This is a genomic window from Paractinoplanes deccanensis (assembly GCF_016862115.1).
Classification (GTDB): Bacteria; Actinomycetota; Actinomycetes; order Mycobacteriales; family Micromonosporaceae; genus Actinoplanes; species Actinoplanes deccanensis.
Genome location: NZ_BOMI01000165.1, coordinates 1 through 57,517 on the forward strand (window position 1 = coordinate 1; position 57,517 = coordinate 57,517).

General features: G+C 70.8%; 47 protein-coding genes and 1 pseudogene. 16 read left to right on the plus strand and 32 right to left on the minus strand.

Annotation, left to right across the window (positions count from 1 at the left end; all coding sequences use genetic code 11):
- Positions 1 to 384: 384 nt before the first annotated feature.
- A complete protein-coding gene (locus Ade02nite_RS39485) occupies positions 385 to 2,046 on the minus strand; it encodes an LTA synthase family protein (RefSeq protein WP_203775176.1) in 1,662 nt (553 codons plus the stop codon).
- 32 nt (positions 2,047 to 2,078) lie between these two features.
- Positions 2,079 to 3,536 carry an aldehyde dehydrogenase family protein gene (locus Ade02nite_RS39490; protein WP_203775178.1) on the minus strand — a complete coding sequence of 486 codons (1,458 nt, stop codon included), beginning with the start codon at positions 3,534 to 3,536 and terminating at the stop codon, positions 2,079 to 2,081.
- 95 nt (positions 3,537 to 3,631) lie between these two features.
- On the opposite strand from Ade02nite_RS39490, the gene Ade02nite_RS39495 reads away from it, so the two are divergent.
- The 3 genes from Ade02nite_RS39495 to Ade02nite_RS39505 all read left to right on the plus strand — a co-directional run bounded on the left by Ade02nite_RS39495 (position 3,632) and on the right by Ade02nite_RS39505 (position 8,148).
- On the plus strand, positions 3,632 to 4,438 hold the full coding sequence (locus Ade02nite_RS39495) for an IclR family transcriptional regulator (RefSeq protein ID WP_239169374.1): 807 nt from the start codon (positions 3,632 to 3,634) through the stop codon (positions 4,436 to 4,438).
- 67 nt (positions 4,439 to 4,505) lie between these two features.
- Positions 4,506 to 5,969 (plus strand): aldehyde dehydrogenase family protein, encoded by a 1,464-nt coding sequence (locus tag Ade02nite_RS39500; protein WP_203775182.1) that lies wholly within the window; start codon positions 4,506 to 4,508, stop codon positions 5,967 to 5,969.
- 142 nt (positions 5,970 to 6,111) lie between these two features.
- Positions 6,112 to 8,148: a sensor histidine kinase gene (locus tag Ade02nite_RS39505; protein WP_203775184.1), complete on the plus strand. Its 2,037-nt coding sequence runs from the start codon at positions 6,112 to 6,114 to the stop codon at positions 8,146 to 8,148.
- Positions 8,149 to 8,602: 454 nt separating this feature from the next.
- On the opposite strand, the gene Ade02nite_RS39510 is transcribed toward Ade02nite_RS39505, so the two are convergent.
- From Ade02nite_RS39510 to Ade02nite_RS39565, 12 genes are all read right to left on the minus strand, one after another.
- Entirely contained in the window at positions 8,603 to 8,989 is a 387-nt protein-coding gene (locus tag Ade02nite_RS39510; RefSeq protein WP_203775186.1) for a hypothetical protein, read from the minus strand.
- Positions 8,990 to 9,292: 303 nt separating this feature from the next.
- On the minus strand, positions 9,293 to 9,802 hold the full coding sequence (locus tag Ade02nite_RS39515; protein WP_203775188.1) for a hypothetical protein: 510 nt from the start codon (positions 9,800 to 9,802) through the stop codon (positions 9,293 to 9,295).
- A 428-nt stretch (positions 9,803 to 10,230) separates the two neighbouring features.
- Positions 10,231 to 11,445 (minus strand): MFS transporter, encoded by a 1,215-nt coding sequence (locus tag Ade02nite_RS39520; protein ID WP_203775190.1) that lies wholly within the window; start codon positions 11,443 to 11,445, stop codon positions 10,231 to 10,233.
- 152 nt (positions 11,446 to 11,597) lie between these two features.
- On the minus strand, positions 11,598 to 13,739 hold the full coding sequence (gene helR, locus Ade02nite_RS39525) for an RNA polymerase recycling motor ATPase HelR (protein ID WP_203775192.1): 2,142 nt from the start codon (positions 13,737 to 13,739) through the stop codon (positions 11,598 to 11,600).
- A gap of 195 nt (positions 13,740 to 13,934) precedes the next feature.
- Complete coding sequence (locus Ade02nite_RS39530) at positions 13,935 to 15,920, minus strand: HEAT repeat domain-containing protein (protein ID WP_203775194.1); 1,986 nt, start codon at positions 15,918 to 15,920, stop codon at positions 13,935 to 13,937.
- A complete protein-coding gene (locus Ade02nite_RS39535) occupies positions 15,901 to 16,173 on the minus strand; it encodes a TM2 domain-containing protein (protein WP_203775196.1) in 273 nt (90 codons plus the stop codon). Before Ade02nite_RS39535 ends, Ade02nite_RS39530 begins: the two co-directional genes overlap by 20 nt.
- A gap of 4 nt (positions 16,174 to 16,177) precedes the next feature.
- Entirely contained in the window at positions 16,178 to 16,804 is a 627-nt protein-coding gene (gene lipB / locus Ade02nite_RS39540; protein ID WP_203775198.1) for a lipoyl(octanoyl) transferase LipB, read from the minus strand.
- Positions 16,770 to 17,483 carry an endonuclease V gene (locus Ade02nite_RS39545; protein ID WP_203775200.1) on the minus strand — a complete coding sequence of 238 codons (714 nt, stop codon included), beginning with the start codon at positions 17,481 to 17,483 and terminating at the stop codon, positions 16,770 to 16,772. The genes lipB and Ade02nite_RS39545 overlap by 35 nt, the downstream gene beginning before the upstream one ends.
- 63 nt (positions 17,484 to 17,546) lie before the next feature.
- Positions 17,547 to 19,514, minus strand: coding sequence for a beta-galactosidase (locus Ade02nite_RS39550; RefSeq protein ID WP_203775392.1), 1,968 nt, complete (start codon positions 19,512 to 19,514; stop codon positions 17,547 to 17,549).
- An 8-nt stretch (positions 19,515 to 19,522) separates the two neighbouring features.
- Entirely contained in the window at positions 19,523 to 20,869 is a 1,347-nt protein-coding gene (locus Ade02nite_RS39555) for an ABC transporter substrate-binding protein (RefSeq protein ID WP_203775202.1), read from the minus strand.
- Positions 20,870 to 20,880: 11 nt separating this feature from the next.
- Complete coding sequence (locus Ade02nite_RS39560; protein ID WP_203775204.1) at positions 20,881 to 21,795, minus strand: carbohydrate ABC transporter permease; 915 nt, start codon at positions 21,793 to 21,795, stop codon at positions 20,881 to 20,883.
- Complete coding sequence (locus Ade02nite_RS39565; protein ID WP_203775206.1) at positions 21,795 to 22,685, minus strand: carbohydrate ABC transporter permease; 891 nt, start codon at positions 22,683 to 22,685, stop codon at positions 21,795 to 21,797. The genes Ade02nite_RS39560 and Ade02nite_RS39565 overlap by 1 nt, the downstream gene beginning before the upstream one ends.
- Positions 22,686 to 22,845: 160 nt before the next feature.
- Between Ade02nite_RS39565 and Ade02nite_RS39570 the strand changes: the two genes are divergently transcribed.
- On the plus strand, positions 22,846 to 23,835 hold the full coding sequence (locus Ade02nite_RS39570; protein WP_203775208.1) for a LacI family DNA-binding transcriptional regulator: 990 nt from the start codon (positions 22,846 to 22,848) through the stop codon (positions 23,833 to 23,835).
- A gap of 155 nt (positions 23,836 to 23,990) precedes the next feature.
- Here the strand turns inward: Ade02nite_RS39570 and Ade02nite_RS39575 are convergent, their stop codons facing one another.
- Complete coding sequence (locus tag Ade02nite_RS39575) at positions 23,991 to 25,235, minus strand: MFS transporter (protein ID WP_203775210.1); 1,245 nt, start codon at positions 25,233 to 25,235, stop codon at positions 23,991 to 23,993.
- 46 nt (positions 25,236 to 25,281) lie between these two features.
- Between Ade02nite_RS39575 and Ade02nite_RS39580 the strand changes: the two genes are divergently transcribed.
- The gene (locus Ade02nite_RS39580) at positions 25,282 to 25,707 is read left to right on the plus strand and encodes a helix-turn-helix domain-containing protein (protein WP_203775212.1); all 426 of its coding nucleotides are present in this window, start codon (positions 25,282 to 25,284) and stop codon (positions 25,705 to 25,707) included.
- A 42-nt stretch (positions 25,708 to 25,749) separates the two neighbouring features.
- Here Ade02nite_RS39580 and Ade02nite_RS39585 read toward each other — a convergent pair whose 3' ends face one another.
- From Ade02nite_RS39585 to Ade02nite_RS39605, 5 genes are all read right to left on the minus strand, one after another.
- The gene (locus tag Ade02nite_RS39585; RefSeq protein WP_203775214.1) at positions 25,750 to 26,226 is read right to left on the minus strand and encodes an SUKH-4 family immunity protein; all 477 of its coding nucleotides are present in this window, start codon (positions 26,224 to 26,226) and stop codon (positions 25,750 to 25,752) included.
- An 8-nt stretch (positions 26,227 to 26,234) separates the two neighbouring features.
- The gene (locus Ade02nite_RS39590) at positions 26,235 to 32,330 is read right to left on the minus strand and encodes an RHS repeat-associated core domain-containing protein (protein WP_239169376.1); all 6,096 of its coding nucleotides are present in this window, start codon (positions 32,328 to 32,330) and stop codon (positions 26,235 to 26,237) included.
- Positions 32,331 to 32,500: 170 nt separating this feature from the next.
- The gene (locus tag Ade02nite_RS39595) at positions 32,501 to 32,920 is read right to left on the minus strand and encodes a DUF1810 domain-containing protein (protein WP_203775218.1); all 420 of its coding nucleotides are present in this window, start codon (positions 32,918 to 32,920) and stop codon (positions 32,501 to 32,503) included.
- 10 nt (positions 32,921 to 32,930) lie between these two features.
- Positions 32,931 to 34,382: a flavin-containing monooxygenase gene (locus tag Ade02nite_RS39600; RefSeq protein ID WP_203775220.1), complete on the minus strand. Its 1,452-nt coding sequence runs from the start codon at positions 34,380 to 34,382 to the stop codon at positions 32,931 to 32,933.
- A 44-nt stretch (positions 34,383 to 34,426) separates the two neighbouring features.
- Positions 34,427 to 35,191, minus strand: a complete 765-nt coding sequence (locus tag Ade02nite_RS39605; RefSeq protein WP_203775222.1) for an alpha/beta fold hydrolase — start codon at positions 35,189 to 35,191, stop codon at positions 34,427 to 34,429.
- A 48-nt stretch (positions 35,192 to 35,239) separates the two neighbouring features.
- On the opposite strand from Ade02nite_RS39605, the gene Ade02nite_RS39610 reads away from it, so the two are divergent.
- The gene (locus Ade02nite_RS39610) at positions 35,240 to 36,886 is read left to right on the plus strand and encodes a GMC oxidoreductase (protein ID WP_203775394.1); all 1,647 of its coding nucleotides are present in this window, start codon (positions 35,240 to 35,242) and stop codon (positions 36,884 to 36,886) included.
- Positions 36,887 to 36,977: 91 nt separating this feature from the next.
- Here the strand turns inward: Ade02nite_RS39610 and Ade02nite_RS39615 are convergent, their stop codons facing one another.
- Positions 36,978 to 38,441, minus strand: coding sequence for a pectate lyase (locus Ade02nite_RS39615; RefSeq protein WP_203775224.1), 1,464 nt, complete (start codon positions 38,439 to 38,441; stop codon positions 36,978 to 36,980).
- A gap of 87 nt (positions 38,442 to 38,528) precedes the next feature.
- On the opposite strand from Ade02nite_RS39615, the gene Ade02nite_RS39620 reads away from it, so the two are divergent.
- The 5 genes from Ade02nite_RS39620 (at position 38,529) to Ade02nite_RS39640 (ending at position 42,629) form a co-directional block, all read left to right on the plus strand.
- Entirely contained in the window at positions 38,529 to 39,446 is a 918-nt protein-coding gene (locus tag Ade02nite_RS39620; protein ID WP_239169377.1) for an alpha/beta fold hydrolase, read from the plus strand.
- On the plus strand, positions 39,443 to 39,625 hold the full coding sequence (locus Ade02nite_RS39625) for an FRG domain-containing protein (RefSeq protein WP_203775226.1): 183 nt from the start codon (positions 39,443 to 39,445) through the stop codon (positions 39,623 to 39,625). Before Ade02nite_RS39620 ends, Ade02nite_RS39625 begins: the two co-directional genes overlap by 4 nt.
- 115 nt (positions 39,626 to 39,740) lie before the next feature.
- On the plus strand, positions 39,741 to 40,190 hold the full coding sequence (locus Ade02nite_RS39630; protein WP_203775228.1) for a hypothetical protein: 450 nt from the start codon (positions 39,741 to 39,743) through the stop codon (positions 40,188 to 40,190).
- 67 nt (positions 40,191 to 40,257) lie between these two features.
- A complete protein-coding gene (locus Ade02nite_RS39635; RefSeq protein ID WP_203775230.1) occupies positions 40,258 to 41,973 on the plus strand; it encodes a sensor histidine kinase in 1,716 nt (571 codons plus the stop codon).
- Positions 41,964 to 42,629: a response regulator transcription factor gene (locus Ade02nite_RS39640; RefSeq protein WP_203775232.1), complete on the plus strand. Its 666-nt coding sequence runs from the start codon at positions 41,964 to 41,966 to the stop codon at positions 42,627 to 42,629. The genes Ade02nite_RS39635 and Ade02nite_RS39640 overlap by 10 nt, the downstream gene beginning before the upstream one ends.
- Here the strand turns inward: Ade02nite_RS39640 and Ade02nite_RS39645 are convergent.
- From Ade02nite_RS39645 to chvE, 4 genes are all read right to left on the minus strand, one after another.
- Positions 42,614 to 44,401: a sensor histidine kinase gene (locus Ade02nite_RS39645; RefSeq protein WP_203775234.1), complete on the minus strand. Its 1,788-nt coding sequence runs from the start codon at positions 44,399 to 44,401 to the stop codon at positions 42,614 to 42,616. The two genes, Ade02nite_RS39640 and Ade02nite_RS39645, sit on opposite strands and share 16 nt — an antisense overlap.
- Before the next feature lie 119 nt (positions 44,402 to 44,520).
- Positions 44,521 to 45,771: a multiple monosaccharide ABC transporter permease gene (gene mmsB, locus Ade02nite_RS39650; protein WP_203775236.1), complete on the minus strand. Its 1,251-nt coding sequence runs from the start codon at positions 45,769 to 45,771 to the stop codon at positions 44,521 to 44,523.
- The gene (mmsA, locus tag Ade02nite_RS39655) at positions 45,768 to 47,300 is read right to left on the minus strand and encodes a multiple monosaccharide ABC transporter ATP-binding protein (RefSeq protein ID WP_203775404.1); all 1,533 of its coding nucleotides are present in this window, start codon (positions 47,298 to 47,300) and stop codon (positions 45,768 to 45,770) included. Before mmsA ends, mmsB begins: the two co-directional genes overlap by 4 nt.
- A 5-nt stretch (positions 47,301 to 47,305) precedes the next feature.
- Positions 47,306 to 48,436: a multiple monosaccharide ABC transporter substrate-binding protein gene (gene chvE / locus Ade02nite_RS39660; RefSeq protein WP_203775238.1), complete on the minus strand. Its 1,131-nt coding sequence runs from the start codon at positions 48,434 to 48,436 to the stop codon at positions 47,306 to 47,308.
- 401 nt (positions 48,437 to 48,837) lie between these two features.
- Between chvE and Ade02nite_RS39665 the strand changes: the two are divergent.
- Positions 48,838 to 49,046: pseudogene (locus tag Ade02nite_RS39665) on the plus strand (IS5/IS1182 family transposase); the annotation flags it as partial.
- 95 nt (positions 49,047 to 49,141) lie between these two features.
- On the opposite strand, the gene Ade02nite_RS50475 reads toward Ade02nite_RS39665, so the two are convergent.
- Entirely contained in the window at positions 49,142 to 49,270 is a 129-nt protein-coding gene (locus Ade02nite_RS50475; RefSeq protein ID WP_275409985.1) for a hypothetical protein, read from the minus strand.
- Between the two features lie 338 nt (positions 49,271 to 49,608).
- Between Ade02nite_RS50475 and Ade02nite_RS39670 the strand changes: the two genes are divergently transcribed.
- Together Ade02nite_RS39670 and Ade02nite_RS39675 are read left to right on the plus strand one after the other, a co-directional pair.
- Positions 49,609 to 49,824 carry a hypothetical protein gene (locus tag Ade02nite_RS39670; protein WP_203775240.1) on the plus strand — a complete coding sequence of 72 codons (216 nt, stop codon included), beginning with the start codon at positions 49,609 to 49,611 and terminating at the stop codon, positions 49,822 to 49,824.
- A gap of 308 nt (positions 49,825 to 50,132) precedes the next feature.
- Complete coding sequence (locus Ade02nite_RS39675; protein ID WP_203775242.1) at positions 50,133 to 51,077, plus strand: class I SAM-dependent methyltransferase; 945 nt, start codon at positions 50,133 to 50,135, stop codon at positions 51,075 to 51,077.
- Here Ade02nite_RS39675 and Ade02nite_RS39680 read toward each other — a convergent pair.
- Both Ade02nite_RS39680 and Ade02nite_RS39685 read right to left on the minus strand, forming a co-directional pair.
- The gene (locus Ade02nite_RS39680) at positions 51,038 to 51,520 is read right to left on the minus strand and encodes a hypothetical protein (protein WP_203775244.1); all 483 of its coding nucleotides are present in this window, start codon (positions 51,518 to 51,520) and stop codon (positions 51,038 to 51,040) included. The two genes, Ade02nite_RS39675 and Ade02nite_RS39680, sit on opposite strands and share 40 nt — an antisense overlap.
- Positions 51,521 to 51,591: 71 nt before the next feature.
- Positions 51,592 to 52,164 (minus strand): HD domain-containing protein, encoded by a 573-nt coding sequence (locus tag Ade02nite_RS39685; RefSeq protein ID WP_203775246.1) that lies wholly within the window; start codon positions 52,162 to 52,164, stop codon positions 51,592 to 51,594.
- 228 nt (positions 52,165 to 52,392) lie between these two features.
- Between Ade02nite_RS39685 and Ade02nite_RS39690 the strand changes: the two genes are divergently transcribed.
- Positions 52,393 to 53,124 (plus strand): DUF6082 family protein, encoded by a 732-nt coding sequence (locus tag Ade02nite_RS39690; protein ID WP_203775248.1) that lies wholly within the window; start codon positions 52,393 to 52,395, stop codon positions 53,122 to 53,124.
- Here the strand turns inward: Ade02nite_RS39690 and Ade02nite_RS39695 are convergent, their stop codons facing one another.
- Together Ade02nite_RS39695 and Ade02nite_RS39700 are read right to left on the minus strand one after the other, a co-directional pair.
- Entirely contained in the window at positions 53,125 to 53,328 is a 204-nt protein-coding gene (locus Ade02nite_RS39695) for a DUF397 domain-containing protein (protein ID WP_203775250.1), read from the minus strand.
- Between the two features lie 126 nt (positions 53,329 to 53,454).
- Positions 53,455 to 54,186 carry an AraC family transcriptional regulator gene (locus Ade02nite_RS39700; protein ID WP_239169378.1) on the minus strand — a complete coding sequence of 244 codons (732 nt, stop codon included), beginning with the start codon at positions 54,184 to 54,186 and terminating at the stop codon, positions 53,455 to 53,457.
- A gap of 55 nt (positions 54,187 to 54,241) precedes the next feature.
- Here Ade02nite_RS39700 and Ade02nite_RS39705 point away from each other — a divergent pair, with 55 nt between their 5' ends.
- Positions 54,242 to 55,399: an MFS transporter gene (locus Ade02nite_RS39705; protein WP_203775254.1), complete on the plus strand. Its 1,158-nt coding sequence runs from the start codon at positions 54,242 to 54,244 to the stop codon at positions 55,397 to 55,399.
- Here Ade02nite_RS39705 and Ade02nite_RS39710 read toward each other — a convergent pair.
- Together Ade02nite_RS39710 and Ade02nite_RS39715 are read right to left on the minus strand one after the other, a co-directional pair.
- Positions 55,340 to 56,188, minus strand: coding sequence for an MEDS domain-containing protein (locus Ade02nite_RS39710; protein WP_203775256.1), 849 nt, complete (start codon positions 56,186 to 56,188; stop codon positions 55,340 to 55,342). The two genes, Ade02nite_RS39705 and Ade02nite_RS39710, sit on opposite strands and share 60 nt — an antisense overlap.
- Before the next feature lie 112 nt (positions 56,189 to 56,300).
- Entirely contained in the window at positions 56,301 to 57,443 is a 1,143-nt protein-coding gene (locus tag Ade02nite_RS39715) for an LCP family protein (RefSeq protein WP_239169379.1), read from the minus strand.
- Positions 57,444 to 57,517 lie beyond the last annotated feature (74 nt).

Consider the following 57,517-nt stretch of genomic DNA (forward strand, 5'->3'; position numbering starts at 1 on the left):
GCCACCGGGCCACCGGGCCACCGGGCCACCGGGCCACCGGGCCACCGGGCCACCGGGCCACCGAGCCACCGAGCCACCGAGCCACCGAGCCACCATTTTCACTCGGCGGCCGGTCGGGCAGTTTGCGACATTCAATTGTTAGACTGCACGGGCTGCGAAAAGGCCGGGATCAACGGAGTCGCGCACTTCCAGCATAGCGAGCCCCGCAACAGGTTTTGGGGCCACGGAAAAGCGTCCATCCCGCATTTCAACATAATCAAGATAGCGGCCAGCGAGCATCCGCGACAACCATTCGCGTCGCTGCCCCGTGCCTATTGCCGGGCCTCTGAAAGCCACCGCACCAAAGGACCACCGCAAAAGAGGACAGCCGCCCAAGGCGCCGGCTCAACGACCGCCCAGCGCCACCCCCGAAGCGCGCCCATACGCCGCGAAGAACTTGTCCCGGAACTCGTCCATGCGCCAGACCGGCGTGTCCTCGGTGGGCCGCAGGCCGTCCTGCCAGCCCCACGAGGCGATCCTGTCGAGGACCGTCCTGTCCTTGGCGATGATGGTCACCGGGACGTCGCGGCTGGCGTTCGGGCCTGTGATGATCGACATGGGCTGGTGGTCGCCGAACATGACCAGGACCAGGTTGTCGTCGCCGTATGTCGTCGCCCACGAGATGAGGCTCTCGACGGAGTAGGCGACCGATTTCGCGTACTGCTGCTGTGTCCTCGCCGGGTCGTCCCAGAGGGCCGAGCGCTCCACCTCGGTGCCGGCCATGCTGTGGAAGACCGAGCCGTCGCCGATGGTCTTCCAGTCGACCATCGACGGGACGTGGGTCCAGGGTTCGTGGCTGGACGTCAGCGTGATCTCGGCCATCACCGGGCCCTGCGCCTTGGCGTAGATCTCGCGCTGGAAGGTGGCCAGCGTGTACTGATCCGGTATGCGGGACCAGCCGAACTTGGGGCCCTTGTAGCCCATCGTGCGCGAGTCGAGCACGTGGTCGTAGCCGTAGAACTTCGCCTCCGGCCAGTCTTCCGTGTTGCCCGGTTCCACGCCCGCCGTCTCCCAGCCGGACTCGTGGAAGGCGCGGGTCAGGGTGAGCCGGTCGCCCTTGACCATCTCGTCGTACCGCCGCTGGCTGGTCACCCACAGGCCGGACTGGAACGAGCCGTGCGCCAGCCAGCTGCCCCCGCCGTACGTCGACGACGTCAGCCATCCCGTGCGCGCGTGGAAGCCCGCCGCCGTGAGCTGCGCCGACGCCGTCGTGAGGGCCGGGTCGAGCACCGCGTTCATCGCCGGGTCCGTGAGCACGCTGTGGCCGTAGCTCTCCACCACTCCGATGATCACGTTCTTGCCGCGGAGCCCGGAGACGAGGTCGGCCGGGGCTGCGGACCCATACGGATCATGCTGTACGGAGGACGCGAACTCCCGTTCGGAGCGGATCGTCGCGGGCACCTGCTTCGCGAGCGTCTTCACCATCGCGGCCGCCGAGTCCGAGGCGACCGGCGAGCGGGGGTAGAGGGTGAGCCCGCTGAGCGCCAGCGCCAGCCAGACCGCGGACAGGCCGATCAGCGTACGGCGTACCGGAAGCTGATGGTCGCCCGCCACCCGCGCGAGCCGAACCGCCGCCCAGGTCATGCCCGCCAGCACCGCGACGGTGAGCAGGATCGCCCCGGCCACCGCCAGGTTGGCCGTGGTGTGCCCGTCGGTCTCGGTGAGCGCGTTGTAGCCGTCGTGCAGCAGCGGCGGGTCGAGCACTGGGTCGAACTTGCGGCCCAGCACCGTCCGGAAGCCCGCGTTCGCGATCTTCAGGATGACCAGGACGCCGATGCCGAGGCCGAACAGGGCCGCCACCGGCCGCCGCCACCGGGGGCGGACCGCGAGCACCACCGCGCCCGCGAAGATCAGCTCCAGGGGGAGGCGGAGGAACGCCCCGGGCAGGAAGGCGCCGTCGGCCGGCCGGGCGATCGTGTCGGGCACCACCAGCGCGGCGACGAGGAGCACGGCCGCGAGGACGGTGACCGCCGGGCGGAGGACACGGCGGAGTTGTGCCAAGAGCATGCCGATCAGTACGGAGCGGGGCGGCGCATGGTTCAGAAGGGAAGATCACGGCCTTTGTCGCGCAGGGTGATCCATTGCAGCTCGGTGAAGTCCTCGTCGGCGAAGCGCAGCCCGAACCGGCCCCAGCCGGAGTCCTTGAGCCCGCCGAACGGCATCTGCGGCTCGTCGTTCACGGTCTGGTCGTTGATGTGCACGATGCCGACCTCGAGCCGCCGCGCCAGGTCGAGGCTGCCGTACGTGTCCGCCGAGATGATCCCCGCGGTCAGCCCGTAGCGCGACGCGTTGGCCCGGCGCACCGCGTCGTCCGCGTCCGCGGCGGTCTCCACCAGCGCCACCGGCCCGAACGTCTCCTCGAACGCGAGCTCCGCGGCGGCCGGCACGTCGGTGAGCACGGTCGGCGGGAAGCACGGCGGCGCGGCCGTCCCGCCGGTGAGCACCCGCGCGCCGAGGGCCACCGCCTCCCGCACCCGCCGCGAGATCAGCGACAGCGCCCATTCATTGATCAAGGGCCCGACCACGGTACGCGGATCGCGCGGGTCGCCGACCGGCAGCGCGGCCACCTTCGCGACGAACCGGCCGGTGAACTCGGCGGCCACCGGCTCCTCGACGATGATCCGCCGGACGCACATGCAGATCTCCCCCTGGTGCACGAACGCCCCGTAGGCCGCCGCGTCCACCGCCAGGGACAGGTCGGCGTCCGCCCGTACGATCAGGGCGTTGTGACCGCTGAGCTGCAGCACCGGCCGCTTGAGGTGACGCGCCGCGAGCTCGGCCAGGCGGCGCCCGGTGACCGTCGACCCGGTGAAGCTCACCCTGCGCACCAGCGGATGCGTGACCAGCGCGCCGGCGATCTCGCCGGCGTCACCCGGCGCGTGGGTGACCACGTTGACCGCGCCCGGCGGCAGCCCCGCCGCCGCGAAGATCTCCGCCCACAGGACGCCGCCGGTGATCGGCGACTCCTCCGAGGGCTTGAGCACCACCGTGTTGCCGAGCGCCAGCGGCCCGGCGATCGCGCGCCCGGCCAGGCTCAGCGCCGCGTTCCAGGGTGCGATCGCCGCCACGACGCCGACGGGACGGCGTACCGCCAAGGCTCGTGACCCCGGCAGATCGGTGGGCAGCACCTGACCGGTCGGCAGGTGCGCCAGACCGGCCGCCTGGCGCAGCAGCGCCAGGCAGAAGCCGAGCTGCACGCGCCCGAAGTAGGGCCCGCACCCCGTCTCGGCGGCCAGCAGCTCGAGCACCTCGTCGCCGCGGCGGGCCAGCTCGTCCGCGGCCCGGATGAAGATCAGCTGCCGTTCGCTCGGCGCCAGCGCCGCCCAGGCGGGGAACGCCGCGTGCGCCGCCTCGACCGCCAGCCGCGCGTCGTCCCCGTCGCCCGACGAGACCGAGGCGAGGACCTCGCGCGTCCACGGATCGTGGTCGGGATGCCGCCGGCCGCTCAGCGATCCGAGGACCGCCCCGCCGATGTGGTGCGACACCTCACGAGCCATGGCGAACCACCTTCCGCCGAGGACGGTAGGAGTGCCTTGCGTCACCCGTCAACGCGATGTTCGAATACCCGGAACGCCGCTCGAAGGAGTGCTCCGTGACCGGACCCGCGTCGAGCACGTCCCAGTCGCTCGAGCGCGGGCTGCGCATCCTCACCGAGCTCGCCGAGAACGGGCCGGTAATGGGCATCGCCGACCTGGCCCGCGCCGTCGGCCTCAACCGCAGCACCACCCACCGGTACGTGGCGACCCTCGCCGGCCTGGGCTTCCTCCAGCAGGACCCGGACACGCGCAAGTACTCGCTCGGCCCGCGCGTGGTCGACCTGGGCTTCGCGGCGATCAGCTCCATGGAGATCACCGGCGTGGCGGCGGGCTACCTCCAGGGCCTCGCCGACGAGACCGGATGCGCGGCCAGCATGGCGGTCCTCGACGGCGGCGACATCGTGTACGTGGAGCGGCGGCGCAGCCGGCGGCAGTCCGGCGTGCACGTCGACCTCAACCTGCACGTGGGCTCGCGACTGCCGGCGTACTGCACCTCGATGGGCAAGGTTCTGCTGGCCCACCGCGAGCCGGCGGCGCTGCGGCAGCTGCTCGACCGCACGGACCTCGCCCGCCGCGGCCCGCGCACCATCACCGTGCGCGAGCAGCTGGTAGGAGCGCTGGCCGCCGTGCGGCGCACCGGCATCGCGGTCAACGACGAGGAGCTGGCGCCCGGCCTGCGCTCGATCGCCGCGCCGATCCGCGACCGGTCCGGCCACGTGATCGCGGCGATCAACATCGCCGTGCACCTGACGACCTGGACCGCGTCCGTCGAGTCGGTGATCGCGCGGCTGTCCGGGCCGCTGCTGCGGACCGCCTCGGACATCTCGCACCAGCTCGGCTACCGACCCGATTCGAATATCTGAAACACGGTGTTGATTGCTCGGAAACAGGCGGCCTAGGGTCGGCCTACATTTCCCCCGGGAGGGCACCATGGCACTGCTCGACGAGGACCGCTGGCACGATCTGCTGCACATCGACGGCATGTGGCGCGCCGGCGGCGGCGAGTCCATGGACGTCGTCGAGCCCGCGACCGGCGGCGCCCTCGCCCGGGTCAACCTCGCCACCCCGGACGACGTGGCCGCCGCCGCCCGCGCGGCCGCCGCCGCCCAGGTGTCGTGGGCAGCGACGCCGCACACCGAGCGCGCCGCCGTGCTGCGCCGGGCCGCCGCGCTCTGGGCCGAGCACGCCGAGGAGATCACCTGGTGGAACGTGCGCGAGGTCGGCGCGATCCCCGGGATGGCCGCGTTCGCCGTGCACACCGCCGAGCAGGAGTGCTGGGAGGCCGCGTCGCTGCCCGGCCGCCCGTACGGCGAGCTCATCCCCACCGGCGAGCCGCGGCTGTCGATGACCCGCCGCTACCCGGTCGGCGTGGTCAGCGTGATCTCCCCGTTCAACGTGCCCATCATCCTGGGCATCCGGTCGGTGGCGCCCGCCCTCGCGCTCGGCAACGCCGTCCTGCTGAAGCCCGACCCCCGCACGGCGGTGACCGGCGGCCTGGTTCTGGCCCGCATCTTCCAGGAGGCCGGCCTGCCCGACGGTGTGCTCCAGGTGCTGCCCGGCGGCCGCGACGTGGGCGAGGCCGTGGTGACCGCCCCCGAGGTCGCGGTCATCTCGTTCACCGGCTCGACGGCGGCCGGGCGCCAGGTCGGCGCGCTCGCCGGACAGCACCTCAAGCGCGCCCACCTGGAGCTCGGCGGCAACTCGGCCCTGGTCGTCCTGGAGGACGCGGACGTCGACGCCGCGGTCAACCTGGCCGCCTGGGGCAGCTGGTTCCACCAGGGCCAGATCTGCATGACGACCGGACGCCACCTGGTGCACGAGCGCCTCTACGACGACTTCGTCGAACGCCTCGCGGACAAGGCCGCCAAGCTCCCCGTCGGCGACCCGGCCCGCGACCAGGTCGCCCTGGGCCCGATCATCGACGCCGGCCAGCGCGACAAAATCCATTCCCTGGTCACCGCCAGCGCCTCCACCGGCGCCCGGGTGGCCGCCGGCGGCGAGTACGACCGCCTCTTCTACCGTCCCACGGTCATCACCGAGGCCACTCCCGCCACACCGGCCTTCACCGAGGAGATCTTCGGCCCGGTGGCTCCCGTTGCCCGCTTCGCCAGCCTCGACGAGGCGGTCTCCCTGGCCACCACGTCCGAGTACGGGCTGTCCCTCGGCATCGTCACCCGGGACGCCATGCGCGGCGTCGAGCTCGCCGACCGCATCCCCACCGGCATAGCCCACATCAACGACCAGACCGTCAACGACGAGGCCAACGCCCCGTTCGGCGGCACCGGGGCCTCCGGCACCGGCTCCCGCTTCGGCGGCGCCGCCGCCAACATCGAGGCGTTCACCGACACCCGCTGGGTCACGGTGCGCAGCCAGCCGGCGTCCTTCCCCTTCTGACGCTCCTCACCGCCAACGCCGCCTCTCTTCCCGCACCGCAACCCGCGTCCCGCCCCCTGCGCGCACCGCAACCCGCGTTCCGCCACCCCAGCCTTGCGCAAAGCGGACATTTCACCTGCCATGCCCGATATCATGATCAGTTGTGATCGACTACCGGCTGCTGTTCCGGAGCGCCCCGACGCCCCTGCTGGTGCTCGACCCTGACCTGGTGATCGTCGAGGCGAACGACGCCTACCTCGCCGCCACCATGACCGAGCGCGAGGACATCGCCGGACGGCACATCTTCGACGCCTTCCCCGACAACCCGGACGACCCGGAAGCCGACGGGGTAGCCACGCTCGGAGCCTCCCTGCAACGCGTGCTCCGCGACCGCACTGCCGAGGTGATGCCGATCCAGAAGTACGACGTCCCTCAGCCCGGCGGCGGGTTCGCGACCCGATACTGGGCGCCGGTCACCGTACCGCTGGTCAACGCCCGCGGCGAGGCGGAGCTGCTCGTGCACCGGGTCGAGGACGTCACCGCGTACGTCCTCTCCCAGACCCCCGACCGGCTCGCCGAGGAGCTGCGGCGGCGCATCGGGCAGGAGGAGGCGGAGCTTCTCTCCCGTCGCCGGCTGCGCCAACAGCAGGCGGCCCTCCAGGCGCTCGCCGACGGGCTGGACACCGCCGTGTTCGGCTGCGACGGCCTCGGCCACCCGGTGCTGTGCAACGACGCCGCCCGCGCCATCGCCGGCGACCGGCTCAACGGCGCCCGCGCCGAGCAATGGCCACAAACCCTGCACCTGTACGACGCGACCGGGCGCCCGCTGTCGGAGACGACCAATCCGCTGCTGAGCGCGCTGCACGGTCAGCACATCCGCGACGCCGAGGTGGTCATGCGGCCACCGGGTGTCCCGCCGCGCACCTTCCGGATGCACGCCCGGCCCGTCGAGGGCCGCTCCGGCGTGGCCGCCGTGGTCGCGATGCACGACGTGACCGAGCTGCGACGCGCCGCCCGCCTGAGGGAATGCGAGTTCGAGATCGCGAAGGCCATCTCGAGCGCCCAGCCCACCGACGACGTCCTGGCCGTCGCGGTCGAACTGATCGGCTCCATCATCGGCTGGGCGGCCACCGAGTTCTGGACCCTCGACGAGGTGGGCAACGTCCTGCGCCGCACCACGTCCTGGTCACCCAGCGATCACCCGCCGCTCCACACATCCGGCGACACCCTGCCGCCGGGTGACAGCCTCCCCGCCCGCGCCTGGCAGGACAGCACCCCCCTGTGGGAGTCACCCCTGGGCGACGACCTGGCCTCGCCGCAGGCTGCCGGCGGGCCGCGCCTGCGGGCCGCGCTGGCCGTTCCGGTGCCGAGCGGCGCCGACGTGCTGGGCGTGCTGGTCTGCTACAGCGAGACGCCGGAGGTGCCGGACGACACCCGCACCGCGATCCTGACCGGCATCGGCGCCCAGTTGGGCGGCTTCCTGGAACGCCGCCGCGCCGGCAGCCTCGCCGCCGAGCTCGACCGCGTCCGCAACGAGTACGTCGCGCTGGTCGGCCACGAGGTGCGCACGCCGTTGACCAGCATCCAGGCGTACGCGGACATGCTGATCGACGACCCCGGCCTCGGCTCCGACGTGCGCGACATGGTCGAGGTGATCCACCGCAACGCCGGCACCCTCGCCGTCATCGTCGGCAAACTGCTGGACGTCGCCGCCCTGCGCACCGGCCATCTCGAGGTGAACCGCCGCCCGATGGACCTGTCGACGGTCGTCCACGAGGCCGCCGAGGCCGCACGCGCCCGCGCCCACAAGGACGTGACCATCGAGGTGAACGCGCCCCCGTCGACCCGGATCCACGGCGACCCGGACCGCCTGCGCCAGGTCCTCGACGAGCTGGTGAACAACGCACTGATCTGGGCCCCCCAACACTCGACCATCGGCGTCACCTTGAACGCCGACCCCCACGCCGCGGTCCTGAGCGTGTCGAACACCGGCGAGCCCATCCCCGCCGACGAGCGAAGCCGCCTGTTCGACCTCTTCTTCCGCGGCGGCGCCGCCCGCCACAGCGCCCGCCCCGGCTTCGGCCTGGGCCTGACCCTGGCCCGCACGGTCGTGGAGCAGCACGGCGGCACCATCGCGGTGAACGACCCCGAGGAGGCCACCACCGTCTTCTCGGCGCGCCTCCCCATCGGCCCGGCCTGAGACACACCTGCCCGGCCACCCGGCACCGTCCGGTGTCAGCCCACGCCCGACACCTGAAACGCGCCGGGCGGCCCGGCCCAGCCGTCAAGGGCCCGCACGCCTCACGCCTGAAAGGCGCCGGGCGGCACCTCGACCCCCGTGGCCAGGGCCGTGAAGCCCACCAACGGGCCGCCGTCCGGTGTCATGTATGCCAACGTCACTCCACTCTCGACATCGAGCACGTGGCACACCGGCCGCGGCTTCCTCGGCGGCGGCGCCAGCATCACCGACCACGCCGCCCGCCCGATGGTCTCCGGCGGAACGGAACGTTCCGCTCCGCCAAGGCGAGCACCCCAGCATGCCGAGCACCACATGACACGTCCCTCACACGGAACGGAACATTCCGCTCCGCGGACCGGGCTCGCCGACGTGCTTGCGGGTTCAGGGCACTCGAGTTTCCGTGGCGCCGTGCCGGTCAGGTGTGGCGGAGGGCTTTCCGCCGAACGTGGCAGAAGTAGCCCGCGAGCACTACGTAGAGAACGGCGAAGCAGACGGCCACCGTCCTCTGGTTGTCTGGCGTATCCGCGAACGAGGCGCTCAACGCGAGCAGGGCCGCGACCAAGAGCAACGTCATGGGAATGGCCTTGTCGCTGCGGGTCCAACCACGGCCTGGGCGCTGCGCCTGCGCTGTGAGTTCGGCAGTCAGCGCCGAAGTTGCGAGCACCACCAGCACGAACGGGATGACAGGCGCCCACGGGTCGTCGGCATGGTCGAACAGTGCGGCTCCTACCAACGGCGCGAGCACGCTCAGGAACGCCGCTCTCGAAACTCTGCCAAGTGGGGCGGCCTCGGAAACTCTCACGACTGCCCAGTATGAGCGGAAAATCAGGACACGTGCGCCTCAACGGCCGAGGCGGACATCGCCGGTGAATATCACGCGACGGCCTCGTCGCCGGGCCGCTAACCAGCCCGCACCACCCTGCTGAGAGCCGTCACCGGCCGGCGGCACCCAGCAGAAAGCCGGGACAACGGCACCCAGCAGAAGCCGGTACCAACGGCACCCAGCAGAAAGCCGGGACCCACGGCACCCAGCAGAAGGCCGGGACCGACGGCACCACCCGGCATCGAGCCGTCACCGCGCTCCGGCTTCCCGCTCACGGCGAGTTCAGCGGCCCACCGACGCCCAGTCCGTCGGCGCCGGGGGCACGAGTTCGCCCGCCGACCAGCGGTTGAGCCGGTTCTCGATCTCGGGGAGGTCGGTGGCAGGGAAGCACACCTGGAGCAGCCGCAGCGCGAACGACGACGGCATGGTCTCGTCGAACATCGCCAGGTCCATCGGCTTCACGGTGACCTGCCAGGCCTGCGGGGCGGCCCAATGCGTCGTCCGTACGTAGAAAGCGTCGCGGGGGCCCGCCTGCGCGAGGGCGGTCAGGAAGCGCAGGCCGTCCTGGATCGGGAAGTCGACGAACGCCCAGCCCTTGCGGGACTCGACGTACGTGATCATGTGCGGCAGCTTCTCGGCCCAGGAGGCGTTGCTCTCGCCGGCGTCCTGGCAACTGGTCAGTGTCGTGAAGCCGGTGCGCCACAACGCCGAGATCAGCGGCGCGATGAGCTCGTCGATCTCGGCGCTGCGGTCGCCGACCCGCACGGTGACCGTGGGATGGACATTCGTCATTCGCCGGAGGCTACCGAAGCCGAGGCGGCGTCGGCAGCAGGCCAGAAAGAGGCGCGCAGCGCGCGAAGGGGGCCCGCACTCGAAGGAGAACGCCGATCGAAACATGGTGTGCGCTCAAAGACGGACGCGCGCCCCAAGACAAGTGCGTACTCAAAGACGGACGCGCGCCCAAAGACAAGTGCGTACTCAAAGACGGACGCGCGCTCAAAGACAGGCGCGCGCTCAAAGACAGGCGCGCTCAAAGACAGGCGCGCTCAAAACGAGTCGCACGCCGAGACGGATACACGCCCCAGGACGAGCGCGCGCTCGGAGAAGGCGGTGCGCCCCAACACGAATGCGCGCTCAAAGATGAGGCGCACCCCAACACAGATGCGCGCCCCAAGACCAACACGCGCTCAAAGTACAACCCGCGCTCCAAAAGACCCGCGCTACGAGGACAGTGACGACACGGGAGAAGGCGACGACGACGAAGCCGGCGACAGAGACGAAGAGCCCGAGGAGGACCGGGCCCGGGCCAGCGCCGCCGCGCCGCCCATCACCGCGAGGCCGGCCACCGTGATCGCAGCGCCCGACCACAACGGGGACGCGTAGCCGAAGCCCGCCGAGATGGTCAGGCCGCCGGCCCAGGCGCCGAGGGCGTTGCCCAGGTTGAAGGCGGCGATGTTCGCGCCGGAGGCCAGGGTGGGGGCGCCGGCGGCGTACTGCATGACGCGGGTTTGGAGGCCGGGCACCGTCGCGAAACCGAACGCGCCCATCAGCAGGAGCCACACGACGGTCGCCGCCTGGTTCGAGGCGGTGAGCGCGAAGCCGGCCAGCACCACGACCAAGCCGGCGAGCACGGCCAGCAGGGTGCGGTCGACGCCTCGGTCCGCCGCGCGGCCGCCGAGGACGTTGCCGATGAACAGGCCCACGCCGACGATCACGAGCAGCCAGGGGACGGCGCCCGAGGAGAAGCCGCTGACGTCGGTGAGCGTGTAGGCGATGTACGTGAAGGCGCCGAACATGCCCCCGAAGCCGAGGACCGTCACGATGATCGAGAGCCACACCTGAGCCGACTTGAAGGCGCTGAGCTCACGGCGTACCGACGAGGCATTGGGGCCCTGCGCCGGGACCAGGGTGAGGATGCCGATCCAGGCGACCACGCCGACCGCGGTGATCGCCCAGAAAGTGGAGCGCCAGCCGGCGGCCTGGCCGAGCAGGGTGCCGAGCGGCACGCCGAGCACGTTGGCGGCGGTGAGGCCGGTGAACATCATGGCGACCGCGGCGGCCTTGCGCTGCGGGGCGACCAGGCCGGCGGCGAGCACGGCGCCGATGCCGAAGAACGCGCCGTGGCACAGCGCGGCGACGATGCGGCCGGCGAGCATCATCTGGTACGTCGGCGCGACGGCCGACAGCAGGTTGCCGGCGATGAACAGCAGCAGCAGGCCGAGCAGCACGGGCTTGCGTGGCAGCCGGGTCGTCGCGACCGTGAGCACGAGCGCGCCGACCACCACCGCGAGCGCGTAACCGCTGATCAGCCAGCCCGCCGCCGACGACGAGACGCCGAAGTCCGCGGCCACTTCCGGCAGCAAGCCCATGATCACGAACTCGGTCAAACCGATACCGAAGCCGCCGATGGCGAGGGCCACCAGTCCGAGAGGCATTACGTCCACACCCTTTCTTGCGTACGCTGATAGTTGCGCACGCGTCGTAAAAGGTAGGCGTGCGCGGATATAAGGCGCAAGCAACTACCGGTGTGGCACCGGACACGGCGGTGGCCGCGCCCCGCAGGAGCGCGGCCAGCCGATCGGAAGGTTCAGCTGGTCAGGATCACGAGTTGCTGGGTCGCGCGGGTCATCGCGACGTACCGGTCGACCGCGCCCTCGATGCCGTCGCCGAAGCCCTCCGGGTCGATCAGCACGACGAGGTCGAACTCGAGGCCCTTGGACAGCTCCGGCGTGAGCCACCTGACCTTCTCGTGCGTGCGGGACTGCGGCGAGCGTCCGATCACGCAGGCGACCCCCTCCCCCTCGCTGTGCTCGGCGAGCCAGCCCGCGAGGATCGCGTCCAGGCCGGCGACCGGACCGTGCATCACCGGGACCCCGCTGGTGCGGATCGACGTCGGCACGTTCGCGTCCGGGAGCACCGCCCGGATGACCGGCGCCGCCTCGGTCATGATCTCGGAGGGCGTGCGGTAGTTGATCGTCAGCGCGGCCATCTCGACCCGCTCCAGGCCCACCCGGGCGAGGCGCTCCCGCCACGACTCCGTGAAGCCGTGCCTCGCCTGCGCGCGGTCCCCCACGATGGTGAAGCTGCGCGAGGGGCACCGCAGCAGCAGCATCTGCCACTCCGCGTCGGTCAGCTCCTGCGCCTCGTCGACCACGATGTGCGCGAACGGCCCCGCCAGCACGTCCGGGTCGGCCTTCGGCAGCACGTCCTCGTTCACCAGCACGTCGCGCAGGTCCTGCTGCACCAGCATCTTCATCAGGCCCTCGCCGTCGTCGTAGTCGGCCGACGCGATCAAATCGTCCACGACACGGTCCATCCGCGCCCGCTGATCGGCCACCTCCGCCTCCTGGCGACGGCGGCGCCGGGACTCCTCCGGGTCGCCGAGTCGCTGCCGTGCCGCGTCCAGCAGCGGCAGGTCCGAGACGGTCCAGGCGTGCGGGTGGTCGCGCTGCAACCTGCGTACGGCATCGGAAGTCAGCCACGGCGCGCAGTGCCGCAGATAGGCGGGCACCGACCACAGGTCGCCCACGATGTCCGCCGCCTCCAGGATCGGCCACGCCCGGCCGAACGCGGTCGCCAGCTCCCGGTTGCGCGCCAGCGACCGGCGCAGCAGGCTCTCCGGCTCGTCGCCGTCGTACTTCGCCACCAGGATCGTGAGCAGCTCCTCCCAGACCTGGTCGCGCCCCTCGTTGTGCGGCGTCCCCGGGCCCGGCGCCTCGAACGCCTCCGCCCAGTCCTGCGCCGTCAGCCGGATCTCCGCGTCGTCCGTCGCCACGATCATGCCCTGGGCGGGCGGCTCCTCGTAGAACCGCACCGCCGTCTCGACGGCCCGCACCATCTCGGCCCCGGCCTTCAGCCGGGCCACCTCCGGGTCACGCTCCTCGGTCGCCTCCCGTCCTTGCGGTACGAGGTCCCGCAGCGTGCACGTCTGCACGTCCTCCTCACCGAGGCTCGGCAGCACGTCGGACACGTACGCGAGATACGGCTCGTGCGGCCCCACGAACAGCACCCCGCCCTGCCGCTGCCCCAGCCGCGGATCGGAATAGAGCAGATACGCCGTACGGTGCAGCGCCACCACCGTCTTGCCCGTGCCCGGCCCGCCGTCCACGACCAGCGCACCCCGCGACCCGGCCCGGATGATGGCGTCCTGGTCGGCCTGGATCGTGCCGAGCACGTCGCGCATCTTCGCCGACCGGTCGCTGCCGAGGCTCGCGATGAACGCCGACTGGTCGTCGAGCGCCGCGTTGTGCTCCAGCCCGTCCGGGGTGAACACCTCGTCCCAGTAGTCGGTGACCCGGCCCCGCGTCCAGCGGTACCGCCGCCGGCTGACCAACCCCATCGGGTTCGCGTGGGTGGCACCGAAGAACGGCTCGGCCGCCGGCGAGCGCCAGTCGACGAGCAGCCGCCGCCCCCGGCTGTCGGTGAGCCCGAAGCGCCCCACGTACACCGGCTCGCCGTCGGCACCGACCATGCGCCCCAGGCAGATGTCGAGGCTGAAGCGGCGCAGCGCCCGCAACCGCGCCGTCAGCCGCTTGACCGCGTCGTCCCGGTCGACCGCCTGCCGCCCCTTGCCCGCCGGCGCCCGGCGCTCGATCTCCAGCTGAGCGCTGAGCTCCGCGATCGATTCCGCGAGACTCTGCGCCACCACGGCGAAATGCTTGTCGTCCTCGGCGATCAGCGCCGGATCGCCCTTGGCGGCAAGATTGGCCGGCAACTCAAATGCGTGCATGAAAATGCCCCCCGATAATCACCGGCAATGCGGCCTACGGCGGACGATTGTGCAGCACAACCGGACTCTTGCGGCAAGACCCCCCATGTGCTATATGTTAGAAGTGGCGGGAGGTAGTCCATTCCTCTCGTCTTTTCTTTTGCCCTTTCGCGTCAGCCACTCACCCCTTTCGCGTCAGCCACTCACCCCTTCGCGTCAGCCACTCACCAGGGCCGCGGCCGCGGCGCGGAGCCGCTCGTCCTCGGTGAAGGTGCGCCAGCTCCCGAAGCACGACAAGCGGTGCGGGCTGTCCAGCACGGCGCGCGCCACGGGAACCGGCGCACCCATGTGAGCCAGATACTCCAGGGCAGTGATCATCACTGGCCGGCATGTCCCCTCGGCCAGGGGACGGACGATCTCGGCGAGCACCGGGACGGCGATCGACGGGTCGCCGGTGACCCGGTAGTGAGCGAAAGCCGCCTCGGCTCGTACCCACTCCTCCTCCGACCCCGCGAGCCGCATGAGCCGGTCGGCGGCCGGGCCCGCTTGGGCGCCGAGGTCGCGCAGCAGTCGTAAGGCAAGGTGATCCGACGTGCGATGCAGCGCCGCGAGGGCCGGCGCGGGATCGGCGGTGATCCGCCAGTACGCCCACGCCGCAGCCGGCAGCTCGACGTGGCGGAGCAGTTCGGGCACCGCGGGCGCGGCGACCCGGCCGATACCGCCCAGCGCCTGAGCGGCCATGGCGCGCGCCTCGTTGTCGGCCAGGAGCGGGATCAGCAGGGGCACGGCGGGTGCCGCTGCCGCGCCGAAGGCGCCGATGAGGCGGCAGATCCCCTGAACCGGGCCCGGGTTCGTCAGCTGCCTCATGATGGCGGGCACCAGGGCAGCGGCGTTGCCGGCGAGCGGGCCCACGACCTCTTCGACGCTCGGCAGCCGATAGCCGCCCCACTCCCCTGGCCCGGCCGAATACTCGGGGCTGCGCGAGAAGGCGGCCACACGCTCCCGCAGCAACGGCAGACACCGGTCGTCGCGGAGCCGGGCCAGCGCCCAGGCCGCCGCGTCGCGGTCGCGCCCGGTGCTCCGCGCCGCGAGCTCGGCCAGGCGGTCGGCCGCGCGCGGATCGGGTACGCAGGCCAGCAGGTACGCGGCCCGGAACCGCACCTCGGCATCGTCGTCGCCGAGACAGCCGGCCAGGAACTCCGTGAGCTCCGGCGGCACGGCCCGCCACCGCGCGAGCAGCGCCGCGACCTCGTCCAGGCCCGTGATCCGCTCGTCGCGGCTCGTGCCCGACCCCGTCAACGTCAGAGCGAAGGCAGTCCGGGCGGGCGGGTCGTCACGCAGCAGGGCCCCGGCGGCATGGCGCACCATCGAGGCCCCCGTCCCGCCGCCGTACCACGCGGAGTGCCGCCAATCGGCCGCGCTCGGATCACGAAGTGCAGCGATGATCCACGAAAGCCGGGCGGGCGCGAGCTCGGGCTCGGTCGGCGCCAGGGCAAGCAGCGCCGCGAGCGCGCGCTGCGGGTCACCCGGGCGTCCACCGCCGTGCTGAACGGAACGCTCTCCCGCACGCCACCTGCCGCGCAAGGCAGAACGATCCGTCTCGCCACCTTCGCCCCGTTCCGCTTCCCGACGCAGGTAAGAACGCACGTCCGCGTCCTCCGGGTACCGGTTCAGCAGCTCACCGAAGGCCAAGGTGAGATCCCACCGCGTCACCTCGTCCCGCTCGACCGCTTGGCGCCGCCAGAGGGCCGCCCGCACCATTCGGTACGGCAGCCCGGGCCTGCTCACCAACCACAGGGCCTGGCGCCGCACGCCGGCGTCGGGATCGTCGACCAGCGCGACGATGCGGGGCAGGACCCGTTCGAGCGCCGCCGGCCAAGCCTCGTCCACGTAGCGCGGCGAGACGGCGGAAGCCTCGTCGACCGTTGCGCCGAGCAGCTCGACGAGGTCCACGCGGTGATGGAGCGCCCGGCCCTCGGCCAGGTCGAGCAGGAAGGGCAGCGCCGCGGGCACCGCCGAGCAGATCCAGCCGCCCTGGTGCAGAAGCTTGTTCCCCAGGTCTTCGTGGGCGTCGAGCACGGCGTCGGGATCGTCCTCGGCGCAGCGCCGAAGGAGCGCGGGCACGTCGGAGGCGTCGCCGTAGTTGTGCTCCAGACGCGCCCACGGGACGTCGTCGAGTCCGTCAGCCTTCCACGATGCCATGACGCGCCATGATGGCAGCTCGGCGCTCGCGGTTGACGGCCCGCACCCGCCGGCCGACGAAGAAGACGTCGGCGAGCGTCCACACGCCGAGGCCGCCGAGCGTGAAGAGCATCGCGACGGACCGGCCCGTGTCACCCAGATAGAACCGGTGACCGCCGAAGATGCCGGTGACGAGCCACAGCCCGTACGCGACACGCGCGTCCTTCGCGACAGCGGCGAACTCGAACTCCGCCCGGGCCAGCGTCAGGTCCATCGGGTCAGACGGCGCCGAGATGCTTGGCGATCACGTCGCGGACCGAGGACTCGTCGGGGGCCGTGCCGGCCAGGCGGCGCAGCGAGGTCATCTCGACGCCGTCGAGGCGGCAGGCGGTGAAGCGGTCGAAGACCGACAGGTCCGGGTCGATGTTGAGGGCGAAGCCGTGACTGGTGACGCCGCCGCGGATGCGCATGCCGATCGAGGCGACCTTGGCGTGCGACGGGGTCCAGACGCCGACCAGGCTGGCCGAGCCCTTGGGGGTGTCGCGGCGGATCGTCTCGAAGCCCAGCTCGGCGAGGGCCGCGATCAGCGACGTCTCGAGCCAGCGGACCACGTCGGCCGGGCCGCCGTCGCGCAGGTTCATCACCAGGTAGCCGACGAGCTGGCCGGGACCGTGATAGGTGGCGTGCCCGCCCCGGTCGACCGGCACCACCGGGAAGCCGGGATCGACCGGCAGGTCCGAGACGGGCGTGTGCTTCCCGTACGTGATGACCGGCGGATGCGTGAGCAGGAACAGCCGATCGGGCGCCCGCCCCTCGCGGCGCTCCGTGACCCACCCGTCCATGAGCCGCAGACCTTCGTCGTACGGCACCTCACCGAGATCCACCCGCAGCAGGCTGTCCACCATGGCCGCCATGCTGCCACTCGGCCCCGCCGGCCGACAGGTGATCTGCGAGACGTCGCCGGGACAGGATGTCGGCCTGGCGGGTCGGCTCGGGGATGCGGTAACGCCCGCTCAGCCGCACGGCGAGGGACGTGCAGTCGTCGAGGGCGATGCGGTGGCCGGCCGAGACGAAGACCGGTTTCACGCCCGTCTGGGTACGGACGGCGCGGCCCACGATCTCGTCGCCGTCGACCAGGTCCGACCACGAGCCGCGCGGCTCGTCCACCGGTGCCCAGGCGCCCACGTACGGGGTCTTGGCGATGCCGAACGCGGGGACGTCGAGCAGGACGCCGAGGTGCGACGCCAGGCCGAAGCGGCGCGGATGGGCCAGGCCGTAGCCGTCGCAGATGAGCAGCGCCGGGGTGGCCGAGAGCCGGGAGATCGCCTCGCGCAGCAGGGGGATCTCGCGGAAGGCGAGCAGGCCCGGCACGTACGGGAAACTGACCTCGCCCTGGGCGGTGACCGCCTCGACCACCGCGAGCGTTGCCACGTCGATCACGACGGCCGCGGCCACGCCGAACGACGACTCGGTGTAAGTGACGTCGAGGCCGACGACCGTGGGTGGGACCGCGAAGCCGGGTGGCGGGATGACCAGCCGGGTGCGCAGCGACTCCTGCACGGCCACGGCCTCGTCGGGGAGCATCCGCCGAACGATACCGGTCCCCGGCGGCGCGGACGGCGCGCCACCGGGGACCGGCCTCGATCGTCAGGCCCGCAGGACCGCTACTCCCCTGGCGGCGAGGGTGGTCTCCGGGCCGCCGAGGGAGCTGATGTCCAGCTGCTCGTCGGTGCGGTTGACGACGAAACGGATGTCACCGCGGACCGCGAGCTCCACGCGGCCGCGCAGGCCGGAGGGCAGTTCGCTCTCCACGCCGGCGCGACCGGCCAGGTCCTTCAGCAGCGGCGCGAGGCCGTTCGGGGTCAGCTTGGTCGAGATGTACGCGGCCGAGCCGGCGCCGGACGCGCGGCGGGTGATCGCCGGGCGGCCGGCGTAGTCGCCGGTCTTGTAGGTGGCCAGCACCTCGGTCGCCGGGTCGAGCAGGTCGATCCGGTCGCTCCACAGCGTGCCCTCGAGCCCGTCCGACAGCGCGACCGTGTCGCCGGCCGGCAGCGGCGCGAACTCCTCGATGCGCAGGCCGAGCAGGTCGCGCAGCGGGCCCGGGTAGCCGCCCAGCCAGACGTGGTCGTTCTCGTCCACGATGCCCGAGAAGTACGTCGTCACCAGGTGACCGCCGGCCTCGACGAACGAGGTCAGCCGGGACGCCAGCGGCGACGGCATCACGTGCAGGATCGGCGCCACGACGAGGCTGTAGCCCTCCAGCGAGGACGACACCGGCAGCACGTCGACCCGGATCCCGAGGTCCAGGAACGTCGTGTACCAGTCGAGCGCCTCCTGCTTGTAGCGCAGCAGCTCGGTCGGGTGGGAGTCCTGCTCGGCGGCCCACCACGACTCCCAGTCGAACAGGATCGCCGCCTTCGCGGGCGTGCGCGGCCGGCCCTGCACGTACGACAGCTCCTTGAGCCGGGCGCCGAGCGCCACCACGTCGCGGAACAGCGTGCTGTCCGTGCCCGCGTGCGGGATCATGCCCGAGTGGTACTTCTCGGCGCCGGCCCGGGACTGCCGCCACTGGAAGTAGCAGACCGCGTCGGCGCCGTGCGCGACGTGGGTCAGCGCGTCGCGGGACAGCTCACCCGGCCGCTTGGCCAGGTTGACCGGCTGCCAGTTGACGGCGCTGGTCGAGTGCTCCATCAGGAACCACGGCCGGCCGCCGGCCAGGTTGCCGGTGAGGTTCGCCGAGAACGACAGCTCGTCCAGGCTCTGCTCGCCGGGCAACCGGTAGTGGTCGTTCGCGACGAAGTCGACCTCGGCCGCCCAGTCCGCGTAGTTCATGCCCTTGGTCTCGCCCATCACCATGAAGTTGGTGGTGACCGGCACGTCCGGGGTGAGCTCGCGGAGGATCTCCCGCTCGGCGCGCAGGTAGTCCTTGAGCACGTCGGAGGAGAACCGCTTGAAGTCGAGCTGCTGGGTCGGGTTGGGGAACGACGCGGCGAGCCGCGGCGGCAGGACCTCGTCCCACTCGCCGTACCGCTGCGCCCAGAACGCCGTGCCCCACGCCTCGTTCAGCTTCTCGACCGTGCCGTAGCGGTCGCGGAGCCAGACCCGGAAGGCCCGGGCCGCGTCGTCGGAGTAGTCGTAGATGTTGTGGCAGCCCAGCTCGTTCGAGACGTGCCAGGCGACCAGCGCGGGGTGGCTCGCGTACCGCGTGGCCATCTGGCGCACCAGGCGCAGCGCGTACTGCCGGAAGACCGGCGAGGTGGGCCGCCAGTGCTGGCGGCCACCCTGCCAGAGGATCTGCCCCTCGTGGTTGACGGGCAGGATCTCCGGGTGCGCGGTGGTCAGCCACGGCGGCGGGGAGGCCGTCGCCGTGGCCAGGTCGACCGAGATGCCGTTCGCGTGGAGCAGGTCCATCACCTCGTCGAGCCAGGCGAAGTCGTACCGGCCGTCGGCCGGCTCGATCCTGGCCCACGAGAAGATGGCGAGGGAGACGATGGTGACGCCGGCTTCGCGCATGGCGCGGACGTCCTCGTCCCACACCTCCCTCGGCCACTGCTCCGGGTTGTAGTCCGCGCCGAACTCGAGGCGCGAGTCGACGCGGAGCCACCGGTGGTTCATGGAGTCGCTCACTTGACGGTGAAGCCCTGCTCGTTGCCGTACTTCGCGGACTGGTCCTGCCACGCCTTCAGGCCGTCGGCGAGCGTGGTGCCCGAGACGTACGCCTTGCCGGCGGTGTCGTTGAAGATGCTGTTGGAGTAGACCTGGAACGGCAGGTACGTCCAGCCGGTCACGACGTTCTGCGACGACTTCGCGAAGATCTCGTTGGCCTTCTGGCCGCCGAAGTACTTGAACTCGGTGCCGAGGAACTTCGGGTCGCTGAGCTGCTTGGTGGTGGCCGGGAAGGCGCCACCGTCGACGCGGATCTGCACGCCGTCGCCGTCGTTCGCGAACTTGACGAAGCCGTACGCGAGAGCCTGGTTGTTGTTCAGGCCCTTGTTCATGAGCGAGAGCGCGCTGCCACCGTTCTCGGCGGAGGCGTTCTGGCCGGCGGTCCACTGCGGCATGTCGGCGACGCGCCACTTGCCCGAGGCGCTGGGGGCGCTGGAGACGAAGTTGGCGGGCATCCACGCTCCGGTCGCGATGGTGGCGATGGTGTCGTTCTGCATGCCCTGGAACCACTGGTCGGACCAGCTGGAGATCGGGGCGAGCAGCTTCTCGCTGATCAGGGTCTGCCAGACCTTGACGAACTTCTGGCTGCCCTCGTCCGAGAAGTTGATCGTGACGTTGGTGCCGTCGACGGTGTACGGCTTGCCGCCGGCCTGCCAGATCATCGAGGTGGTGAAGCCCGCGTCACCGGTGTCGTTGGTGATGTAGGCCTTCGGGTCGGCCTTGTGCAGCTTGCGCGCGGCGTCGAGGTACTCGTCCCAGGTGGTGGGGACCTTGATGCCGTACTTGTCGAAGACGTTCTTGTTGTAGTACAGCGCCATCGGGCCGGAGTCCATCGGCAGGCCGTACGCGACGTTGCCGGAGTGCACCGAGTTCCACGGGCCCGGCGCGAAGTCGGCCTTGAGGCTCTCGGCGCCGAAGCCGCTCAGGTCGGTCAGCGACTTGCCGAGGGCGAACTGCGGCAGCGCGTAGTACTCGATCTGCGCGACGTCCGGGATGCCCTTGCCGGCGGCGACCGCGTTCTGCAGGGCGGTGTACTGGTCATTGCCGGTGCCGGCGTTGACCAGGTCGACCTTGACGTTCGGGTACTTCTTCTGGAACTCGGTGACGACGTTCTTGAGGGTGGGCTCCCAGGCCCACACCGTCAGGTTGCCGCCCTTCTCGAGCGCCGCGGTGACGTCGGCGTCCGAGACGGTCGCCGACGAGCCGGAGCCCGAGTCGGCGTCGTCGCCACCGCCGCAGGCGGCGAGGCCCAGGGAGAGCAGGGCCGCGGTGGCCGCGGCACCCACTTTGAGGAGCTTGGACATAGGGAGACCTTTCATTCCTTGACGGAGCCGGCGGACAAACCGGACTGCCAATAGCGCTGAAGCAGGAGGAAGGCCGCCAGGAGCGGCAGGATGGTGAGCAGCGAGCCGGTGATGACCAGGTTGTAGACGGCCTCGCCGCCGGCGGTGGTGGACTGCGCGTTCCACGCGTTGAGGCCGACGGTCAGCGGGTACCAGTCCGGGTCCTTCAGCATGATCAGCGGCAGGAAGTAGTTGTTCCAGGTCGCGACGATGCTGAACAGGGCCACGGTCACGATGCCGGGGGCGAGCAGCGGGACGCTGATGCGGAAGAAGGTGCGGAACTCGCCCGCGCCGTCCATCCGGGCCGCCTCGAGCATCTCGTCCGGGATCGCCTGCGAGGCGAAGGTCCACATCAGGTACAGGCCGAACGGCGAGATCAGCGACGGGATGATCACGGCCCACGGCGTGTTGGTCAGGCCCAGCTTGCTGAACATGAGGAACGTCGGAACGGCCAGCGCGGTGCCCGGAACGGCGACCGCGCCGAGCACGATCGCGAAGACCGCGCGTTTGCCGACGAAGCTGAACTTCGCCAGGCCGTACCCGGCGAGCGCCGCCAGCAGGGTCGCGCCGCCGGCACCGACCACCACGTACAGCAGGGTGTTGCCGAACCACCGCAGGAAGATGCCGTCGTTGTACGTGAACGTGTCGCGGATGTTGTCCCAGAGCGCGAAGTGCCCGTCGGAGAACCAGAGGCCGAACGAGGTGAACAGGTCACCCTGGGTCTTGGACGAGTTGAAGATCAGCCACGCGAGCGGGACCAGGCTGTACAGCGCCATGAGCGCGGTCAGCACGGTCAGCACCACGCTGCCCTGGCGCTTCTTCCTGCGGGCCTTCTGGGTGACCGTGAGCTGCTTGTTGGCAGCAGGCGTTTGCACCGCGGTGGTCATCAGCGCTCCCGGTTCCCGCGCAGCTGCACGACGTACGCGATGACCATGGTGATCAGGCCCATGACGATCGCGACCGTGGCGGCGTAGTTGTACTGCTGGCCCGAGAAGGACAGCTGGTAGGCGTACAGGTTCGGCGTGAAGTACGTGGTGATCGCGTTCGGGGCCAGCGGCTGGAGGATGACCGGCTCGGTGAAGAGCTGGAAGCTGCCGATGATCGAGAAGATGGTCGCGATGACCAGCGCGCCCCGGATCGCCGGCAGCTTGATCGCCGTGATGATCCGGAACTGCCCGGCGCCGTCGAGCGAGGCCGACTCGTACAGGGAACCGGGGATGACCCGCAGCGCCGAGTAGAAGATCAGCATGTTGTAGCCGACGAACTCCCAGGTCACGATGTTGCCGATGGACGCGAGCGCGAGGTGGGGGGACAGCGGGTTCGGCAGCGAGACGTTGAACGTCTCGTTGATGTTGCCGACCAGACCGAACTGGTCGCCGTAGATGAAGCCCCACATCAGCGTCGCGACCACCGCCGGCACCGCGTACGGCAGGAAGATCGACACTCGGAAGAAGGCCTTGCCGTAGAGCCGGCCGCTGTCGATGGCGAGCGCCACGACCAGGGCCAGGAACAGCATGATCGGAACCTGCACGACCAGGAAGATCGCGACCCGGCCGAACGACTCCCAGAACTGACTGTCCTGCAACAGCCGCTGGTAGTTGTCGAACCCGACGAACGAGTTCCCGCCGATGAGCTGGTTGCGATACAGGCTCAGGTAGATCGAGTACACGATCGGCGCCAGGAAGACCAGCGCGAAGATCAGCATGAACGGGCCGACGAACTGCCAGCCACGCCAGGAGCGGCGCCGACGGGCCACCGCCGGCTGGGAAACCGCCATGGTCACCCTCTCGTGATGTCATGATGTTTACGCAAACATCAGGCACCGATGTCGTTCGATGTTTCTTCTTGTTTTCGAATGTTCGATGTTTACGTAAACATCGTGAGTGCGATAGTGTCACCGCGTGCGGTCTTCGTCAAGCAGTGCCCGGCGAGTTTCCATGGCGGATGTCGCCCGGCTCGCCGGCGTCTCCTCCCAGACGGTCTCGCGCGTCTCCAACGGGCACCCCGGCGTGGTCGAGTCGACGCGCCAGCAGGTTCTGGACGCCATGAAAGAGCTGGGCTACCGCCCCAACAGCGCGGCCCGGGCCCTCAAGCGCGGCGAGTTCCGGACCATCGGCGTCATCCTCTTCACCCTCGCGACCACCGGCAACAGCCGCACGGTCGAGGCGATCGCCAACCACGCCGCCGAGGAGGGGTACGCGATCACGCTGATCCCGGTCGCCTCGCCCACCCAGGACGGCGTGCTCGGCGCCTTCACCCGGCTCGGCGAGCTGGCCGTCGACGGCGTCATCGTCATCATGGAGGTCCACCTGCTCGACGCCGTCGACCTGGAGCTGCCGCCCGGCGCCCAGGTCGTGGTGGTCGACTCGGACGCCGGCGACCGCTACCCCGTGGTCGACACCGACCAGGCCGACGGCGCCCGCCAGGCCGTCCGCCACCTGCTCGACCTGGGCCACCACACGGTCTGGCACGTGAGCGGCCCCGCCGAGTCGTTCTCCGCCGGCCGCCGCGCCCAAGCCTGGCGCGACGTGCTCACCGCCGCGGGCCGCCCGGTCCCGCCGATGCTCCAGGGCGACTGGTCGGCCGAGTCCGGCTACCGCGCCGGCCTGCGCATCGCCGCCGACCCGTCGTGCACCGCCGTCTTCGCCGCCAACGACCAGATGGCCCTGGGCGTGCTGCGCGCCCTGCACGAGCACGGCCGCCGCGTCCCCGCCGACGTCAGCGTCATCGGCTTCGACGACATCCCCGACGCGGTTTCCTACCTGCCGCCGCTCACCACCATCCACCAGGACTTCGCCGAGATGGGCCGGCGCTGCGTCGAACGGGTCCTCGACCAGATCCGCGGCCGCTCCTCGGCGCCGGGCACGATCCTGGTCCCGACCCGCCTGGTCCACCGCGACAGCACGGCCCCGCCACCGCGGTCCTGACCCTCGGTGCCGGGCGCGGGTCCCGACGCGCCACTCCCCCACCTCGCTCTCTGCCCTCGGTCGGCTTCTCACCTGACACGCCGGCGGTTCATCCGGCCTGCCCGACCCGCGGCGTGCCCCTTCTACTGCCCGGCTGCCGTGCCGATGACCCCGGCCTACCCCAGTCGCGGCAGCAAGATCAGGGCGATGGCGGCGGCGACCGGCACGAGGCAGCTGAAGCCGATCAGCGTGGCCGGCAGTCCCGCGGCCGCGACCATCGCGGTCGCGGCCAGAGCCCCGAGGACGGCGGCGACGGCGTCACTGGTCATGAAGACGGCGGACACCCGGCCGCGCGCCTCCGGCGGGGCCGCGCCCTGCACATGATGGGTGGTGGCGACGTTGGCGACGGACCCGGGGACGCCGGCCACCGCGATGGCCACCACGGCGACGAGCAGGCTCTCGGCCGTGAAGATGACCAGGAAGCACGCTCCGACCACCGCGTAGCAGAGCGCGATCAGCCCACGCGGGCCGAAACGGACCAGCGCCGCCCCGCTGACGGCCGCGCCGCAGAGGTAGCCGGCGCCGAGGCCGGTGACGAGATAGCCCACGGCCTCGCCCGAGGCGTGCAGCCGGTGGACCGCGAAGGGGACGAGCAGCGCGGTCAGCCCGGCGTTCGCGATCCAGTAGAGGCAGCTGGAGGCGAGCAGCCCGCCCAGCACCCGGCCGCGGAGGACGAGGCGCCACCCCGCGCGCCACTCGCCCGAGAAGTCCCGGGAGACGGTAGCCGCCCCGGCGCCAGTCTCCACCGCGGAGACAGGCGCGGTCCCGGGCGCCGGGGTCGAGACCGCGCCGCTCGCGGACCGGGCGATCGTGGGGATCGGCAGTCCGGCGAGGATCGCGGCGGCAGCGAGATAGCTGACCGCGTCGGCGACCACGACGGCGCCGAACCAGCCGGCCGCGACCAGCGCCGTCCCCGCCGGCGGCGCACACAGGCGCAGGACGCTGTGCGAGACGGCCAGCGACGAGTTCAGCGCGGCGCGGCCCTCCGACGATCGCGCCACCGCCGCAATGGTCGCCTGGAGTGCGGGCCGCAGGAAACACACCGCGGCGCTCTCGACGGCCAGCGCGACGTAGACGAACCCCACGCGATCGCCGGTCGCGGCCAGGAGCAGGAGGCACACCCCGAACGCGGCGACCAGGTTGCCCCCGGCGAGCACGCGCCGGCGCGGCCACCGGTCCACCAGTGCACCCGCCCACGGCCCGATCACGACGGCGGGCGCGGCCTCGACCGCGAGGGCCAGGGCGGTGGAGGCCGGCGAGCCCGTCACCGCGTACACGTGTGCGGGAACTGCCATGACGAGCAACCAGGTGCCGGCGGCGTCGGCGGTGGCCGCCACCCACAACCGGCGGGACGCCCTCATCGCGCCAAACTATCCCCACAGAACAATCGGTGACAAGATGTGTTCCGTGGAGATATCGGAGCTCGGTTCGATCTTTCGGCGGCAGCGGACCGCCGCGGGGCGCACGATCGCGTCGGTGGCGGCGGAGGCCGGGCTGTCGGTGCCCTACATCGCCAATCTCGAGAACGGTCGCGGCAACCCGACGCTGTCCGCGGTCAGCAACCTCGCCGCGGCCCTCGGCAGCCGCCTGGTCGTGCGCCTGGCCGACGACGACCCGCCGGCCGCCCGGCTGCCCGGCTCGCTGGTGCAGTTCTCGCGCGGCGCCCGCTTCCGGGCCGAGGTCGCGCGGCTCGGCGACCCGGAGATCGCCCGGCTGCTCGCCGCCATGGCGGCCGTGGGAGCCCTGACCGAACGCCCGCTCACCGAGCTCGACTGGCACCGCGTCCTCGACACCGTCGTCCTGCTGACCCGCCCGGTGACGCCGGCGGAGTGACGCCCTCCCCGCCCGGATGAGGCCGGGCGGGGAGGATCGCGGTCACTCGGAGTCGTCGTCTCCGTAGACCCCCATGGACACGTCGCCCAGGGTGTCGTTCCAGAAGGAGTTCTCGTCCTCGACGGTGGCCGGGTCGATCGCGCGCAGCTCCGATCTCAGCCGCTGCTCGACCTGCTCGTCGTCGCCGGCCAGCTCGCCGTAGGTGACGTCCAGGTAGGCCCGGAACGAGCGGACGAATTGCTCCGGTGACGAGTTGGCAAAGAAGCGCCTGCTCCCCGCCAGGCAGTAGACGGCACCGGTCTCGCACTCCACGGCGAAGCCGTCGGCCGGATCACCGACGTAGCCCAGCAGCAGGAACCCCGGATGGGCTCCGCTCGGCTCCACCCCGGCCGGGCCGTCCTCGATGAAGTCGGCGACCCGCGGGATGCCCGACTCCAGCAGGTAGGCCCGCGCCGCGTCGTCCTTGACGCACCCCAGGTAGCCGGGGCTGTAGCGGATCGGGTCGTCGTGGTCGGTCATCGGCGCTCCTACTCCCATGGCCTGGTCCAGTTGCCGGAGGCGGCGTCCCGGAACACCTGGCCGATCTTAGAGTTGAGGGCGTTGTTCGTGCTCGTCGCCATCGCCGTGCCCGACTTCTCCCAGGGGTACGACCACGAGTGGTGGATGCCCAGGTTGGCGAGGTCGTCCCGGCAACTGTTGCTGCCGGTGCAGGCCCGGCGCTCGGAGTAGATCTCCTTGATGGTCTCCCCCTTGTTCAGCTTCACCCGCAGCAGCTTCTGCTCGGCGTGGTTCTTGCGGCCCTTGGAGGCGAAGGCCACCTCGTACCGCACGTTGCCGTTCGCGTCCTCGATCCGCGCCGCGGCGCCGTTGCCGTTCTTCTTGCCGATCTGCAGCCGCTTCTGGATGACCTGCTGGCTGAGGTCGGTGCTGCCGTAGTCGACCTGGCAGTTGTGTACGAGGACCGAGGCGGCCCCGGCCAGCACGTAGTACGTGTGCGGGCCGTCGACCGTCAGGTCGTAGGTGATCTCCTTGTGGTCGTACGAGCGGACCGCGGAGAGCTGGACGTACGTGCCCGCCGCCGTGCGCAGGAGCTCGCCCTCGCGCAGGTCGCCCGCGTCCACCCACTGCTTGCGGGTCTCCGACCAGAACGGGTGGTGCTCGGTGGTGGTGATCGTCGAGGACGAGCCGTCGGCCTCGGTGACCGTGACGTCGACGAACTGCTTGTCGTCGTCGGTGCGGATCGTGTGGGTGACCTGCTCGGCCTCGGTCTCGCCGGTCTCCGGGTCGGTGGCCCGGACGGTGTCGCCGGGCTCGACCTTCTCGATCGGCTTGCTCGTGCCGTCGGCCAGCAGCACCGCGGTGCCGGCGACGAAGCTGTGCGACATGGGGCAGGCGGCGCCGTCCCCCGCGTCCTTCTTCGTCTTCGCCTTGGCCTTGGCGGCCGCGGCCTTCGCCTTGGCCTGGGTCTCGGCGGCCGCTCTCTTGGCCGCTCGCTCCGCGGCCTCCTTGGCCGCCGCCGCCTTCTCCGCGGCCGCCTTGGCCGCCGCGGCCGCCGCTTCCTTGGCCGCCCTGGCCGCGTCCTCGGCGCCCTTGAGGATGGCCTTGGCCCACTTCAGCTCCTGGAAGAAGGTGACCACGGCCTTGCCGGCCTTGTAGATGGCCTCGGCGATCTTCTTGGCCTTGAAGATCTTGCCCCAGGGCAGGGCTCCCACGACCATCGAGACGCAGGCGACCAGGTCGCCCTTGAGGCAGTTGAGGATGTCGTTGATCCCGAGGAACTCCATCAGGATCTGGCCGCCGGCCTCCAGGATCACGTCGAGCGTGCTCTTGGACTGCAGCTGGTTGGCCTTGGCGATCTCCTCCGGCGACGGGCCCGTCGTGGCGGCGGGGGTCGTCGCGGAGGTGGTGGGACCGGCGTCCGGCACCATGCCGGTCGGGTCGGTGTACGCCACCGGGTTGTTCGACGCATAGGTGTACGCCGACGTGGCGCCCGGCCCGGTGGGCATCGGGTCCCGGCTGCCGAAGCGGCCGGTGCCCGGGTCGTAGTTGCGGGCCCGCAGGTAGTAGTTGCCGTCACCGGACGTGGAGTCCTGGTACTGCCCGGTGAACTGGAGCGGGTTCTCGACGCTCTGCTCGGGCAGCTGCTGCCCGGCCAGCGTCGGGCCGACCCGCGGCCGGCCGAACGGGTCGTAGTCGTAGCCCTGCTCGACCGTCCCGGACGGCGTCAGCAGGTTCGCCGTGCCACCGAGCCAGTCATGGGTGTACGAGTGCACGCCGCTCGCCGGGTCGAGCAGCGCCAGCGGCTCGTCGTCCGGACCGTAGGTGAAGCCGCGCTTCTCGGTGACCGCGCCGCCCTGCTCGACGGTGTCGATCGCGATCTGCGGCAGCGTGCCCGCCACGTCCCACGACCAGCGCTGCGTCGAGGTCTGCGCCTGGAACGCCGTGGTGGACGAGAGCCGCAGCCCCCGGGCGTCGTAGGCGAAGGTCGTGCTCTGCCCGGACGCCAGCGTGGCCTTGGCGAGCGTGTTGTCGAGGTTGTACTCGAACTTGTCGCCGCCCGCCTTGATCTGGTTGCCGCGGGCGTCGTAGCGGTACTCGGTCTCGCGCTCGTGGGACGGGCCTTCGACCTCCTCCTCGACGAGCTGGTCGGCGTCGTCGTACTCGTACTCGGTGACGTCGTTGCCCGCCGTGCCGCTGCGCACCTGCTCGGTGCGGTTGCCGGCCAGGTCGTACTTGTAGTCGATGCGGCCGACCGGCTTGACCGTCTTGTCGGTGCACGACGCCACGCCGTAGCAGGCCGAGGTGACCTGGTCGGCCTCGTCGTAGGCGTACGCGACCGACTCCGCGACACCGCCGCGAGTGGTCACCACCCGGCTCGGGTTGCCCACCTTGTCGAGCGTCAGGTCGTACTTGGAGACCGGGTCCTGCACGCCCGGCACGGCCTCGCCGGTGCGCTCCGTGCCGATCGAGGTGAGCCGGCCCGCGTCGTCGTAGACCCGCTTCTCGGTCAGGCCGGTCGCCTGCGGCAACGTGGTGGTGGTCCGCCGGCCCGCCACGTCGTAACCGAAGCCCCAGGTCGCTCCCCCGGCGCTCAGCGACGTGATCCGGCTGGCCGCGTCGTAGCCGTACGACACGCTGGTGCCGTCCGGGTACTGCCGCTTGGTGACGTTGCCCCGGGCGTCGTAGTCGTAGCCGAAGGTCTCGTCGGCGCGGCCCGCCTCCTTGCGGGTGACCGACCTGATCTGGTCCTCGTCGTCGTAGACGATCTCCCGGACGCCCGCCGGGTCCCCGTACGACGTCGTGCGGTCCTTGGCGTCGTAGCCCCAGGTGTAGACCGGGCCACCGGTGCCGTTGGTGCGCTTGGCGAGCCGGTTGACGATGTCGTACTCGTCGACGACGGTCCGCTTGGCGTACTCCTTGGCGTCGAGGTCGTCGAGCTCCTCGTCCTCGCCGAGGGTGAGCGTGTGGACCCGGTTGCTGTCCGCGTCGTACTTCGCGTACGTGTTGCGCCCGAGCGGATCGGTGCTGCGGATCAGGCGTCCGGCCTCGTCGTAGTAGACCGTCGTACGGTTGCCACGCGGGTCGGTGACGGACGCGAGCGAGCCGTCCTCGCCGTACGTGTAGAGGGTCGACTCCTCCTCGGGATCGTCGGCGTCGAACTCGGCGTTCGGCGCGGTGACCGTGCGGGGCTGGTCGTCGTCGGTGTAGGTGTACCGCGTGGTGTGGCCGTTGGCGTCCGTGGTGGACACCGGCCGGTTCAGCGCGTCGAACTTCGTCGTCGTGACGTTGTCCAGCGCGTCGATGCTGCGGACCGCGTTGCCGGCGAGGTCGTACTCGAAGTGCGCGGTGAACCGCTCCTTGTCGGCGCCCTCGACGTTGCCGCGCGGCTCGGTGACCGAGGCCATCAGGCCGTCGTCGGTGTAGGTGTAGGTGGTGACGCCGCCGGTGGGCGAGATCTGCTTGATCTTGTTGCCGGCCTCGTCGTACTCGGTCTTGGTCTCGACGCCGCCCGAGTCGGTGATGCCGGTCTGCCGGCCCGCCTTGTCGTACGACATCGCCGTGGTCCGGCCGAGCGCGTCCTTGGTGCCGGTGACCAGGCCGCTGTTGGCGCGCGTGGACGTCGACGACTTGCCGAACTCGTCCACCGTCTCGACGCTGCGGTCCAGGTCGTCGACCTTGTAGTCCTTCACGACCACCTGGCCGCCCGGGTAGGGCCGGCGCATCTGGATCAGGTTGTCGTTGTTGTCGTACTTGTAGGTCGTGGTGAAATCGGCCTTGTTCGCGCCCGGCACGTTGCCGCGGGGCGAGGTGACCGACGCGACCAGGCCCTTGACGTTGTACGTCCAGCTGGTGACCAGATCGGCCTCGTGCTTCATGTCGACGGCGGCCGTCAGCCGGCGCCCCGCGGCCGTGTAGGTGTAGAGCAGCGTGCGCCGCGCCTCATAGGTCGCCTTGGGCAGGCCGTTGTCGAGGTACGCGTACGACACCGACACGCCGCCCGGCGTCGTGGTCTTCTTCAGCCGGCCGGCCGCGTCGTACTCGCTGGTGTCCGGGTTGCGCTTGCCGGGCGAGTACACCGCGACGACCCGGTCGAGGTTGTCGTAGACCGTGCGGGTCGTGTAGCTCTCGGGCTTCGCCCCCGCCACGGTGCCCCGCGGGTCGACGACGATCGTCTGCCGGCCGACCTTGTCGTAGCCGTACTCGACGCGGCGTCCCTCCGGCGAGATCGCCGCCTTGGTCAGGCCGGCGTTCGGCTGGCCGTTCGGGATGTTCTCGTACCGGGAGACCTTGCCCCGCTGGTCGGTCACCGTGAGCGGCACGCCCCGGTCGTCGTACGTGTAGGTGATCGAGTGGCCCTCGGGATCGGTGCTCTTGACCAGCTCGTCGAACTGGTTGTACTCGTCCTTCCACGTCTGCCCGTCGGCGTCCACGTGCGTGGTGGGGTTGTTGCGGGCGTCGTACTGGGTCTTCTCGCTGAACTTGCGGCCGGGCGCGAACTGCTCGATCAGGTTGCCCGCGGCGTCGTACTGCGACTCGTGCTGGTTCTGATTACCGTTGACCACCAGGCTGCGGTTGAGCGTGCCGTCGTAGCGGTGGTTGTTGGTGTCGCCGTTGCCGCGCTGCGAATAGAGCAGCACGTTGCCCTTGTAGCCGTCCCAGACCACCACGTTGTCGGCGTCGGTGGTCTTCGCCTCCTGCTTCGTGGCGTTCCATTCGAACGTGGTCGCCGCGCCGAGAGCGTCCAGCTGGCGCGACACCCGGCCGGTCGAGCCGTACTCGTTGGTCAGCGTGACGACCTTGCGCGGGTCGACCACCTGAGTCAGCAGGCGCGCCGCGCTGTAGCGGTACTGCCAGATCTCCCCGGCCGCGTCGATCACCTTGGTGAGCAGGCCGTCGGTGTAGAAGTACTGGGTCTTCCGGCCGTCCGGCAGCGTGATCGACTGGATCAGGCCGCCGGCCAGCCTGGCGACGGCCGTGCGCCCGGACGCGTCGGTCACCGTGATGCTCGCGTCGGTGTGCGCGAACCGCAGACCTGCCTGGCGCGGGTCCAGGACCGAGGACAGGCGCCCCTGCGCGTCGAAGGTGAACACGATGTTGTCGCGCGTCGTCAGCGTCCAGCCGTCGGCCGTCCTGCGCAGCGTGGACCGCACACCCGGCGGGCGTACGAAGCCGTCGCCGCTCGCCTTGAACAGCGTGTCCGAGCCGTCCTCGGCCCGCACCAGCGCGCCGTCGGCGGTGGCGATGACCTTCAGGTCGTACACCCAGGCCCAGCCCGGGCCGAGCGCCGAGGCGCCGGTGTTGAGCGACGAGTAGGCCCGCCCGGACGAGAACGGGACCCCGAACGACTCCATCACGAGGTCGTTCTCGCTGAGCGTGAAGCCGCCGGTGCCGGTGTTCACGCCGATGGCTCGCACCGCCTGGCCGGCGTCGGTCATGCCCAGCGCAACCGAGCATCCACAGCCGGCCGCCTGCCGGTCCGGGATCGCCGGCGGATCGACCGTCGTGCGCGGCTGCGCGCTCTCCGAGTTGGCCGACGGCACCTCGCCGTCCGGGTAGAGCCCGGTGATGGTGACGAAGTAGCTCTTGGTGGCGTCGAGCTGCCAGCCCTCGGCCGCGCCGAGCGACTTGCAGTACGAGCGCAACTCGCCACAGCCGTCGTTGCCGAGCTTGTCGCGGCCCAGGACGACCGACTGCTGCCTGGTCTGCGACTCGCTGTCGTAGAGGTCCACCCGCCACGACTCGAAGGCGTCGTCCTTCAGGTTGAAGTAGGTGACCAGCGAGGTGTCGCCGACCACGAACCCGGGACGCAGCAGCACATCGGTGAACGCCGCATCGGGCGCCGCCGCGGCGGCCCGGGCCACTGCCGCCTTACCCACCCTTTCGGCCCGGCCGCCGGCCTCGACCAGCGGCGGCACGACGGGCGGGCGCTGATTTTCCGCGAGGGCGACCTCACTGGCCGCCCCCGCCGGCACACCCCGCTGCTGCGGTGCCTGACCGGCGGTGACCTGCGGAACGTCGCCGGGATCGGCGTGGGCCGGGACGTCGGCCGGTGGCGCCAGCGTCCCGACGAGAAGAAGTGCGCTGAAGCCCGCGATCCAGCGGGTTCGCGCGAGAAGATGCACACGGCGCATGAAAAGATGACCTCCCCCGTGAGATGACCTGGGGAGCCAAACATGTCGATGCGTCGATCTTCTTGATCTGTCCTTGATCTGTCACGGCCGGCCGGAGGATCACCCCGGCGGCGCGGGGCAGCGGGGAGGCGCCGGTCCGCACACCCGCGCGGGGTGCCGCCCTACCGGCCCGTCAGCAGCTCATCGGTGCGGGCGTCGGGGACACCGTCGAAGTACCTGGCCAGCACCCGGGTGAAGACCTCCTGGTCCGGGGCCGCGCGGCCGAACAAGGTCATGGACGATCGCAGCTTCAGGTCGTCGGGGTGGCCGAGGAGCACGGTGGCCGAGGCCACCGGCGAGGCGGCCACGGCGGCCGAGATCTCGATCAGGCGGGGGCCCAGCCGGGGATGGGCCAGATAGGCGCGAGCCTCGGCGAGGTCGCGGATCGCGTAATAGGCGGCGGTGGGACTGGAGCCGAGGCCGGCCAGTTGCGGGAAGACGAACCACATCCAGTGCGACCGCTTGCCGCCCTGCCGCACCTCGGCGAGCGCGCGCTCGTAGACGCCGCCATCCTGCGCCGAGACGAACCTGTCGAGATCCACCCGGCCGAGCCTAGACGGGCTCGTAGTCGGCCGGGTCGAGGCGCGCGGTCCGGCGGCGGTATTCCGAGGCCATGCCCGGCCAGTTGGTGACGATGCGGCCGGAGGCGTTGCGGTACCAGCTCTGGCACGCGGTCCAGACGGTGCCCGAGAGCCGGCGCTGGATCTCCGCGTCGTAGGCGGCCGCGACCTCACGGCGTACGGCCAAAGGCTGAGCACCGGCCGCGAGGCGGCGGACGGCCTGGACCACATATCCGGCCTGGCACTCGTGGAAGTAGATGACCGAGGTGTTGCCGGTGTTGGTGTTGGGGCCGTACATGAGGAAGAGGTTGGGGAAGCCGGGCACGGCCATGCCGAGGTGGGCGTACGCGCCGTCGCGCCACTCGTTGTCGAGGGTGACGCCGCCGCGGCCGACGATGCGCAGCGGGGTGACCAGGTCGGAGGCGGCGAAGCCGGTGGCGTAGACCAGAAGGTCGCAGGGGTGGTGGGCGCCGTCGGCGGTGCGCACGCCGTCCGCGGTCAGCTCGACGATCTTGTCGGTGACCAGGCTGACGTCGGGCCGGGCGAGCGTGGGCAGCCAGCGGTTGGTGAACAGGACCCGCTTGCAGCCCATCGGCTCGTCCGGGGTGATCCGCGCCCGCAGCGCCGGGTCGCGCACCTGGAGGCGGCGCTGCACGGTCGAGACCGTGCGCACGAAGGTCTGCGACCAGCGGCGGCCGAGCAGCGCCCGCCCGGTCACGACGGTCATCGCCCAGACGCCGGCGCGCGGCAGACTCATCAGGACAGGCAGGTGCCGGTACGCGAAACGACGGCCCGCGCCGTACCGGCGATCGGGCCGGGGCAGCGTCCACGGGGCGGTGCGCTGGAAGACGGTGATGTGCGCGGCCACCCCGGCGATCGCGGGCACCAGCTGGATCGCGCTGGCCCCGGTGCCGATCACCCCGACGCGGCGGCCCTCGACGGGCAGGCCGGGACGCCATCGGGCGGTGTGGACGGCCGGCCCCTCGAACCGGTCCGCCCCGGCCAACGAGGGCACCACCGGCTTGGTGAGCTGGCCGACCGCGGGGACGAGCACGTCCGCCTCGATCTCCGCACCGTCGGCCGTCCTGATCAGCCAGTGGCCGCCCGCCACACTGCCCTCGACCCAGCGCGCCTCGACCACCTCCGTTCCAAGCCAGATTTTTCGCGCTATGTCTAGTTTTTCCGCGACCTCGCGTAGGTACGTGAGGATCTCGCTGTGCGGCGGAAAGCGCCGGCTCCACAACGGATTGGGCGCGAACGAATAGGAGTAGAGCGGCGCCGGAACATCGCAGGCGCACCCCGGATAGGTGTTGTCCCGCCAGACCCCGCCGAGCGACGAGGCCCGTTCGAGCAGGACCACGTCGGTGAACCCGGCTCGCAGGAGGGCCGCCGCGGCGGCGATGCCCCCGAAGCCGGCCCCGATCACGACCACGCGCGGACTCATTGACGTGAACGTATCAACCTGTTGGCACGGTGCCAATAGCGCCGTCAGCTTGTTTCCAGCAGCAGGCGGGCGCACGTTCGCGGGTCGTCGGCGAACGGCAGGTGGCCACATCCGGGCAGGCGCACGTGACGCGCCCGGGGCAGCAACTCGCGCGCCTTGACCGCCTGCCGGTACGGCAGCACCACGTCCCGGGCGCCCCACGCGATCGTGACCGGGATGCCGTCGAGCATGCCGCGCTCGCACCGCCACTTTCCCAGGTGCCGGCGGGCCGCGGCGAAGCCCCTCGCCGCGATCAGCGCCCGGGCGTCGGCCACGCAGTCCTTCGGGTCGAGCGCCGCCGGCTTGCCGTAGAAGATGCCGCAGAGCGCGGCCCGCCCCGGCGTCGTCCGCATCAGCCACGGCAGCGCGGGTCCCAGCGCCGCCCCACCGGCCCGCGCCGCCGTGACCACGCCCCGGCACCAGCGCGCACCAGCCGCCCCGAAGAAGCCGACCGGCGAGAACGCCGTGACCGAACGGGCCACCCCGCGCCGGCCCAGCTCCAGGGCCACCGCGCCGCCGAGCGAGCTGCCGCCCACCGCCGGCCGGGTGACCCCGTGCGCGTCGAGGAACCCGGTGACACGGTCCGCCAGGTGCTCGACGGAGCCGGGCCCACCGTCCGGCTCGGACGCGCCGAAGCCGGGCAGGTCGAGCGCGATGACGTCGTGGCGCGCCGCGACCGTGTCGAGGACCGGCCGCCACACCTGCCAGCGGCTGCCGATGCCGTGGATGAGAACGAGCGGGCTTCCACTTCCCTGCCGGTGATGGTTCACGGCCGCCTCCTTGTTGACAGTTTGCCAACAGCGATGTCACCGTACGCCATGGCGTACGACTACGACGTCCTCGTCGTCGGCTCGGGCTTCGGCGGCAGCGTCAGCGCGCTGCGCCTGACCGAGAAGGGCTACCGCGTCGGCGTCCTCGAGGCCGGCCGCCGCTTCACCGACGACCAGCTGCCCGAGACGTCGTGGCGGCTGCGCCGATATGTGTACGCGCCGGCCCTTCGCTGCTTCGGCATCCTGCGTCTCACGCTGCTCGACAACGTGCTCGTCATGTCGGGGGCGGGCGTCGGCGGCGGCTCGCTCGGCTACGCGAACACGCTCTACGAGCCGCCGGACACGTTCTTCACGGACCCGCGCTGGTCGTCGGTCACCGACTGGAAAGGCGAGCTCGCCGCCGCGTACGACCAGGCGAGACGCATGCTCGGCGTGACGACGAACCCCGTGGAGACGCCGTCCGACCGGGCCTTGCGGGCGGTTGCCGACGATCTCGGGGTGGGGCACACCTTCACGCGTACGCCGGTAGGCGTGCTCTTCGGCGACGAAGCGGTCCTGCCGGATCCGTTCTTCGGGGGCGCCGGACCCGTGCGCTCCGCCTGCACCCACTGCGGCGCGTGCATGACCGGCTGCCGGGTCGGCGCGAAGAACACGCTCGTCAAGAACTACCTCTACCTCGCCGAGCGCCTCGGCGCCGCCGTGCTCCCGTTGACGACCGTCACCGACGTACGGCCTCGGAGAGAGGGGGGTTTCGCGGTCGCGACCCGTCGCACCGGCGGCCTCGCCCGCCGCACCTTCACGGCCGAGCAGGTCGTCTTCGCGGCGGGAGCCCTGGGTACGCAGCGCCTGCTGCACCGCCTGCGCGACCGCGGCTCGCTGCCCGGCGTCTCCGCGCGGCTCGGCGAGCTGAGCCGCACCAACTCGGAGTCCATCCTGGGCGCCCGAACCCGACGCCGTGACCAGGACTTCAGCCGCGGCGTCGCGATCACGTCGTCGATCCACCCGGACCCGTCCACGCACGTCGAGCCGGTCCGCTACGGCCGGGGCAGCAACCTGCTCGCGCTGCTCGCCACCACGCTGGTCGACGACGCGGGCGGCCGCTCCCGCCTGCTCACCGGCCTGCGCCAGCTGGTGCGCGACCGCCGCGACCTGCGCCTGCTGGTCTCGCCGCGGCACTGGTCCCGCGAGACGATCGTGCTGCTGGCCATGCAGGCCCTCGACAACTCGATCACGGTCTACCGCAAGCGCGGCCGGCTGCGCACCCGCCAGGGCATCGGCTCGCCCAACCCGGTGTGGGTGCCCGCCGCGCACCAGGTGGCCCGCTCCGTGGCCACGAAGATCGACGGGGTCCCGCTCGGCGCCCTGACCGAGCTGATCGGCCGCCCGGTGACCGGCCACTTCCTGGGCGGCTGCGCGATCGGCACGTCACCGGAGACCGGCGTCATCGACCCGTACCACCGCCTGTTCGGCCATCCCGGCCTGCATGTCATCGACGGATCCGCGGTCGCCGCCAACCTGGGGGTCAACCCGTCCCTCACGATCACGGCGATGGCGGAGCGGGCGGTGTCGCTGTGGCCCGACAACGGCTCCCCGGACCCGCGGCCGCCGCTGGGCGCTCCCTACGAGCGCCTCTCGCCCGTCCCTCCGCGACGCCCGGCGGTGCCCGCCTCGGCGCCGGGAGCGTTGCGCCTCTGAGGGTGCGACGGCCCGGCCGGGATCCCGGCCGGCCGGGCCGTTCCTGCGCTCGGGGAGCGGGGGGCGGGGCTGCACACCCCCCGCTCCGGTCCTACTTGAGGGTGATGTCGGTGGCGGTGCAGGACTTGCCGTCGGGGACGGAGCTGATCTGGGTCGGCTCGCCGCTGGTGACGCCCTTGAAGATGGCGCAGATGACGGTCTTGCTGGTGCCGCCGACGACCGTCACCTTGGCGACGGTGGCGACGTCGCCGAGATTGGCGTTGACGCCGACGAGGGCCTTCAGCGGCGTCGTCACGGTCACGTTGGAGACCTGGACCTTGCGGGCGTACTGCTTGGAGCAGTTGCCGCACGAGCGGTAGAGCTTGCCGATGTCGCTCGCCTGGAAGTCCTTGATGACGAAGGTGCCCGGGCCGTTGTGCTGGAAGGTCTTGTCGGAGGCGTGCATCGCGCCGCCGCCTACCACGGTCATCGTCTGGCTCGCCGAGGTGCCCTTGAACGTGGCGGCGTCCTCGCCCACGTCCTGCCACCACACGTTGCGCAGCGTGCAGGTGCCGAGGCAGTGCACGCCGTCGGCGGCGGGGCTGCCGATGATGACGTTCGACAGGGTGGCGCCGTCGGCGAGCTGGAACATCGGGTCCTGGCCCTCGTCCTGTCCGTCGCCGCCGAGGTCGCCGCCGCCGACGAAGCGCACGTTGCCGCCGTCGAACGAGCCGGTGATCTTGCGGGTGGCGGTGAGGGTGGTGGTGCTGACCGGCGTCGGCCAGGTGGCCGCCACCGGGGTTGCCGTGGCCGCGGGGCTCGCCGGGGCCGTCGTGGTCGGGGCCGTCGTGGTCGGGGCCGTCGTGGCCGGGGCCGTCGTGGCCGGGGCCGTCGTGGTCGGGGTCGCCGGGGTCGTCGTGGTGGGCGCCGTCGTGGCCGGGGCACCGCCCACGGCACTCACCGACACGTCGTCGAACGAGGCCGAGGCGTCCACAGTGAGCAGGCCCACCCTGCCCTTCGTCAGCTTCGCCGTGGTGACGTCGCCGACGACACGGCCGTCCACGTAGCCGGTCACCCGCGTGCCCGACACGTCGAGGCGCAGCTTGTGCCAGCCGCTGCCGGCGGTGGCCAGCGGCAGCGAGCTGAGCACGGTCACCGAGGAGCCCTTTACCTCCTCGAGCCGCGCCGCGCCGGACACCAGCACCAGCCGCTCGAACTGGTGGGCGCCGCCCACCCGGGCCGCGATGCCGGCCGACGCGCCGGGCGCCGCCAGCGTCAGCGGCCGCACCGACGCCTGCAGCGAGTAGTCCGTCCAGCCGCTGTCGCCGGCGAAGAACCGGGCCAGCTCGCTGCCGTTGTCACCCTGCTTGAGCGCCTTCGTGCCGTCCGTCGCCACCGACCACGAGCCGCCCGACTTGGACCACCCGCTGGTGTCGCCGTCCTCGAAGTTGTCGCTCAGCGACGGCCCGCCCCCGGCGAACGCGGTGGCGGTGAGCCCGGCCGCGGCGACGAGCACCACGGCGAACCCGCCGATCAGTGCGCCCCGCCGGCGGCGGCCGGCCATTGCGTGCTTCATTCGTCATCCTCCTGATCACGTCAGACATGATCAAGTGGTCGGCGGCGCCGAAAAGGTTGCCCGGGTTCCAGAAATTTTTTCGCGGGTATGTGCGACGCCATGTTCGACGGCTTCGATGACGAGTTCCTCGACGTGGGCGAGGTGGGCCTGCGGGTGCGGTACGCGGGCGACGGCCCGCCGGTGCTGCTGATCCACGGCCATCCGCGTACGGGCGCCACCTGGCACCGCGTCGCGCCCCTGATGCTGCGCGCGGGTTTCACCGTGGTCTGCCCGGACATGCGCGGCTACGGACGGTCGAGCAAGGCGCCGATCGAGACCGACCACTCCCAGCAGTCGAAGCGGGCGGTCGCCGCGGACCTGGTGACCCTCATGCGCAAGCTGGGCCACGAGTCCTTCGCCGCCGTGGGCCACGACCGCGGCTGCTACGTGGCGCTGCGGCTCGCCCTCGACCACCCCGCCGCGGTCTCCCGGCTGGTCGTGCTGGACGGCGTCCCGATCAGCGAGGCCCTCGCCCGCTGCGACGCGCGGTTCGCCCACGACTGGTACCACTGGTTCTTCTTCGCCCAGCCCGACAAGCCGGAGCGCGCGATCCTCGCCGACCCCACCCTCTGGTACAAGGGCGATCCCGGCCGGATGGGCGCCGAGAACTACGCCGAGTTCCGCGAGGCCACGAGCGACCCCGACACCGTGCGGGCGATGCTGGAGGACTACCGCGCCGGCCTGGGCGTCGACCACGAGCACGAGCTGACCGACCGTGCCCGGGGCACCACGATCGCCTGCCCCACCCTGTTCGCGTGGTCCACCCACGACGACATGGAGCAGTTGTACGGGGATCCGCTCGCGATCTGGCGCCGCTGGGCCCCGGACGTGCGCGGCGTGCCCATCGAGTCCGGTCACCACGTGGCCGAGGAGAACCCGGAGGCCCTGGCCGCCGCCCTGATCTCCTTCCTCGGCCCCTCGCCGAGTGGCCGTGCGACCACGCGGCCACCGGGCATCGCTCGGTGAACTGCCCCGGCAAGCTCGGCCGGAACGTCTCGCGCCGGTCCCTGCTGGGCAGCGGCGTGCCCCGGTACGCCGCCGAGCCGCTGCTCCAGCACTACGGCATCCGCACCCGATGGCTCGACCTGGTCGGCAACATCTGGAGCGCGCTCTGGTTCGCCTGCCACCACTTCACGACCTACTGACGGCGGGCGCGCACCGGGCTCGCGCCGGGTGCACCCTCGCCGCCGCCGGTGCGTACCACCTCCTGTCGATCTCCGCTCGGCGGAAGAGTCGGGCGTGAGAGAGAGGGGAGCGACGATGAGCATCGTGGGGAAGCGCGTCTCGGCTGCGGCGCTTGCCGGACTGGCCGCCGGGGCCGTGACGCTCGGTTCGCCGGTCGCGGCGGATCCCGGCACCGACGGCACGGCCGCGGACACCGCCGACGTGGTCGTGCGGACCTGGTCGGGCATGGACCACTACGTTGACCGGCGCACGACTCAGGAGCTCGGCGAGAAGCTGCGCGCCTGGGACAAGTCGAGCGAGCTGCCGGCCCTCGCCGGCTCGGCCCTGCTGTGCTCGCGGCTGCGGGTCCTGCCGCTGACCGCGCTGTGCACCTTCGGGCTGACCGCGGTGAACGCGCTCGTCCTGGACAAGGTCCGGCAGGCCGACGAGATCGGCGGGTGCCTGCGCCTGTCGGTCCGCTTCGGGATCCCGTCGGCGGCCGCCTACAACGACGACGGCGAGTACTGCCGCGGTGCGCGCCGCTGACGCGCACGCCGTACGGCCGAGTGTGTGCACTCTTCCTCGCCGCGCCGGGCGGAGGTACACAGAGGCCGTGGCGGAGATGGCCGGGACCCGGGTGACGCTGGCCCGCCGGGCGACGATGGAGAAGCGCCTGGTGTGGTCGTGCGTCACCGCGGGGGCCGCGGCGGCCGTCGCGGCGGTGGCCGTTGAGGGGGCGGCATGGCGGGCCGACCCCCTCAACGGCGCCCTCAACGTGGCGCTGTCGGTCGCTCTCGCCGGGGCCGGCGCGCTGCTCGCGTTCCCTTTCGCGCGGCCCTCGCGGCTGCTGCCGTGGACCCTCGGGGCCTCGGCGGTGCTCTGGCCGGCGTCCTGGGCCGGCTACTGGGGTTCCGAGGCCGCGGGGCGGACGGGTCAGTACGCGAGTGTGCTCTTCTGCTTCTCCGTCTCCTCGGCGGCTCTGCTGTATCTCGACGACGGGGCCTGGCGGTGGCCGGTGCGCGCCTACCTCGCCGCCGCGGCTCTCGTCCTGCCGGTCGGCGAGGTGCTGCTCGACGTGACGGGCCTCGGCTACGACGACGCCGGCCCGGTGCTGGCCGTGGCGGACGGCCTTCTGGCCGCTCTCTTCGTCGCCGTGGCGGGCGACCAGGTGCGCCGGTTGCCGCGGCGGGAGCGGCCACCGGCCCTGGTCATCGTCGGCCCGGTCGTGATCGCGGCGGCGCTGATAGCGGCCGACGGCCCGGCCGCGATTCCCGGGCCCAGCGCCTTCCTCGCCGCCGGCACGCTCGTGCTCCTCGCCTTCCCGATCGCGCTGATCGGCTACACGTGGCGCAGCCGGGCGGCGGGCGCCCGGCTCGCGGACGAGATCGGGCGGATCCCGATGGTCACCGGTGACCGGGTCCGCGACGGGCTGCGCCGGGCCGTCGGCGATCGCGGCCTGAAGGTCTTCTACCGGATGCCCGGCGACACGGTGTACGTCGACGAGTCCGGCGCCGAGCGGACCGCCGCGTCGGTGCCGGCGCGCCGGCACCGGGTGTGGGTGGACGATCCCGCCGAGCCGGCCGGATCGGCGCCGGTCGCCCTGGTCGAAGTGGACGCGCGCTTCCGCCGCAAGCCCCTGGCCGAGCGGTTGCAGGCCGTCGCGCTGCTCAGCGACCGCGACATCGCGCTCGCCCGGCTCGACACCGTGACCAAGGTCTGGGCCCGCCGGGCCCAGGCCGGTGACCTGAGGCATCGCCGTGAGCTGGAGGAGGTCCTGCACGAGCAGGTCCAGCAGAGGGTGAGCGCCATCTCGATGACCCTCGGCCAGGTGGGGCTGCGGACGGAGGGCGACGAGGTCGCCACCGCCTCGGTCCGCTTCGCACAGAGCGAGCTCAGCGCCGCGCTCGCCCTCCTGCGCACGGTGGCGGAGCAGCTGCACTCCCCGATCCTGCGGGAGTCGGGCCTGGTGACGGCGCTGCGCGAGGTGGGCCACTCGCTCCGCCTGCCGCTGCGGGTGACGGTCGCCGACGAGGCCGGCCTCTCCCCCGGCATGCGGGCGATGGCGCTCGCGGCCGCACAGGACATCCTCGGTGACGTCGCGGACGGCCGGGCGCCCGGCACGTCGATCGAGGACCTCGGCGTCCAGGTGTCGGCCTCGCGCGACGTGGTGCACCTGCGCGTCGCCACCGGCCAGGACGGGCTGCTCGGGCTGGACACGCCCCGCGTCCGCCGGCTCTCCGACCGCACCCGGCACGCGGGCGGCGAGGTCCGGCTCGACGCCGGAACGGAAAGCTCCACCGTCATCTCAGTGAGGATGCCATGCGCGTAGCCGTTGCCGACGACACGTACCTGTTCCGCGAGTCCTTCTGCCTGCTCCTCGAGCACATGGGCATCGAGGTGAGCCACCGGGCGGCCAACGGCGCGGACATCGTCGCCGCCGTGGTGAAGGATCCGCCCGACGTGGTCATCCTCGACATCCGCATGCCGCCGGGCGAGACCGGCGGACTCGACGCGGCGGAGAGACTGCGCGGCGAGTTCCCCGACCTGCCCGTCCTGGCACTTTCCCTGTACGTCCAGCCCGTGTACGTCCAGCGGCTGCTCACGCCGGGGGCGCGCTTCACCGGCTACCGCCAGAAGGACCGGGTCGCCGACGCGACGGCGCTGCGCGAGTGCCTCGACCGGCTGGTGTCCGGCGAGACCGTGATCGAACCCGACATGGTCTCGATGCTCCTGCGCAGGAGGTCACCCGCGCGCAGCCCGCTGGCCCAGCTGACGCCGATGGAGATGCTGGTGCTCAAGCTGATGGCCGAGGGATTCAGCAACCGGCGCATCGCGGAGCAGCTGAAGATCAGCGTGCGCGCGGTCGAGGGCCGGGTGGGCGCCATCTTCGCGAAGCTGCACCTGTCCGCCGACGCCCTCGACCAGGACCGCCGGGTCATGGCGGTGCTGACCTTCCTGCGCGAGACCGGTCAGCGGGACGAGTGACCGGCATCAGGCAGTCGCACCTCCAGCGTCGTGCCCCCGCCGTCACCGGCGCGGACGTCCAGGGTGCCACCCAGCTCGGCGGCGCGCGCCCGGAGCCCGGCCAGCCCGCCACCCTCGGTGAAGCGGGCCCCGCCGAGGCCGTCGTCCGCGACGGTCGCTGTGACACAGGAGGCGTCGGCGCGAACGGTCACGGCGATGTGCCCGGCGAGGCCGTGCCGGACGGCGTTCTGGATGCCCTGCAGCAGAACGAAGTACAGGACCGTCTCCCGTTCCTGATCGAACCGGTCGGCGACGATGTCCAGCTCGACCGGGACGGCGAGGCGCGCCGTGAACCTGCGCATCGCGACCCGCAGGCCGTGGGCGCCGAGGATCTCCGGGACGCCGCCTCGCACGTACGTCCTCAGGTCCTCGATCAACTCGCCGGTCTGCTGCCGGCCGGTGTCGAGCAGGGTGCGCAGCTGTTTGTCCTCGGTCATCCCCGAGGCGTTCTCGAAGAGCATCAGCAGCGCGGTGAGGTTGCCCTGGATCCCGTCGTGGAGATCGCGCCGGATCCGATCCCGCGTGCGTTCCTCGGCGGTACGGGCGGCGTCCTGCGCGGCCCGCGTCCGTTCCAGCTGGGTGCGGAGCTCGGCCTGGAGGCGCGCGTTCTCCAGGGCCGGCCGCACCGCCGTCACGGCGGCGTCGACGTGCCGCGGATGGTTGCGGAGATCGGCCTCGAAGTCGATCAGCGCCAGCGGGTCGCCGTCCGCGCCGTCGACCCGCTTCCAGAGCCGGCCCGACGGGGCCGCGGCGGGGTCGCCGTCGCCCACGTGCGCCGCCGTCGCGCCGGCGGAGTCGACGAAGACCTGGTGGGCATGGGACCAGAAGTAGAGGGTCAGGCTGGGGTCCTTCAGCGTGCCGCGCAGCGCCGCCTGGACCCGTTCCTCCGACGCCGGGCTTACCTGCGGGACGAGCCGGCTGGTGATGGCGGCCGAGCGCAGCCGGTCGACGACGCTGGTGCTCAGCAGCGCGACGGGCACCAGCAGCGCCATGGTGCCCTGGATGACGTACGCCTGCATCGCGGCGTCCACATTGGTCATGGCGCCGTTCTGCTGGGCGACGGCGGAGACCAGGCCGATGAGCCCGACCCCGGCCACCAGCGGCCCGATGCGCTGCCGGGTGAACCCCCGGGAGGTGCGGAACTGGATCCACAGGGTGATCGCGTAGGCGAGAGCGAGGAGCATGTACAGCACGGTGGTGATGCGCACGACCGTGTCGAAGAGGGAGCGGTCGGCGTAGAGCGTGGGCCAGATCGCGTCCGCCGTGAACCCGTTGAACTCCGGCTCGCTGAACAGGGTGAGCGCGACCTGCGTGCCGCCGAGCACCGCCACCGCCGCGACCGACCACACCTTGGCCGCCGTGTTCTGGAGCCGCCCGGTGGGATAGAGCAGCACGCCGATGCCGAGCAGGGCGAAATAGAGCGACGCGCCCCAGTTGCCGATCAGCGGGTAGACGCCGCTGTTGCGGGAGGTCAGCCAGTTGGCACACCAGGCGAACGTCGCGGCGATCAGCAGCATCCCGGTCGGGCGGGTGGGCACGGCCGAGATCAGGATGCCGCCCGCCATGCCGAGCGCGCCGCAGCCGACGATGACGATGACCGCGGCGACGACGTGGTCACGCCAGTACGGCGCGCCGCTCACCCCGACCGCCACGGCACCCAGCAGGCCGATCGGTATGGCCTGTGCCAGGGGGTTCGTGGTGAGGACATCGATGGCGATCCGCCGCCGCTGCATGTTCCGGAGGGTAGCGGCGGCGGCGCGCGGCCGGCGTGGGCTGATCGACCGATGTCTTCCGGCTCCGCGCCGGATGGCGGGGCGGGCGTCCCGGGAGGAAAGCCCGCCCCGCCGGAGGCTCAGCGCGAGGCGCCCGCGCGGCGCTTCGTCCAGATGTCGAAGGCCACGGCGGCCAGCAGGACCGCGCCCTTGACCAGCATGACCTGTTCGCTCTCGGCGCCGATCAGGCTCATGCCGTTGTTGATGACGCCCATGATGAGACCGCCGGTGATGGCGCCGACCACCTTGCCGACGCCGCCCTGCACGGCGGCGCCGCCGATGAAGGCCGCGGCGATCGCGTCCAGCTCGAACTGGTTGCCGGCGGTCGGGTTGGCCTGGTTGAGACGGCCGGCGAAGATGATGCCGGCGAGCGCCGACAGCACGCCCATGTTCACGAAGATCCAGAAGATCACCGACTTGACCTTGACGCCGGAGAGCGTCGCGGCCTGGAGGTTGCCGCCGATCGCGTAGATCTGGCGGCCGAACACGGCCCGGTTGGTCAGCACCGAGTAGCCCAGCACCAGCGCGGCCAGCAGCACCAGCACCCACGGCAGGTTGCGGAAGCGGGCCAGCTGCACCACCACGAACATGACCAGCGCGGCCGCCACCACGATCTTGGCGACGAAGAGCGGGAACGGCTCGACGGCCTGCCCGTACTTCTGCCGGCCCTTGCGGGCACGCCACTGCACGACCACGATGCCCACCACCGACGCCACGCCGACGAGCAGGCTGAGCAGGTCGGCGCCGCCGAGCGCGCCGAGGCCGATGTTGCCCAGGTAGCCGTCGACGAAGCCGTTCGACAGCGTGCGCACCTCGTCGGGGAACGGGCCGATGCCGCGGTTGCCGAGGATCATCAGGGTCACCGCGCGGAACAGCAGCATGCCGGCGAGCGTGACGATGAAGGCCGGGATGCCGAAGTACGCCACCCAGTAGCCCTGCCACGCGCCGATCACCCCGCCGACGACCAGCGTGATGAGGATGGCGAGCGGCCACGGCACGCTGTGCTCGACCATCAGCACCGCCGCGACCGCGCCGCAGGCGGCCACGATCGAGCCCACCGACAGGTCGATGTGGCCGGCGATGATGATCAGGATCATCCCGATCGCGAGGATCAGGATGTACGAGTTCTGCACGATGATGTTGCTGATGTTCTGCGGGGCGAGCATGTCGCCGCCGGTGAGGATCGTGAACAGCAGCACGATCGCCAGGAACGCCAGGTAGATGCCGCTCTGGCGCAGGTTGAACGAGAACTTGCGGCCGCTCTTGCTCACCGGCACGGGCGGCGGCGCGCCGACGGCGAGGTCGGCGTTGGTGGGTGCCAGGCTGCTCACGAGGGGATCTCCTGCCCGGCGGTCATCAGGGTCATCAGGCCCTCCTGGGTGGCCTCGGCGCGCGGCACCTCACCGGTGATCCGCCCCGCCGAGAGGGTGTAGATGCGGTCGCAGAGTCCGAGCAGCTCGGGCAGCTCGGACGAGATGACGAGCACGGCCTTGCCGGCGTCGGCGAGCTCGTTGATGATCGTGTAGATCTCGTACTTCGCGCCGACGTCGATGCCGCGGGTCGGCTCGTCGAGGATCAGCACGTCCGGGTCCGTGAAGATCCACTTGGCCAGCACGACCTTCTGCTGGTTGCCGCCGGACAGCTTGCCGGTCACGCTGGAGACGCTGGGCGCCTTGATGTTCAGGCTCTTCCGGTAGCCCTCGGCGACCTTGTACTCCTCGTTGTCGTCGACCCAGCCGCGCTTCGCCAGCCGGCTCAGCGCCGCCGCGGACACGTTGCGCTTGATGTCCTCGATCAGGTTCAGGCCGTACCGCTTGCGGTCCTCCGTCGCGTACGCGATGCCGTGCTCGATGGCCTCGCCGACGGACCGCAACCGGATCTCCTTGCCGTCCTTGATCAGGCGGCCGGAGATGTCGCTGCCGTAGGAGCGGCCGAAGATGCTCATCGCGAGCTCGGTGCGCCCCGCGCCCATGAGGCCGGCCAGGCCGACGATCTCGCCCCTCTTCAGGGACAGGGTGGCGTCGCGCACCAGCACACGCCCGTGCTGGGTGGGGCTGTGCACGGTCCAGTTCTCGACCCGGAACACCTCCTCGCCGATCTTGGGCTCGTGCGGCGGGAAGCGGTGGTCGAGGTCGCGCCCGACCATGCCCGAGATGATCCGGTCCTCGGTGAGCCCCTCCGACGGCAACGTGGTGATCGTGCGCCCGTCGCGCAGGATCGTCACCCGGTCGGCGATGTCGAGCACCTCGTTCAGCTTGTGCGAGATGATCACGCACGTGATGCCGTCCTCGCGGAGCCCGCGCAGCAGCTCCAGCAGGTGCGCCGAGTCGTCGTCGTTGAGCGCGGCGGTGGGCTCGTCGAGGATGAGCAGCCGTACGCGCTTGGACAGCGCCTTGGCGATCTCGACGAGCTGCTGCTTGCCGACGCCGAGGTCGAGCACCGGGGTGGTCGGGTTCTCGTGCAGCCCGACCCGCCGCAACAGGTCGGCGGCCGCGGCGTTGGTGCGGTTCCAGTCGATCAGGCCACGGGTGGCCATCTCGTTGCCGAGGTAGATGTTCTCGGCGATCGACAGGTTCGAGGCGAGCGCCAGCTCCTGGTGGATGATGACGATGCCCTTGTGCTCGCTGTCGCGGATGCCCCCGAAGCGGCACGGCTCGCCGTCGAACTCGATCTCGCCGTCGTACTCGCCGTGGGGGTAGACGCCGGAAAGCACCTTCATGAGGGTGGACTTCCCGGCGCCGTTCTCCCCGCAGATCGCGTGGATCTCGCCGCGGAGCACCTCCAGGTTGACGTCGTCGAGCGCGCGAACGCCCGGGAACGTCTTGGAGATGCCCCGCATGCGCAGGATGGTGTCGGTCAATTCGCTCACTGACCCAGCTGGGCCTCGGTGTAGTAACCGGTGTCGACCAGTTCCTTCTTGTAGTTGCTCTTGTCGACGATCACCGAGTTGAGCAGCATCGACGGAACGACCTTGACGCCGTTGTTGTAGTCCTTGTCGTTGTTCGTCTGCGGCTTCTGGCCCTTGAGAACCGCGTCGGCCATCTCGACGGTCGTCTTGGCGAGCTGGCGCGTGTCCTTGTAGATCGTCGAGTACTGCTCGTTCGCGATGATCGACTTGACCGAGGCGGCCTCGGCGTCCTGGCCGGTGACGATCGGGTACTTCTGCGCGGGCGTACCGTAACCGTTGCTCTTGAGCGCGGAGAGGATGCCGATCGAGAGCCCGTCGTACGGCGAGAGCACGCCGTCGACCTTGGCGCCGTCCCGGTAGGTGGAGGTCAGCAGGTTCTCCATGCGGTCCTGGGCCGTCTTGGCCTGCCAGCGGAGAATCGCGACGGTCTTGAAGTCGGTCTGCTTGCTCTTGACGACCAGGGTGCCGTCGTCGAGGTACGGCTTGAGCACGCTCATCGCGCCGTTGAAGAAGAAGGTCGCGTTGTTGTCGTCCGGCGAGCCGGCGAACAGCTCGACATTGAACGGGCCCTTGGCCGAGCCCTTGGAGCCGTCGGCGTTGAGCACCTTGAGGCCGGTCAGCAGCGAGGTGGCCTGCTGCACGCCGACCTTGAAGTTGTCGAACGTCGCGTAGTAGTCGACGTTGGGGCTGTTGCGGATCAACCGGTCATACGCGATGACGGGAATGTTGTTGGCCTTCGCGTTCTCCAGCTGGGTGGTGATCGCGGTGCCGTCGATCGACGCGATGATCAGCAGCTTGGCGCCCTTGGTGATCTGGTTGTCGAGCTGCTGCGTCTGCGTCGGGATGTCGTCGCCGGCGTACTGGAGGTCGACCTTGTAGCCGAGGTCCTCCAACTGCTTCTTGACGTTGTCACCGTCGCTGATCCACCGCTCGGACGTGCGGGTGGGCATGGTGACACCGATCAGGGCGCCCTTGTTGTCGGCGGCGCCGGCCTCTTTATCGACGGTCTTCTCGCTCGAACCGCACGCGGTCAGGGCTGTGACCAGCACGGCGGCGGAAACCACCGCACCCATCCTGGACAGTCTCATGCGCGGAACTCCTTAGTCAGAACTCCCTCAAAGGGGCGGGGGTGCGGTCGAGTGTGAACGCTCACATAGGATCGTGTCAACCGTTCCAAGCAACCTTGCCGACATGTGGCCGAAACTTTGTTATCGATAACAAATGCGTCTCAGACCCCGCCATTCATAGGCGCGCGTGGTATCCCCGGAATCCACGTCGCTTGATCCCCCGCCCACCCACACCCGCGCCACGACGCGCCCACACGCGGGCACCCGCTCGCCCGATGCCGGAGCCCGCGCCGGCCGGCCACCGCTCACCGGCCGTCCACCACCAACCGAGCCCGCATTGGGGCGCCACACCACGCGGCACTCAGTGAGCGCTTCCGAGGGTTGCCGGACGGCGTTCGCGGTGATTTCGGTAGTCGCGGCGGCGTTACGTCCAGGAGGCGATCGCCCTGCTCAGCATGGCCGCAGACGACCTCGCCAGCGCGATGCCGAGCATCCAGCAACTGGTGTACGCGATCCTCGACGGCACCCAGATCCCGATCGACCGGGTCGCCGACCAGAAGCCGTACTACTCCGGCTGCACAAGCGGCACGACGTCAACGTGCAGGTCATCGCCGACGCGGCCGGGCGTCTGAGCTGCCCGCGCCGCGCGGCCGTAATCGTGCGGGCCGGCCTCGCCTGCACGACGTCGAAGCCAACCGCTACGCGATCCCCTGAGCCGCCCGCGCGCTACGGACTTGCTTCGCCTCGGGAGCGCTTCAACGGATCACCCGGCGACGGCATCCCCGCCATGCGTTCCTCTTGGATCTGGATCTCCTCGTTGATCTTGTGGGTATGCGGACGATAGATCAGGTCCACCGGCCCCATGATCTCCCGCCCACGCCGCGGCGCCGGGTACGTGCCGCCAGCCAGGCGAGGAAACACAGGAGCACCGTCAGCACGGCGACGAATACCAACCACGGCACCACTTCTCCCACCGGAGCAGCCTACGCCGGATAGCGGCCTGGTCGCTGTCAGCAATGGAGGTTCATTGCGTAGCTCCGGTGGGGCGCGGATGAGGCCCGCAGGGCGGTTCAGGGCGCGGCTGGACACCGGAATGGGGCAGGGAAAGACAGCGCAGCCAGGCTTTCGGCCGGCGCACCGGATCTTAGTCGACTGCCCTACCGCCGATTGCGGGTCCGATCGGGTGCTTCGCCGTGCCGGCACCAGGTTGCTCCCTCGGCGGCGACCTGCACCACCAGGATGAGAACGGCTCACTGATCAAGGAGCCGGGACGGATCCTGGAGGAGTTGCGTGAGCAGATCCGGCTGGCCGAAGGCCGTGATGCCGGGCCGCCAGCCGGGGTGAGCGACTCGCAGTCGGTCAAGGCGGCTGACACCGGCCGCGCCGAATTCCCTGCGCTTCCCGGGTGATCCCGCGTGATTCCCCGGCTTTCTGTGGTCATATCTCGCTGTCGTTTCTCGACGAATTTCTGACCATCGAGCCGAGCTATGTGATTTTCTCGCAACCGGGCCTCCTCACCCCAATCTTCGATCATGCTGAGTTTGATTCCGGCATAGACGAGCACCAAACTACTCCCCGCCGCCCCGGGGGGAGGCGAGCTGAGCAAAGTGAGGCCATTGTTGCGGACACGCGCTTGATCCCGCTCGGCGCCTGTGGACAACCGCGAGTGCTGTGGAAAACTCCGCGACTGTCAGCCCGGCGGCCTAGGGTGGGCTTCATGCGGTGGACGACCAAGGCACGGATCCAGCGGATCTGCGCCGCGGCTCCCGGCGGCGGCGTTGCCTACCGGCAGCTCCAGCGACGGCTCGGGCGGCTCGCGGCCGATCCGTTCCGGCGGCTGCCCCAGCACGCTCAGATGATGCGCCGGCTCGCCGAGCTCGGGCTGCGCCTCGACGGGCTGCGCTGCCTCGAGATCGGCACCGGGCACATCCCGATCGCGCCCGTGGCCATGCATCTGTGCGGCGCGCGCGAGGTCGTCACCGTCGACCTGCACCGGCGGCTGCAACCCGATCTCACCAGCGAGATGCTGCACAAACTCGTCGCGGCCGAGGATCAGGTCCTTGAGCTGTACGACGGGCTCGTGTCCCCGATGACGCTGCGCGCCCGGCTCGGCGTGATCGCGGAGCTCGCCGACCGGCCGCGGGAGCTGTTCCGCCGCATCGGCGTGCGCTATCTGGCGCCCGGCGACGCGTCACGCATGCCCGACCCGGACGGCAGCTTCGACCTGAGCTTCTCGATGACCGTGCTCGAGCATGTCACCCCGCGGGCGCTGCGGGCCCTCCTCGCCGAGTCGCGCCGGCTGCTCGGCCCGGACGGTTTCGCGGCGCACCTCATCGACCCCAGCGACCACTTCGCCCACCAGGACCCGGCCATCACGCGCATCAACTTCCTGCGCTATTCGGCGCGCCAGTGGGTGCGCATAGCCGGCAACGAATACGCCTACTGCAATCGCCTTCGCGCGCCCCAGCTGATCCGCATGTTCGCCGACGCGGGGTTCGGCATCGAGCGGTGTGACCGCGTCGTCGACGCCGATTCCCGCGCGGCTCTGGAGGGTGCTTTCCGCGTGCACGAGGATTTCGCGTCCTTCGACCCGGTGGATCTGTGCACGACAGAGCTGACCGTCTATGCGCGGCCCAAGGTTTTCGCCGCGGCGCCGGCGTAGTCCTGTGTGGTGTCCCGTGTCAGTTCCATGACCCAGTCGGTTTCCCAGGTGCGGCCGCCGTCGTACGAGAACTTCTGCTCCCAGCGCGGGCTCGAGGAGGTGGTGCCCGACCAGATGAAATGCACCCGAATGGGACGTCCCTCGTGGGTGTCGTCGCCGTAGAAGTCGCCCCGGCCGTCGCGGAACGTGCCGTGCACCGGCGGGTAGAGGCGCCCGGTGGTGCCGCTGGCCCAGTAGATCGACCACTGCCGGCTCTCGACGTCGAAGAGGCGGAGGGTCAGCCCACGCGACTTCAGGGTCGGAAACTCGATCTCGTCGACGTTGCCGAGCCCGTCGAGCGCGGGCCGGCAGGTGGCGTAGCCCGGAAACTCGTCCCAGCCGTCACCGCGGCGGCGCCGGTTCACCACGTGCCACGAACCCATGAGGAAGTCGAAGTCGTTCATGGCCCCATCGTCGTGGCAATGACTGACAACCTCTGTCAGGTAGGGCCGGGAGTCGCGGCGCCCGTGGAGGGTCAGGTGATGGCGTGGCCGTAGCGGGCGGCGAGGGCCGACAGGTCGGGCACGCCGAACTCGGCCGTGAGCTCGTCGAAGCGCTTTACCTTGTCGGGACCGAAACGGGCGACGCTCGAACGGTAGGTGGGGGCCGAGACGAAGACGGGCGGCTTGGTCTTGCTGTGGAACTTGTCGGCGTACATGACGAGGGTTTCCTCGCCGCTCTCGGGGACGTAGTCGGCGGGCGGGAGCGGCAACCCCTGGCGGGAGATGTCGTCCCGGGTGATGCCGACGCCGGTGTGGCACGAGCAGAAGCGCCACAGCGGCGCGGCAAGGCCCGCGGAACGCAGCAGATCGTGGCCGAGGATGCCGTGCCGGATGTAGATCTCCCCCGGCGACAGCAGGTAGACGCCGATGTCGTGCAGCAACGCCCCCGCCCGCACGAGCGCGACGTCCTCCGGTCGGCCGCGGAGCAACTGCTCGACCACCGAGCACACGACGCGGCAGTGGGTCCACACCAGTTCGAACGCTTCCCTGCTCGGCGCGAACCGTTGATGCAATGCGCGGATTTGCTCGTCATCAGGAACGTTCATGATTCCGGCATGATAGATCGAATCCTCAGCAGACGCTCAGGCGTAGTCACCATCGGAGGACGCGGATGATCCGACAACATGGACTCCTGCCGCACCTTACCCAAGAAGAAAGGTGGCTTTCTGCTTGATAGCAGATCGCCACAGAGCATTTTCGGCGCCTTGATGAGTGAATACCGTCATGATTGTTCGACTCCGGCACACTGACAGTACACACGCCTGGGAGTCGAAATGACGACAGCGGATTCTCGGACGGCTGAACACACCGGAACCTTCGTCCGATGGGTGCTCGTGACGATGTGCGTTGCCGGCTTCGCCGCGGCCATGGTCAGCGTCATCCTGGCTCCGCTACTTCTCATCCGGCTCTCCGCCCCCGGCGACGACTACTCGAGGGCGAGCGACATCGGCCAGGCTTACGGCGCCGCGTCGGCCGTCATCGCCACTCTCACGCTGGCTGTCGTCATGGCAGGATTGGCCGTGCAACATCGTCAGCTCCGCAACGAGCGGGTGCGCTCCATGCTGGGCTCGACTGAGGAACTCGTCAAGATCGCGATGGACGAGCCCGTCTACCGCCAGTGCTGGGGCGCCCGCGTCGCTCCGGAAGGGTTGGATGAGGATCTCTTCTACTACTGCAACCGCATCCTGAAGGCCTGGAAGCAAGGCTGGGATCTACGGGAGATGTCGGAGACTCAAACACGCCGGTTTCTGGCGAACTTCTTCGACAGCGAGGTCCCCCGACGCTTCTGGGAGTTGCACGGCGACTGGCACGAGACGGTGAAGGCCCGGAGCCGGCGTGAGCAATTCCTGGCGATCGTGAACGAGGAATACTTGCGAGCCACCAAAGGCGGCCCGCCGTCACGCGCGCGGGAGACGCGGGAACCGCCGGCCAGGACGAGCTCGAAATCCCGCCGGCAGAACACCGTCGAACATGACTATCTCAACGGGCGCCGAGTCGTTCCCTAGTCAGCCCAGGTGACCGGCCTTGATCGCGGCGATCAGATCCCGCCACACCGGCCTAGAAAGCGTGAGTGCCACGTCGGGCAATTGCGAATTCCGGAGACCGACCATCTCACCACCGGGGAGTTCGGCCACTTCGACACAGTGGTTGTCAGTGATGCACCGGGCGCTGCGGCGCCACAATGGCCCCGGCTCGACAATGTCCGACATATCCGGAATAGCTCCCAAGGGGAAGAGATCAAACCCGCGACACGATATCGCGGACACCCAGTGCTGAGTGCGCGGCAACACGCCCACATCACGCGATTGGCTGACGGCCGGGCGGTGGCAGCTATATCAAGGACCGAAGTAGCGGCCGGGCGTGGTGCCGAAAGCGGCGCGGAACGACTCGATGAACGCGCTCGGGCTGCGGAAACCGCAGTCGGCGGCGACGCGGGTGACGGAACGGCCGGCGGCCAGCAGCGTGACGGCGTGGTGCAGGCGCAGCTGGGACCGCCACTGCGGGAATGTCATGCCGGTCTCGGCGCGGAACAGCCTCGACAGGGTGCGCTCCGCGGCGCCGACCTCGCGGCCCAGTTCGGTCAGGGAACGCTGGTCGGCCGGGTTCGCGGTCAGCAGGCGGGCCAGGTGCGCGAGGCGCGGGTCGGCGGGGGCGGGCAGGTGCAGCGGCAGCGCCGGGACGTCGCGGAGCTGCCACAGGGCCACCTGCTCCAGGTGGTGCCGTTGCTCCGCCGGGACGCCGTCCTCCGTCAGCGTCCGGATCACCTCGCGCAGCAGCGGGCCGACGGAGAGCACCGCCGGCGCCGGGGAACCGGGCAGGGCGGCGTCGAAGATCAGCGAGCGCATCGATGTGGGGCCGTGCGCCCGGTGCGCGTGCGCGACCCCGGCCGGGATCCAGACCGCGCGGTTCGGCGGCACCACCCACGAGCCGCGCGCGGTGAACACCTGGAGCACGCCCCGGAGCGGATAGATCAGCTGGTGGACGGCGTGGTCGTGCCACTCGATGCGCTCGTTGCGCCCGAGCGCCGTCGTCGTGGGGCCGTGCAGCACGTGGCGGTCTACCGACACAAGCAGGCAGAATATCGGAAGCCCGCACCACGGCCGCGTTGGCAGGGTCGTGACCATGATGTGGTTGTGGGCCCTCGCGCACACTGTTGACGACCTCTACCAGGGACTCGTTCCCGCCACCCTGCCCTACTTCGTGCTCGATCACCGGTACAGCTACGTGGCGGCCTCCGGGCTCACGCTCGCCGCGGCGCTCGGCAGCGCCGTGCCGCAGCCGTTCATCGGCATGCTCGTCGACCGTTACCAGGTCCGGTGGCTCGCCGCCGCCGGGGTGACCCTGGCGGGGCTGGGGCTCGGCCTGTCCGGGATCGCCGGCGGCCACTACCCCACGGTCTTCGCGCTGATCCTGCTGTCGGGGCTCGGCGTCGCCATGTTCCACCCCGCCGCGGGCCGCGGCGCCCGCGAGGACGCCGGGGACAGCGCCTCGAAGATGAGCCTGTTCGCGGCCGGCGGCAGCGTCGGCTTCTTCCTCGCCCCGGTGCTCGCCACGCCCGCGCTCGTCGCGTTCGGGGTGCCCGCCACGGTCCTGTTCATCCCGCCCGCCCTGGTGATCGGCTTCGTGCTGCTGCGGCGCTCGGCGAGGCGGACCGCCACCGTCGTGGCCGCCGTCGCCGGCGGCAGGGACCAGTGGCGGCCGTTCCTGGCGCTCACCGGCATCGAGATGGTCCGGTCCGTGGCGTTCTTCGGGGTGATCACCTTCATCGAGCTGTACTGGATCCGGCACCTGCACGCGAGCCGCGGCACCGCCGGGGCGGCGCTCGCCGTCTTCCTCGTCGGCGGGGTCGCCGGCACGCTGCTGGGCGGGCGGGTCGCCGACCGGATCGGCATGGTCCGCACCATCCAGTGGGGCGCGCTGGTGGCGATCCCGCTCTTCGTGGCGCTGCGGTGGGCGCCGTGGCCGCTGCTGTTCGCCGCGCTGGCCGGCGTGGCGCTCAACGTCCCGTTCGCGGTGCTGGTCAAGCTCGGCCAGGATTATCTGCCGGGCCGCCCGGGCACCGCCGCCGGGGTGACGCTGGGGCTGGCGGTCAGCGTGGGCGGGCTCTTCGCGCCGCTGCTGGGCGCGGTCGCCGAGGCGTACGGCCCGGAAGGTGTCCTGGCGATCCTCGGGGCGGCGCCGGCGGTGGCGCTGCTGCTCGGGCTGATGCTGAAGGACCCGTCAGAGGGTCGCGGCGTCGGGCAGGCCGTGGAAGCGCAGCAGCCGGCCGACCACCGGTGAGCAGCCGCGGATGCGGATGCGGTCCATGCTGTCGGCCACCGCCTGGATCATGACGCGGGCGGCGGCGGTGTCGGCGAAGCGCAGGCCGGTCACGTCCACGACCGCCGTCGCGTCCGGCGGCAGGTCGGTGACCAGGCCGTCGAGGACCGACTCCAGCGCGTACCGGTTGGACATGTCGGCCTCGCCGGTGAGCCGCAACCCGAACGGCTCGGTGGTGCGGCGGCAGCGCAGCGACGACTCCGGGTCGAAGGGCAGCAGCGGGCCGGCCGCGCCCGGATGGGCCAGCGCGAGGCGGCGCAGGGTCAGCGGATCGAAGAGCTTGCGGTCGTACGCGCAGACGCCCACCACGTAGCCGTCGACGAACACCTCGTTGACGCGGGCCTCGTACCAGTCGAGCCGGTCGGCGCCGGCCACCCCGCGCGCCGCCCACGACATGTCGCCGATCACCCGCAGGCCTTGATAGCCCTCGTCGCGGGCCTGCGCCTTAGCGGTCGCGAAGAGGGCGAGCGCCGCCTCGGCGTCGAACGAGCCGGCGCTGAGATAGCTGGCCTCGGCGGTCTCGGCGCGCAGCTGGCCGGTGGCGAGCAGGCTGCGGGTCGGCACCTTGCGCGCGTCGAGCCGGTGCAGGACCGCGCCGGGGTCGTCGCCCAGATACACCACCTTGTGGCGCGCGCGCAGGCCGCCCTCGAGCACGTCGGCGACGGCGTCGAGCCGGACGGTGTCGTCGTCGACGGTCCAGCACACGTGGTCGCCGAGGTCGAGCTGATCGAGAACGCCCAGCCCGCTCACGGCACCCCCTTCGGTTCGCGTCGCTCCCCCTCGTCGCGAAGTGCGGTTCACCGTACGCCACCGGACGTCACCGGTGGGTGACCCGGAAGGGTGAAGTTGCGAGACGGCCGGTTCAGGTCGAGGCGACCCAGGTGGGATGCGCCTCGGCGAACTGCGCGACCTGGTCGTTCTTGGCCGCCTTCAGCAGATCGAGGCTGTCGTCGCTGAGCAGCTGGACGCTGCCGACGCCGGGGATCGACTCGCTGTTGAACTTGCCGTCGTTCGTCTTGAGCGTGACGAGGTCGTCCGGGTTGATGCCGCGCATCGCGAAGACCCAGTCCTCCAGGGAGATGCCGCCCGAGTCGACGGTGACGGCCTTGCCGATCGCGCTGAGCAGCCCCGGCAGCTTCGTCGGCGAGTCGAGCCCGTCCTTGACCGTCTGTTGCACGACGGCCTTGAGGAACTGCTGCTGGTGCCGCTGCCGGCCGTAGTCGAAGTCGTTGTCGGCGAGCAGGTCGCGCTGGCGGACGAAGTCGAGCGCCTCGGTGGGCGTGAAGCAGTGGTTGCCCTTGGCGTAGAAGTTCGGCGTCACGCCCTTGATCTTGTGGTTGAGCGTGCCGTCGGAGTTGATGACGTACGGGGCCGCCTGCTTGCCGTCGGCGGTGTGCCCGATGTGAATCGAGGTGGTGTCCTCGTCGACGTACATGCAGACCTTGCCGAGCACGTCGACGATCTGCTGGAAGCCCTCGAAGTCGATGATCGCTCCGGCGTCCGGGGTGATCCCGGTGAGCTTCTTGATCGTCAGGGACAGCAGCTCGAAGCCGTGCGACAGGGCAGCGCTGCCGGTCAGGCCCCTGCTCCCGTACGCGAAAGCAGCATTGAGCTTGTTTTTGCCGCCGGCGTAGCTCTGCGCGCCGTTGTCGTAGGCGGGGATCGGCACGTAGCTGTCGCGCGGCAACGAGATCAGGTAGGCGCTTTTGTGGTCGGCGGTGATGTGCATCAGGATGATCGAGTCGGAGCGCGTGGGGTCACCGGGCTTCGCCGAGGCGCGCCGGTCGATGCCGACGAGCAGAATGTTCTTCGCGCCCGTGACGGTGGCGTGCCTCTCGGTCCCGGCCGTCGTCGACGAGCCCAGCAGGTCCTGCTGTTTGATCGACTTGGTGGCGGCCTGCACGGTCGCCTGGACCGCGACGACCGAGCCGCCACCCACGACGGCGAGCAGGGCGCCGAGCCCGACGCACCACCGGGCCCAGCGAGGGCTCCTCTTCTTGCGCACGATCCACCGTCCCTCGGCCCGGTCAAAAATCCATGGAAGTTCGCTGCCGAGTTGCTGAGATCACGCCTGCCATT

Coding starts and splice junctions, on each gene's coding strand:
- Ade02nite_RS39500 (WP_203775182.1), top strand. CDS start 4,506: ATGGCACTGCTCGACGAGGACCGCTGGCACGATCTGCTGCACATCGAC.
- chvE (WP_203775238.1), bottom strand. CDS start 48,436: ATGAGACTGTCCAGGATGGGTGCGGTGGTTTCCGCCGCCGTGCTGGTC.
- Ade02nite_RS39555 (WP_203775202.1), bottom strand. CDS start 20,869: ATGTCCAAGCTCCTCAAAGTGGGTGCCGCGGCCACCGCGGCCCTGCTC.
- Ade02nite_RS39535 (WP_203775196.1), bottom strand. CDS start 16,173: ATGGACCTGACGCTGGCCCGGGCGGAGTTCGAGTTCGCCGCTGTCGCG.
- Ade02nite_RS39600 (WP_203775220.1), bottom strand. CDS start 34,382: ATGAGTCCGCGCGTGGTCGTGATCGGGGCCGGCTTCGGGGGCATCGCC.
- Ade02nite_RS39570 (WP_203775208.1), top strand. CDS start 22,846: ATGGCGGATGTCGCCCGGCTCGCCGGCGTCTCCTCCCAGACGGTCTCG.
- Ade02nite_RS39550 (WP_203775392.1), bottom strand. CDS start 19,514: ATGAACCACCGGTGGCTCCGCGTCGACTCGCGCCTCGAGTTCGGCGCG.
- Ade02nite_RS39645 (WP_203775234.1), bottom strand. CDS start 44,401: ATGCAGCGGCGGCGGATCGCCATCGATGTCCTCACCACGAACCCCCTG.
- Ade02nite_RS39620 (WP_239169377.1), top strand. CDS start 38,529: ATGTGCGACGCCATGTTCGACGGCTTCGATGACGAGTTCCTCGACGTG.
- Ade02nite_RS39545 (WP_203775200.1), bottom strand. CDS start 17,483: ATGCTCCCCGACGAGGCCGTGGCCGTGCAGGAGTCGCTGCGCACCCGG.
- Ade02nite_RS39515 (WP_203775188.1), bottom strand. CDS start 9,802: ATGACGAATGTCCATCCCACGGTCACCGTGCGGGTCGGCGACCGCAGC.
- Ade02nite_RS39520 (WP_203775190.1), bottom strand. CDS start 11,445: ATGCCTCTCGGACTGGTGGCCCTCGCCATCGGCGGCTTCGGTATCGGT.
- Ade02nite_RS39530 (WP_203775194.1), bottom strand. CDS start 15,920: ATGGCATCGTGGAAGGCTGACGGACTCGACGACGTCCCGTGGGCGCGT.
- lipB (WP_203775198.1), bottom strand. CDS start 16,804: ATGGTGGACAGCCTGCTGCGGGTGGATCTCGGTGAGGTGCCGTACGAC.
- Ade02nite_RS39490 (WP_203775178.1), bottom strand. CDS start 3,536: ATGGCTCGTGAGGTGTCGCACCACATCGGCGGGGCGGTCCTCGGATCG.
- Ade02nite_RS39695 (WP_203775250.1), bottom strand. CDS start 53,328: ATGTCGGACATTGTCGAGCCGGGGCCATTGTGGCGCCGCAGCGCCCGG.
- Ade02nite_RS39610 (WP_203775394.1), top strand. CDS start 35,240: ATGGCGTACGACTACGACGTCCTCGTCGTCGGCTCGGGCTTCGGCGGC.
- Ade02nite_RS39680 (WP_203775244.1), bottom strand. CDS start 51,520: ATGAACGACTTCGACTTCCTCATGGGTTCGTGGCACGTGGTGAACCGG.
- Ade02nite_RS39485 (WP_203775176.1), bottom strand. CDS start 2,046: ATGCTCTTGGCACAACTCCGCCGTGTCCTCCGCCCGGCGGTCACCGTC.
- Ade02nite_RS39560 (WP_203775204.1), bottom strand. CDS start 21,795: ATGACCACCGCGGTGCAAACGCCTGCTGCCAACAAGCAGCTCACGGTC.
- helR (WP_203775192.1), bottom strand. CDS start 13,739: ATGCACGCATTTGAGTTGCCGGCCAATCTTGCCGCCAAGGGCGATCCG.
- Ade02nite_RS39675 (WP_203775242.1), top strand. CDS start 50,133: ATGCGGTGGACGACCAAGGCACGGATCCAGCGGATCTGCGCCGCGGCT.
- Ade02nite_RS39585 (WP_203775214.1), bottom strand. CDS start 26,226: ATGACCGACCACGACGACCCGATCCGCTACAGCCCCGGCTACCTGGGG.
- Ade02nite_RS39630 (WP_203775228.1), top strand. CDS start 39,741: ATGAGCATCGTGGGGAAGCGCGTCTCGGCTGCGGCGCTTGCCGGACTG.
- Ade02nite_RS39690 (WP_203775248.1), top strand. CDS start 52,393: ATGACGACAGCGGATTCTCGGACGGCTGAACACACCGGAACCTTCGTC.
- Ade02nite_RS39565 (WP_203775206.1), bottom strand. CDS start 22,685: ATGGCGGTTTCCCAGCCGGCGGTGGCCCGTCGGCGCCGCTCCTGGCGT.
- Ade02nite_RS39685 (WP_203775246.1), bottom strand. CDS start 52,164: ATGAACGTTCCTGATGACGAGCAAATCCGCGCATTGCATCAACGGTTC.
- Ade02nite_RS39575 (WP_203775210.1), bottom strand. CDS start 25,235: ATGAGGGCGTCCCGCCGGTTGTGGGTGGCGGCCACCGCCGACGCCGCC.
- Ade02nite_RS39615 (WP_203775224.1), bottom strand. CDS start 38,441: ATGAAGCACGCAATGGCCGGCCGCCGCCGGCGGGGCGCACTGATCGGC.
- Ade02nite_RS39640 (WP_203775232.1), top strand. CDS start 41,964: ATGCGCGTAGCCGTTGCCGACGACACGTACCTGTTCCGCGAGTCCTTC.
- Ade02nite_RS39705 (WP_203775254.1), top strand. CDS start 54,242: ATGATGTGGTTGTGGGCCCTCGCGCACACTGTTGACGACCTCTACCAG.